This is a genomic window from Streptomyces sp. NPDC012510 (assembly GCF_042955065.1).
Lineage (GTDB): Bacteria > Actinomycetota > Actinomycetes > Streptomycetales > Streptomycetaceae > Streptomyces.
This window is the reverse complement of record NZ_JBIBEN010000001.1, coordinates 249,457-307,127: the sequence shown is the minus strand read 5'-3', so window position 1 is coordinate 307,127 and position 57,671 is coordinate 249,457. Positions and strand designations below refer to the sequence as shown.

Annotated in this window: 42 protein-coding genes and 1 pseudogene (1 of these 43 running past the window's edge); 27 read left to right on the top strand and 16 right to left on the bottom strand. The window is 70.4% G+C overall.

Annotated features, from left to right (window positions below; translation table 11 throughout):
* Positions 1 to 695: the 5' portion of a Scr1 family TA system antitoxin-like transcriptional regulator gene (locus ACFY9I_RS01295; protein ID WP_390994936.1), read on the bottom strand. It extends 169 nt beyond the left edge of the window; only the first 695 of its 864 coding nucleotides appear in the window; it begins with the start codon at positions 693 to 695; the stop codon falls past the left edge of the window.
* A 307-nt stretch (positions 696 to 1,002) separates the two neighbouring features.
* On the opposite strand from ACFY9I_RS01295, the gene ACFY9I_RS01290 reads away from it, so the two are divergent.
* The gene (locus tag ACFY9I_RS01290; RefSeq protein ID WP_390994933.1) at positions 1,003 to 1,419 is read left to right on the top strand and encodes a hypothetical protein; all 417 of its coding nucleotides are present in this window, start codon (positions 1,003 to 1,005) and stop codon (positions 1,417 to 1,419) included.
* A gap of 25 nt (positions 1,420 to 1,444) precedes the next feature.
* On the opposite strand, the gene ACFY9I_RS01285 is transcribed toward ACFY9I_RS01290, so the two are convergent.
* Positions 1,445 to 2,290, bottom strand: a complete 846-nt coding sequence (locus ACFY9I_RS01285; protein ID WP_390994930.1) for a helix-turn-helix domain-containing protein — start codon at positions 2,288 to 2,290, stop codon at positions 1,445 to 1,447.
* 36 nt (positions 2,291 to 2,326) lie between these two features.
* Here ACFY9I_RS01285 and ACFY9I_RS01280 point away from each other — a divergent pair, with 36 nt between their 5' ends.
* From ACFY9I_RS01280 to ACFY9I_RS01270, 3 genes are all read left to right on the top strand, one after another.
* The gene (locus ACFY9I_RS01280; protein ID WP_390994929.1) at positions 2,327 to 3,394 is read left to right on the top strand and encodes an ADP-ribosylglycohydrolase family protein; all 1,068 of its coding nucleotides are present in this window, start codon (positions 2,327 to 2,329) and stop codon (positions 3,392 to 3,394) included.
* Positions 3,395 to 3,550: 156 nt separating this feature from the next.
* On the top strand, positions 3,551 to 3,856 hold the full coding sequence (locus ACFY9I_RS01275; RefSeq protein WP_390994927.1) for a 4a-hydroxytetrahydrobiopterin dehydratase: 306 nt from the start codon (positions 3,551 to 3,553) through the stop codon (positions 3,854 to 3,856).
* Positions 3,857 to 3,861: 5 nt separating this feature from the next.
* The gene (locus ACFY9I_RS01270; RefSeq protein WP_390994925.1) at positions 3,862 to 4,602 is read left to right on the top strand and encodes a methyltransferase domain-containing protein; all 741 of its coding nucleotides are present in this window, start codon (positions 3,862 to 3,864) and stop codon (positions 4,600 to 4,602) included.
* Between the two features lie 15 nt (positions 4,603 to 4,617).
* Here ACFY9I_RS01270 and ACFY9I_RS01265 read toward each other — a convergent pair whose 3' ends face one another.
* The 3 genes from ACFY9I_RS01265 to ACFY9I_RS01255 form a co-directional block, all read right to left on the bottom strand.
* Complete coding sequence (locus ACFY9I_RS01265) at positions 4,618 to 5,526, bottom strand: endonuclease/exonuclease/phosphatase family protein (RefSeq protein WP_390994923.1); 909 nt, start codon at positions 5,524 to 5,526, stop codon at positions 4,618 to 4,620.
* Positions 5,527 to 5,689: 163 nt separating this feature from the next.
* Entirely contained in the window at positions 5,690 to 8,359 is a 2,670-nt protein-coding gene (locus tag ACFY9I_RS01260) for a cellulose binding domain-containing protein (RefSeq protein ID WP_390994920.1), read from the bottom strand.
* A 141-nt stretch (positions 8,360 to 8,500) separates the two neighbouring features.
* Complete coding sequence (locus ACFY9I_RS01255) at positions 8,501 to 11,416, bottom strand: glycoside hydrolase family 48 protein (RefSeq protein WP_390994917.1); 2,916 nt, start codon at positions 11,414 to 11,416, stop codon at positions 8,501 to 8,503.
* Positions 11,417 to 11,794: 378 nt separating this feature from the next.
* On the opposite strand from ACFY9I_RS01255, the gene ACFY9I_RS01250 reads away from it, so the two are divergent.
* The 4 genes from ACFY9I_RS01250 (at position 11,795) to ACFY9I_RS01235 (ending at position 16,136) form a co-directional block, all read left to right on the top strand.
* The gene (locus tag ACFY9I_RS01250) at positions 11,795 to 13,504 is read left to right on the top strand and encodes a glycoside hydrolase family 6 protein (protein ID WP_390994914.1); all 1,710 of its coding nucleotides are present in this window, start codon (positions 11,795 to 11,797) and stop codon (positions 13,502 to 13,504) included.
* A gap of 179 nt (positions 13,505 to 13,683) precedes the next feature.
* A complete protein-coding gene (locus ACFY9I_RS01245; protein ID WP_390994912.1) occupies positions 13,684 to 14,280 on the top strand; it encodes a dihydrofolate reductase family protein in 597 nt (198 codons plus the stop codon).
* 95 nt (positions 14,281 to 14,375) lie between these two features.
* Entirely contained in the window at positions 14,376 to 15,320 is a 945-nt protein-coding gene (locus ACFY9I_RS01240; RefSeq protein WP_390994910.1) for a methyltransferase, read from the top strand.
* Between the two features lie 114 nt (positions 15,321 to 15,434).
* Positions 15,435 to 16,136 (top strand): SDR family NAD(P)-dependent oxidoreductase, encoded by a 702-nt coding sequence (locus ACFY9I_RS01235; protein WP_390994908.1) that lies wholly within the window; start codon positions 15,435 to 15,437, stop codon positions 16,134 to 16,136.
* Positions 16,137 to 16,266: 130 nt separating this feature from the next.
* Here the strand turns inward: ACFY9I_RS01235 and ACFY9I_RS01230 are convergent, their stop codons facing one another.
* The 3 genes from ACFY9I_RS01230 to ACFY9I_RS01220 all read right to left on the bottom strand — a co-directional run bounded on the left by ACFY9I_RS01230 (position 16,267) and on the right by ACFY9I_RS01220 (position 20,503).
* A complete protein-coding gene (locus tag ACFY9I_RS01230) occupies positions 16,267 to 17,103 on the bottom strand; it encodes an aldo/keto reductase (protein ID WP_390994905.1) in 837 nt (278 codons plus the stop codon).
* A 391-nt stretch (positions 17,104 to 17,494) separates the two neighbouring features.
* Positions 17,495 to 19,321 (bottom strand): AMP-binding protein, encoded by a 1,827-nt coding sequence (locus ACFY9I_RS01225; protein ID WP_390994904.1) that lies wholly within the window; start codon positions 19,319 to 19,321, stop codon positions 17,495 to 17,497.
* Positions 19,322 to 19,627: 306 nt separating this feature from the next.
* Entirely contained in the window at positions 19,628 to 20,503 is an 876-nt protein-coding gene (locus ACFY9I_RS01220; RefSeq protein ID WP_390994901.1) for a LysR substrate-binding domain-containing protein, read from the bottom strand.
* A gap of 210 nt (positions 20,504 to 20,713) precedes the next feature.
* Here ACFY9I_RS01220 and ACFY9I_RS01215 point away from each other — a divergent pair, with 210 nt between their 5' ends.
* Positions 20,714 to 21,727 carry a bile acid:sodium symporter gene (locus ACFY9I_RS01215; protein WP_390995693.1) on the top strand — a complete coding sequence of 338 codons (1,014 nt, stop codon included), beginning with the start codon at positions 20,714 to 20,716 and terminating at the stop codon, positions 21,725 to 21,727.
* Here ACFY9I_RS01215 and ACFY9I_RS01210 read toward each other — a convergent pair.
* From ACFY9I_RS01210 to ACFY9I_RS01185, 6 genes are all read right to left on the bottom strand, one after another.
* Positions 21,666 to 22,901, bottom strand: a complete 1,236-nt coding sequence (locus ACFY9I_RS01210; protein ID WP_390994899.1) for a hypothetical protein — start codon at positions 22,899 to 22,901, stop codon at positions 21,666 to 21,668. The two genes, ACFY9I_RS01215 and ACFY9I_RS01210, sit on opposite strands and share 62 nt — an antisense overlap.
* 241 nt (positions 22,902 to 23,142) lie before the next feature.
* Entirely contained in the window at positions 23,143 to 24,006 is an 864-nt protein-coding gene (gene fdhD, locus ACFY9I_RS01205) for a formate dehydrogenase accessory sulfurtransferase FdhD (RefSeq protein ID WP_390994896.1), read from the bottom strand.
* A gap of 8 nt (positions 24,007 to 24,014) precedes the next feature.
* Positions 24,015 to 24,875, bottom strand: coding sequence for a 2Fe-2S iron-sulfur cluster-binding protein (locus ACFY9I_RS01200; RefSeq protein WP_390994894.1), 861 nt, complete (start codon positions 24,873 to 24,875; stop codon positions 24,015 to 24,017).
* Positions 24,872 to 26,704 (bottom strand): NAD(P)H-dependent oxidoreductase subunit E, encoded by a 1,833-nt coding sequence (locus ACFY9I_RS01195; protein WP_390994892.1) that lies wholly within the window; start codon positions 26,702 to 26,704, stop codon positions 24,872 to 24,874. Before ACFY9I_RS01195 ends, ACFY9I_RS01200 begins: the two co-directional genes overlap by 4 nt.
* Before the next feature lie 5 nt (positions 26,705 to 26,709).
* Positions 26,710 to 28,635 carry a molybdopterin-dependent oxidoreductase gene (locus tag ACFY9I_RS01190; protein WP_390994890.1) on the bottom strand — a complete coding sequence of 642 codons (1,926 nt, stop codon included), beginning with the start codon at positions 28,633 to 28,635 and terminating at the stop codon, positions 26,710 to 26,712.
* A gap of 100 nt (positions 28,636 to 28,735) precedes the next feature.
* Positions 28,736 to 29,707 (bottom strand): 2-dehydropantoate 2-reductase, encoded by a 972-nt coding sequence (locus tag ACFY9I_RS01185; RefSeq protein WP_390994888.1) that lies wholly within the window; start codon positions 29,705 to 29,707, stop codon positions 28,736 to 28,738.
* A gap of 395 nt (positions 29,708 to 30,102) precedes the next feature.
* Here ACFY9I_RS01185 and ACFY9I_RS01180 point away from each other — a divergent pair, with 395 nt between their 5' ends.
* The 3 genes from ACFY9I_RS01180 (at position 30,103) to ACFY9I_RS01170 (ending at position 33,492) form a co-directional block, all read left to right on the top strand.
* Complete coding sequence (locus ACFY9I_RS01180; RefSeq protein WP_390994886.1) at positions 30,103 to 31,443, top strand: MFS transporter; 1,341 nt, start codon at positions 30,103 to 30,105, stop codon at positions 31,441 to 31,443.
* A 242-nt stretch (positions 31,444 to 31,685) separates the two neighbouring features.
* Positions 31,686 to 32,624: a beta-ketoacyl-ACP synthase 3 gene (locus tag ACFY9I_RS01175; RefSeq protein ID WP_390994883.1), complete on the top strand. Its 939-nt coding sequence runs from the start codon at positions 31,686 to 31,688 to the stop codon at positions 32,622 to 32,624.
* A 190-nt stretch (positions 32,625 to 32,814) separates the two neighbouring features.
* Positions 32,815 to 33,492: an FCD domain-containing protein gene (locus tag ACFY9I_RS01170; RefSeq protein ID WP_390994880.1), complete on the top strand. Its 678-nt coding sequence runs from the start codon at positions 32,815 to 32,817 to the stop codon at positions 33,490 to 33,492.
* 52 nt (positions 33,493 to 33,544) lie between these two features.
* Here the strand turns inward: ACFY9I_RS01170 and ACFY9I_RS01165 are convergent, their stop codons facing one another.
* Together ACFY9I_RS01165 and ACFY9I_RS01160 are read right to left on the bottom strand one after the other, a co-directional pair.
* The gene (locus ACFY9I_RS01165) at positions 33,545 to 34,765 is read right to left on the bottom strand and encodes a hypothetical protein (RefSeq protein WP_390994877.1); all 1,221 of its coding nucleotides are present in this window, start codon (positions 34,763 to 34,765) and stop codon (positions 33,545 to 33,547) included.
* Complete coding sequence (locus tag ACFY9I_RS01160; RefSeq protein WP_390994874.1) at positions 34,762 to 37,374, bottom strand: hypothetical protein; 2,613 nt, start codon at positions 37,372 to 37,374, stop codon at positions 34,762 to 34,764. Before ACFY9I_RS01160 ends, ACFY9I_RS01165 begins: the two co-directional genes overlap by 4 nt.
* Before the next feature lie 532 nt (positions 37,375 to 37,906).
* Here ACFY9I_RS01160 and ACFY9I_RS01155 point away from each other — a divergent pair.
* From ACFY9I_RS01155 to ACFY9I_RS01085, 15 genes and pseudogenes are all read left to right on the top strand, one after another.
* Positions 37,907 to 39,088, top strand: coding sequence for an ROK family protein (locus ACFY9I_RS01155; RefSeq protein ID WP_390994872.1), 1,182 nt, complete (start codon positions 37,907 to 37,909; stop codon positions 39,086 to 39,088).
* Between the two features lie 176 nt (positions 39,089 to 39,264).
* Complete coding sequence (locus ACFY9I_RS01150; RefSeq protein ID WP_390994870.1) at positions 39,265 to 40,785, top strand: ATP-binding cassette domain-containing protein; 1,521 nt, start codon at positions 39,265 to 39,267, stop codon at positions 40,783 to 40,785.
* Entirely contained in the window at positions 40,782 to 41,801 is a 1,020-nt protein-coding gene (locus ACFY9I_RS01145; protein WP_390994868.1) for an ABC transporter permease, read from the top strand. Before ACFY9I_RS01150 ends, ACFY9I_RS01145 begins: the two co-directional genes overlap by 4 nt.
* A 101-nt stretch (positions 41,802 to 41,902) precedes the next feature.
* Positions 41,903 to 42,940 carry a substrate-binding domain-containing protein gene (locus ACFY9I_RS01140; protein WP_390994866.1) on the top strand — a complete coding sequence of 346 codons (1,038 nt, stop codon included), beginning with the start codon at positions 41,903 to 41,905 and terminating at the stop codon, positions 42,938 to 42,940.
* A gap of 278 nt (positions 42,941 to 43,218) precedes the next feature.
* Positions 43,219 to 44,793 (top strand): Gfo/Idh/MocA family oxidoreductase, encoded by a 1,575-nt coding sequence (locus tag ACFY9I_RS01135; RefSeq protein WP_390994863.1) that lies wholly within the window; start codon positions 43,219 to 43,221, stop codon positions 44,791 to 44,793.
* A gap of 13 nt (positions 44,794 to 44,806) precedes the next feature.
* A complete protein-coding gene (locus ACFY9I_RS01130) occupies positions 44,807 to 45,811 on the top strand; it encodes a TIM barrel protein (RefSeq protein WP_390994862.1) in 1,005 nt (334 codons plus the stop codon).
* 92 nt (positions 45,812 to 45,903) lie between these two features.
* On the top strand, positions 45,904 to 48,405 hold the full coding sequence (locus ACFY9I_RS01125) for a PQQ-dependent sugar dehydrogenase (RefSeq protein ID WP_390994860.1): 2,502 nt from the start codon (positions 45,904 to 45,906) through the stop codon (positions 48,403 to 48,405).
* A 9-nt stretch (positions 48,406 to 48,414) separates the two neighbouring features.
* Positions 48,415 to 49,806 (top strand): ThuA domain-containing protein, encoded by a 1,392-nt coding sequence (locus ACFY9I_RS01120; RefSeq protein WP_390994857.1) that lies wholly within the window; start codon positions 48,415 to 48,417, stop codon positions 49,804 to 49,806.
* A 102-nt stretch (positions 49,807 to 49,908) separates the two neighbouring features.
* On the top strand, positions 49,909 to 51,099 hold the full coding sequence (locus ACFY9I_RS01115) for an inositol-3-phosphate synthase (protein WP_390994854.1): 1,191 nt from the start codon (positions 49,909 to 49,911) through the stop codon (positions 51,097 to 51,099).
* Positions 51,096 to 52,013: pseudogene (locus tag ACFY9I_RS01110) on the top strand (sugar phosphate isomerase/epimerase family protein); the annotation flags it as partial. The gene ACFY9I_RS01115 and the pseudogene ACFY9I_RS01110, both read left to right, overlap by 4 nt.
* Positions 52,014 to 52,264: 251 nt before the next feature.
* Positions 52,265 to 52,966 carry an EboA domain-containing protein gene (locus ACFY9I_RS01105; RefSeq protein ID WP_390994852.1) on the top strand — a complete coding sequence of 234 codons (702 nt, stop codon included), beginning with the start codon at positions 52,265 to 52,267 and terminating at the stop codon, positions 52,964 to 52,966.
* Entirely contained in the window at positions 52,966 to 53,814 is an 849-nt protein-coding gene (locus tag ACFY9I_RS01100; RefSeq protein WP_390994850.1) for a TatD family hydrolase, read from the top strand. Before ACFY9I_RS01105 ends, ACFY9I_RS01100 begins: the two co-directional genes overlap by 1 nt.
* 3 nt (positions 53,815 to 53,817) lie before the next feature.
* Positions 53,818 to 54,987 carry a metabolite traffic protein EboE gene (gene eboE / locus ACFY9I_RS01095; protein ID WP_390994847.1) on the top strand — a complete coding sequence of 390 codons (1,170 nt, stop codon included), beginning with the start codon at positions 53,818 to 53,820 and terminating at the stop codon, positions 54,985 to 54,987.
* Positions 54,984 to 56,399 (top strand): alkaline phosphatase family protein, encoded by a 1,416-nt coding sequence (locus ACFY9I_RS01090; protein WP_390994844.1) that lies wholly within the window; start codon positions 54,984 to 54,986, stop codon positions 56,397 to 56,399. The genes eboE and ACFY9I_RS01090 overlap by 4 nt, the downstream gene beginning before the upstream one ends.
* An 89-nt stretch (positions 56,400 to 56,488) precedes the next feature.
* Positions 56,489 to 57,529, top strand: a complete 1,041-nt coding sequence (locus ACFY9I_RS01085; RefSeq protein WP_390994841.1) for a TIM barrel protein — start codon at positions 56,489 to 56,491, stop codon at positions 57,527 to 57,529.
* Positions 57,530 to 57,671: the final 142 nt, after the last annotated feature.

Sequence of the window (57,671 nt, the reverse complement as noted above, 5' to 3'; positions counted from 1 at the left end):
TCCGCGAAGCGGAAGAGGGAGAAGGGGGCGTAGGTGCCCGGGTGGGGGCCGCTCGCGAACGCGCAGACCTGCAGGATGACGTGGTCGTTCTCGGTGATCTCCAGGAGCCGGTCGATCTGGTCGCGCATCACCTGGGAGCGGATGCTCACCGGCCGCGCCAGAGCCGTCTCGTCCATGATGACCCACAGGTGTGGATGTCTCTCCTGGGTGAGCAGCTTCTGCCGCGCCATCCGCAGTGACACATGGCGTTCGATCGCCTCGGAACCCGTCTGCCCGACCGTCCCTGCCTCCATCACGGCCCGCGCGTATTCCTCGGTCTGCAACATCCCCGGCACGAAGTGCGGCTCGTACTGCCGGATCAGATGCGCCGCCCCCTCGAGGCTGACGTACAGGCTGAACCAGTCGGGCAGCACATCATGGAACCGCTGCCACCACCCCGGCTTGTTGGCCTCCTCCACCAGCGTCACGAACGCGGCGACATCGTGCTCCGCGACGCCGTACGTCGTCAGCAGGACCTGCACGTACGGGATTTTGAGCGCGACGTCGGCCGTCTCCATGCGCCGTACCGTCGCCGGGGCGACCCGCAGGACGCGTGCCGCCTCCTCGCGCTTGAGCCCGGCGGCCTCCCGCAGTTCCTGGAGTCGTCTTCCGAGCACCACCTGGCCCACGGTGGGCGCGGCCCGCCGCTCACTCACGCCACGCCTCCCCATGCGCCGAGATACACGACCAGTCTGTCATGTTCCGGTGGACATCTCACGGGGTCGCCCGGAACGCGACGCCCCGCGGGCCGGTCGCCCGGACGGTTCGACGCGTCGATCCCGGCCGGCCGCCGCCACGACGACCCCACAGGCTACGGGGTGCCATGACCTCCGAGGTAATCGACCTCCCGACGGCCCGCACGCCAGAGTGAGTGAGGCACCTGGTGCCGGTCCGGCGCACTCCGGCCCGGCACCCAGGCCTTCTCGCCCCCGTTCCTCTCGCCTCGACGGAGAGTGATGCGCCATGCCCACCACCCAGTTCGCCGTTCTCGCCCGCACGACCGACCCCCGGACCATGCTGCGCCGCTTCCTGGCCGCGGACGCCCTGGTGACCGGGGCGAACGGGCTCGCCTACCTCCTCGCCGCCGGGCCGCTCGGCCGCTTCCTCGGTGTCGGCCCGGGACTGCTGGTCGCCCTCGGCGGGTTCTTCGCGGTGTACGCGACGGCCGTCGGGCTGCTGGCCTCGCGTGAGCGCCCGCCCGCGTCGCCGGTACGGGCCGTGATCGAGGCCAACCTCGCCTGGTCCGTCCTCAGCCTCGTCGCCCTCGTGCTGTGGCTGACGCCGAGCACCGCGGGCACGGTGTGGACGCTGCTCCAGGCGCTGACGGTGGGCGGGTTCGCGGCGGTCCAGTACGCCGCCCTGCGCGCCTGCGCGCACTGACCGGGAGCCGGGAGCCGGGAGCCCGTCAGGTCAGCAGGGAGTGCAGGTACTTGACCGTCGCCGGGTCGGCCGGGAGGAACGTCTCGATGGCCAGCTCGGCGACGGTCACGTCCATGGGGGTGTTGAAGGTGGACACGGAGGAGATGAAGGAGAGCACCCGCCCTTCGTGCTCGATCCGCATCGGCAGGGCGAAGTAGGCGGTCGCCCCGGCGCCGAGCCCCGCGCCCGGTTCCTCGTCGGGCGTGCCCGGCGGCAGCGGGTACGCGGCCACCTCCTCGTACAGCGCCCGCAGCGGCTCCGAGCGGCGCAGCGCGACCTGGCGTTCCATCTGCTCCAGCAGGTGCCCGCGCCAGGCGCGCAGGTTCCGGATGCGCGGTGCCATGCCCTCGGGGTGAAGGGTCAGCCGCATCGCGTTCAGCGGCGGCAGAAGCAATGACTCGGGGACACCGTCGAGCAGCATGGTGATGCCCCGGTTGGCGGCCATGACGTCGTACGTCGCGTTCATCACCAGCGCCGGATACGGCTCGTAACCCTGGATCAGCCGCTCCATGCCCTCGCGCAGGGCGGCCATCGACGGATCGTCCAGCGGGGTCTCCGGGTAGTGCGGGGCGTAACCGGCCGCGAGGAGCAGCGCGTTGCGCTCCCGTACCGGCACGTCCAGGTGCGCGGCGAGCCGCAGCACCATGTCCTCGCTCGGCCGGGAGCGGCCCGTCTCGACGAAGCTGATGTGCCGCGCCGAGGAGTCGGCGCGCAGCGCCAACTCCATTTGGCTGAGCCGCCGTTGCTCCCGCCAGGCCCGTAGCAGCGGGCCCACGCCCCGGTCGGGAGGGGTGGGGGACCGGCCCACGGAACCGGTCGGGACAATGGTCATGAGGAGAACGTAACCGAGGCGATCGAGGAGTGGCCGGTGTACAACCCGTGGAACCCGTCCTGGGAGGCGACGGCCGTCTACCGGGCACGGGTACGAGGATGCCTGCTCGGCGGCGCGGTCGGGGACGCGCTCGGCTATCCGATCGAGTTCTCCTCGCTGGCGCACATACGCTCCGCCCACGGCGAGCGCGGAGTGACCGGGCTGGTGCCGGACGGCGGGGGTGCCGTGGGACGGGTCAGCGACGACACGCAGATGACCCTCTTCACCGTCGAGGGACTCCACCAGGCCCATGAGCACGAACGGCTCAAAGGTGCCGACGGCGCCTGGACCGACCTGCTCCGCGGCGCCTACGGCCGCTGGCTCGACACCCAGCGGCAGCCCGGCCCCGACCCGCGCGCCGTCTCCGGCCTGGCCTCCCGCCCCTGGCTGTACGCCCGCCGCGCCCCCGGCAACGCCTGTCTGTCCGGCCTCGCCCAGCCGTACCAACCGGAACCGGCCGTCCCGCCGGGGCGGCCCGGCCCCGTCAATCCGGACTCCAAGGGCTGTGGCACGGTCATGCGCTCGGCCCCCTTCGGCCTGGCCCGCGTCCCGGCCGGGACCGCGTTCGAGCGGGCCGTCCAGGGCGCCCGGATGACCCACGGCCACCCCACCGGCTATTACGCCGCCGGAGCCCTCGCCGCGATCGTCACGTACCTGGTGGCCGACGACTCCCTGGAGGGCGCCGTTCTCCGGGCACTGCGGCTGCTCGCCCGCCACCCGGGCCACGAGGAGACCACGCTCGCCCTCACCCGCGCCCTCGACCTGGCCGACGAGGGCGCGCCTACGGCCGAGAAGGTCGAGTCCCTCGGCGCCGGCTGGGTCGCCGAGGAGGCCCTCGCCATGGGTGTGTACTGCGCCCTGGCCACACACAGTGTCACCGAGGCGCTGCTGCTCGCCGTCAACCACTCGGGCGACAGTGACTCCACCGGCTCCATCTGCGGCAACCTCCTCGGCGCCCACTACGGCGACCATGGTCTGCCCCAGGAGTGGCTGGCGGCGACGGAGGGCCGCGCCGAGATCGCCGTCCTCGCGGACGACTTCGCGGCGGAGTGCGTACGGGTCTGAGTGACGCGGCCCGCACGAGTCACCCGTGGACGGACCCGGGAGCGGGCACCCCGCGGGCGCCCGCCCCCTCTTCCGTACCAGGGACCCGGCGGCCCGGCTGTGGCAGGCTGAGTAGGACCGCACGTCACGGAGGGGACGCCACGGAAGGAGTGGGTCATGCCCGTCGAACCCTTGTCGCAGAAGGAGATCGAGGAGCGGCTGGCGGAGCTGCCCGGTTGGTCGCTGGACGGGGACCGGATCGCCCGTTCCTACCGGCTGGGCTCGCACTTCGCGGCGACCGCGCTGGTGGTGCACATCGCCCAGACGCAGGAGGAGCTGGATCACCACTCCGACCTCACCCTCGGCTACAACACGGTTTCCCTGACGATCACCACGCACAGCGCGGGTGGCGCCGTCACCGAGAAGGACTTCGAGCTGGCCCGCATGGTGGAGGCGCTCGCGCCCGGCCACGGGGCGAGCTGAGGCGGGTGCTGGACTACGACAAGGAGGCCGGCGACTACGACGCCCTGCGGGGCGGAGAGCCCCGTGCCGAGGCCGCCGCCCGCGCGGTGCTCGGCCTCGTACCCGAGGGCACCCGGAACCTGCTGGACATCGCCTGCGGTACCGGGATCGTGACCCGGAGGTTCGCGGCCGCGCGGGACGGGATGAGGGTCACCGGTCTCGACCTCACCCAGGCGATGGCGAGCCGTGCCGCCGCCCGGCTCCCCGGCTCGGTCGTGATCGCCGACGGGCGTCGACTCCCCTTCCGTGAGGGGGAGTTCGACGCCGTGACCAGCGTGTGGCTGCTGCATCTGCTCGACCGCCCCGAGGACGTACGGACCGTCGTCGGCGAATGCGCCCGTGTGCTCCGCCCCGGCGGTGTCTACGTCACCACCGTCGACAAGGCCGCCTCCCACAACGTGGGCAGCGACATCGACGCCGTCCTCGCCCCGCGTCCCCGGACCCCGGTCATGGACACCGTCGCGGCCGTGGAGAAGTACGCCTACGCACACGGTCTGCGTCCCGCCGGGCAGGCCCGTTTCCCAGGACGCGGCCAGGGCCGCAGCCCTCGCCGAACCCTCACCGACCTGCGCCGCGGCTGGTTCGTCGCGCTCCCGCCCGGTGACCCGCTCGCCGACGACTTCGCGGTCCGGCTCGCGGCCCTGCCGGACCAGGACCGGCCGCGCCCCGACCCGGAGTTCACCCTGCGGGCGTTCCGCAAGGCCTGAGTTCCGGTGGCACCCTCAGCCCAGCGTCAGCGACGCCTGCACCGGCAGATGGTCGCTGGGGAACTGACCGCCGGACGCGAACGTGTTGATGGCCGCCCGGTGTACCGTGACGCCCGGGGTGGTCAGGATCCAGTCGATGCGGTCCCCGCCCGGTGTCAGCGGGCGGTAGCCGTGGAACGTGGCGTAGAGGTCGCCGCGCTCGGCCGCCGTGTCCCAGGTGTCGACGAGTCCGGCGCCCAGCATCGTGTCGTAGACCTTGTTCCTGTGCGCCGCCACATTGAAGTCGCCGGTGACGACGAGGGGGAGCGACCGGTCGAACCCGGCGACGCGCTGGGCGATCAGGGTCGCGGCACGCTCGCGGGCGTACTGACTGGCGTTGTCGAGGTGGGTGTTGAGGACGTAGAACTGTCCGCCGCCGTCCCGCAGATCGCGGAACCGGACCCAGGTGACCATCCGGATGGAGCCGCCGCCCCAGGTGTTCGACCCGGGCACCTCCGGGGTGTCGGAGAGCCAGAAGTGCTGGTGCTCGACGGGCGCGAGGCGTCGGGTGTCGTAGAAGACCGCCATGAACTCGTCGCGGTTGCCGCCCGCCCGTCCGGTGCCGATCCAGCGGTAGTCCGGTCCGAGGTCGGCCTCGATGTCGAGCAGTTGCCGGTGCAGGCCTTCCTGGGTGCCGATGACATGCGGTGCCTCCTGCCGCAGCAGTGCCCGCATCACCGGTCTGCGCACGGCCCAGCTGTTGGGCCGGGTCGTGCTCGCGTAGCGCAGGTTGAACGACATGGTGTCGAGAGGGACGTCGGCGACTTCCTCCGTCGCGGCGGAGGGCTGGGCGGAGATTCCGGTGCGGGTCAGGGGCAGCAGGACCGCCGCGGCAAGGGCGGTCCGCAGGCTGAGGCGACGCGTGACTCGGCTGTGGTTCGGCACGGGGGCTCCTTCTGCGGCGGCTTCCGGACGAGTCGTGCGCACAACAGGGTGGAACGGCTTTCCATGCTAGTCATGAACATGTCGGTATATCGAGGTGTACGCGACTCGTCGAGGGCGCACGCCCGACCCGGACGTGCGCCCTCGTCCCGTCCTGCCCGGGGTATCAGGTCACCGAGCAGGACTGGTCACCGAGTCTGAACGCGGTCGGTTTCGCGTTGGTCCCCGACCAGCTTCCGGTGAAGCCGAAACTCACCGACGAACCCGCCGCCACCTTGCCGTTCCAGCCGATGTTCCTGGCCGTGACCGCCGACCCGGACTGCGTGTGGTCGGCGTTCCAGAGCTGGGCGATGCTCTGGCCGTTCGGGAAGGTCCAGCCGAGGGACCAGCCGGTCCACGCGCTCGTGCCCGTGTTGGCGAGCTTCACATCGGCCTGGAAGCCGCCGGACCACTGGTTGGTGATCGTGTACGTCACCGCACACGGGCCCGCCGGCTCGGGGTCGGGATCCGTGCCGCCGCCTCCGCCGCCGGTGTCGGAGGAGTCGCCGTAGATGACCCCGCGCCCGTTCGTCGAGACGTAGACCCGCCCGTACACGCGCGGGTCACCCGTGATCGCGGCACCGGTCCAGCCCCACTGATGGGCGTCGTCGTTGATCCGCGTCCAGGACGCGCCCTTGTCCGTCGAGCGGAAGATGCCGCGCACACCGCCGATCTTGGCGCTGGTGTAGAGGGTCTGGTACGAGGCGCCGGCCGCCGCCTTGCCGAAGCCGATGGTGTCGGCCTGCTCGACGCCCGAGAGCTTGGTCCAGGTGGCGCCACTGTCCGTCGAGTGCCACAGACCGTACGCCCCGTCGGTCGCGCCACCCGCCAGCCAGACATCGCCCTTCCCGCCGGGCAGCGCCTTGAACCGCACGCTGTCACCGCTCGGCAGACCGGTCGCGTTCGACGCGGTGAAGGTGGCCCCCCCGTCCGTACTGACGTAGAACTTCCCGGACTTGAACCCGTAGAAGGTCTTCGGGTCCACGCGGTCGGACTCGACGATCGCGTCGGCCGGGATACCGCTCGACACCGACCACGAGGTGCCGAACCCGGTCGTGTACCGCACGCCCGTGCCGGCCGGGCTCCACACGAACCGGCTGCCGTCCGAGGCCGCCGCGACCGTACCGCCGCCGCTCACGCCCGACGGGTCGGTGCCCGCGAACCAGTTGGCGCCGTTGTCCGTGGAGAAGGCGATGTGCGGGCCCGAGTCGAGGTTGCCGACCCGGACGACCGTGTTCGGGTTGGACTCGGCGTAGTCCAGGCTGGTGGTCGTCGTGAAGTTCGGCTGGGTGAACATCATCGACGGCACCTTCGTCAGATCCGTGTGCCGGAAGCCGCCGATGTCACCGAGCGCGCTCAGCAGCGGGGCACCGGACGGGGGAGAGGCCAGGTCGTTGACGGCCGTCTCCTCCAGCCCCCGCACCATCGGCTTGATGGTGAACTGGCTTCCGGAGTCCCAGTTCCCCAGGTTCTCGGTGCCGTAGATCGTCGCACCGGTCCCGTACATCATCCGGTCGGAGTCGAACGGGTCGATCTCCAACGCCTCGGTCATCCAGCCGAGTTTGGGGGTCTGCTCGGGGGGCGACGGATTGGCGCCCCAGGTCAGCCACGGGGACGACGACACATCCATCGTGTAGCGGTTCGCGCGGTTCGGATACGACGTGTAGTCCCACGCCTTGGTCCAGGTGGCGCCGCTGTCCGTCGAGCGGAAGATCTGCGTGTCCGGCCACCAGGAGCTGTACGCCGTCGCCATGACCGTGCCGGGCCGCTGCCGGTCCACGGTCAGCCCGCTGAAGCCGTAGTACGTGTCGGCCTCCGCCACCGGGCTGATGTTCGTCCAGGCACCGGTGGCGGTCGCGTACCGCCACAGTTGCCCCTTGCCGCCGTCGTACGGCCCGCCCTTGTCGCTGTACGACAGGTAGAGATAGCCGTTCGAGGCGTCGAGGACGCCCTTGTGGGCCAGATAACCGGTCGGCTGTCCGGCCACCCGCGACCAGGTCGCGCCCGCGTCCGTCGACCGGTACACCGCGTTGTCCTTGTCGGCGACCCCGACGTAGAGGGTCCTGGTCGCGTTCCCGGACGTGCCCGTCGACTCGTCGAAGGTGACCCACACGATGCCCTGGTTGTCGCTGGAGTACCCACTGGTGTCGGACGGGTCCGCCACGTAGTTGCCGACGTTCGGGAAGTTCGCCACCTGCGACCAGGTGACTCCCGAGTCCGTCGATCGCCACAGCCCCTTGCCGCTGGGCGCCCCCAGGTACAGCACGCTGTTCTTGTTCGGATCGACGACCAGACGCTCACCCATGCCCCGGCCGGGCATGTTGCCGCCCAGCTTGAACGGCAGGTTGGTCTTCTGCCAGCTCGCACCCCGGTCGGACGACCGGAGGATCGCCCCGTTCCCCGGGTCCCAGCTGTTGGTGTACGTCCCGGCCGCCACATACACCTTGTTCGGATCGACGGAGTCGGAGGCGAGGCTCACGACGCCGGTGTGCCCCCAGTTGTCCCACCCGACGGAGTCGAGCAGCGGGGTCCAGGTCTTCGACGACTCCACCCAGCGATAGGCCCCACCGATGTCGGTACGGGCGTACGCGAGGTTCCGCTCCTTGCGGTTGAAGACGATGCCGGGAACGAAACCGCCGCCGTCGATCCGGGCGTTCTTCCAGGTGTAGGTGTCGGCGGCGACGGAGACGGACTTGTCGTTCCTGTCGGCCTGCTCGGCGCCGATCGCGGGTGAGGATCCCGCGAGCAGCCCGGCCGCGAGGGCCAGGACGGTGGTGAGGATGCGCGTTCTTCGCACGGTGGGGTCCTCTCCGGAAGGGTGGGGGGAAAGGCGCGAAGTTCTCTGAGAGAGCACAGCACCCGCGCCCCTGAGGGGCGCGGGGAACTGCGCGACCAGCCACGGACTTCCCGCAGCCGACCTGCGACCTACGACCCGGAGCTATTCCAGCAACTCCGCGTACGAACCCATGGCCAAGGCGATGTCGGCCTGAGCCCAGAACCGGTGATACGTGAACGACGGCGCGGCCCCACCGGCCAGATACGCCTCGATCTTCGACCACGCCGGATCGTCCTCGTAGAAGGACCGGATCGACTCGAACGTCGACGAAGAGTTGATCGCGTCACCGTTCGGCATCGTCCCGGTCCACCCGCTCGGTACGTACACCCGGTCGTCGAACCGGTTGTAGTCCGCACGCGTCTCCGGTACGGCGACGCCGAGCCCGTCCTGGTGGTGCTCCCACATGCCGTCGAGCAGCGCCTTGGCGACCCGGGCCGCGTCGGCGTCACCGGAGCGGTCCGCGTAGTAGGTCAGTGTCTTGGCGTACGCGGCGGCCACCCCCACGTCGTCGGTGTAGTCGGCGACGGTGACGTGCAGCCCGCTGTTGGAGCCGGGGCTGGAGGGGTTCCAGGTGTTCGGGGCGCCGGACCACTGGAGCGTGGAGGGAATCCGGTACGTCCCGTCGGGATTGATCGTCGTCTTGGACAGCGCCCAGTCGACCCACTTGTCCAGCACGGTCTTCGCCGCGGCGTTGCCCGTCTGCTGGTAGTACTCGGCGACCCGCTCCATGGACCACGCCTGGAAGCCGAACCACTGGTTGGACGGCGGGTCGTGGTACACAGGCTTCTCGTCGTAGAACATGCCGTAGAAGGTCGGCGTCCCGGCCGGAGGCGTGGCGTACCGCCCCGCCCAGCTGTTGGTGGCGCCGCCCGCGATGCCGCCCTCGTCGGACTGCAGCCAGCGGTAGAACTCGATCTGCCGGTCGAGGGACTTGGCCCAGTCCGCCTGCCCGGTCGCCGACTTGGGCTTCAGCGGGGCGTAGTTGGCGAGGGCGTACGCGGCGAGCGGGTTCTGGTAGCCGCCGTGCGTGTGGCTGGAGCCGATGCGCCAGGCCCAGCCGGCGTTGGTGTCGGTGGCGCCGCCCCACGCGTAGTACCAGTTGAGCAGGTAGTGGGACGAGTCCTTGCCGGTGCCCGCGGGACAGCTGGTCGGCCCCACACAGTTCCCGATCTTCTTGAAGTACTTGTCGTACATCGCGTAGCGCAGGTAGTCACCCATCTTCGCGGCCTTGCCGATGGTCGCGGAGACGTCACCGCCCTTGCCCTGCTGCTTGGCCCAGACGTCCGCCCAGTACGCGGCCTGCACGGCACGCGCGTCGGCGTCCGGGGCATTGGTGAACTTCCACTGCTTCGCGTACGAGGCGTCACGGGTGAACAGGTCCAGATACCCGTTCCTGCCGCCGTACTTGAACTGGTCGCAGGTGGGCTGCGGGATGGTCTCCCACACCGACTCCTGGGACCCGCGCTGGAAGGTGTTGATGTACGACGGGCCGGTGTCGGTCGGTCCCGCCTCGCACTTGCCGGGCGAGTTGCCGTAGCCGTACACGTTGTCGACGTCCTGCAGCCAGTGCATGCCGTAGATGTCGTCCGTGCCGTGCGCGCTCTTCAGCTCGGCGGCGATGGGGTCCGAACCGACCGAGACACCGGTGTTCAACTGCGCCGGGTACTCGTTCGGGGTGTCGTGTTCGGGGGCGTACGTCGCCGGCTTGTTCGCCGTGTAGAAGGAGTTGGTCGGCTGGTCGGCCTTGGTCGGGATCATGTACTTCTCCATGATCTCCCAGGCGCCGTTGAACTTGGACCAGTCGCCCGTCACCTTGCCGTACATGGCCTGCAGCCACAGGAGGTAGCTGTACGCCTCCGAGGTGGTCTCATGACCGTGGTCCGGCGCCTCGACGATCAGCGTCTCCACCGAGTGGTACGGGATGCCTTCGGGGGAGAAGTAGCCGTTCGCCGGGTTGGTGATCTTGCCGTAGAGCTCCAGGAACCGCTCGTCGTACTCGCTGGACGCGGCCAGTTGGGTCACGGTCACCGACGCCTTGGCGTGACCGGTGGCCGTCGAGTCGAAGACCGCCGACCCGGTGCCGGAGGCGTTGGCGCCGATGGTCACCTTCTGGGCGGTGTTCCAGTTCGACGGCGTGAAGGTCAGCGACCCGCCGCCCGTCACCGACAGCCCGTTGTTGCCGGACGCCCGCGCGGTCGTCACCGTCACATTGCCCGACGGCTGTGTCGAAAGTTTCACGTCGTACGTGCCCGACTGGCCCTGGCGAACGCCCAGTTGGGTCGGCGAGACCACCACGGCGGGACCCGAGGCGACCGTGATGCCGACCGGTGTGGAGTTCGCCGACGCGCCCAGGCTGTCGTACGCCTTGGCCACCAGCGAGTGGCTGCCCACGGACAACCCGGTGGCCGAGAAGGTGTACGGCGAGCTGGTGTCCGTGCCCAGCAGCGTGGTGTCGTCGTAGAACTCGACCTTGGTGATCGTCGCGTTGTCCGCGGCGGCGGCGGTGGCCGCCATGGGCACGGCCGTGCCCTGCGAGTACACCGCGCCCGGCGCCGGGCTGGTCAGTACCGTGATCGGGGGTTGATGTGCGCCGACGCACGCGGTGCCGTTGATCGCGAAGTTGGTCGGGGCGGCGTTCGTGCCGCTGTAGGTGAACTGGGCCCCGGTCGTGACCGCGGCCCCTACGGCGATCGTGCCGTTCCAGGACGCGTTGCGGGCCGTCACGCTCTTGCCCGACTGCGACCAGGTGCCGCTCCAGCCGTTGGTGAGCGTCTGGTTGCCCGCGTAGTCGTACGTCAGGGTCCAGCCGCTGATGGCCTCCGTACCCCGGTTGCTGATCGTGAGCTCGGCGGTGAAACCCGAGCCCCAGTCGCTGGTCTTGTAGTCGACGTTGCAGGCCACTGCCGCCGCGCTGGCGGGAGTCGAACCCGTACCGATCATCGTCAAGGGGAGGGCGAGCGCCGCGACCACGGCGGTCCACAGGCGCCGCGTGGTACGGCGTCTCCTTCTGGGGTGCATGCTCTGGTTCCTTCCTGCGGCTCTTACGAAGGTGGGGGCGGAGCAGCAACAACAAGCCTTGAACCAGTGGGAGCGCTCCCATATTGAGGAGGAGGGGGCAAGGGGTCAAGGCATTTGAAGAGTCGAAAAGATTCGATCAGGGAGAAAAGATTCGTTCGGCGCGATAACGCAACACCTCTGTCTTTTACCGTGACTTGGCGCTACCTTCACCAGCACCAGTGGGAGCGGTTCCATCAGTCGACGCGTTCGTCGCAGGCGCGTCCGGGCTGTGAGAGACGCTCGAAGAACACCCCCAGCGTTCAGGTCTTTTACTCGCCTCGGCGACAGCGTGACGACTCCTCCTCGTACACCCCACTACGGAAGAGGAAACCCGCACTCATGAGCCGTACCAGAACAGCACTCCTCGCGGCGTTGGCGCTGGTCGCCGGTGCCGCCGGGACCGCGGTGGCCGCCGTGCCCGACGACGTCGGTGCCAAGGCCGTCCCCTGCACGGTCGACTACAAGGTGCAGAACCAGTGGTCCACCGGCTTCACCGCCGCCGTCACCATCACCAACAACAGCGCCGCGAAGTCCTCGTGGGCCTTGAAGTGGTCGTACGCGGGCAACCAGCAGGTCACCAGCGGCTGGAACTCCCGGATCACCCAGAGCGGTACGTCGGTGACCGCCGCCAACGAGACGTACAACGGCGCGCTGGGCACCGGCGGTTCGGTCAGCTTCGGCTTCCAGGCCTCCTACAGCGGCAGCAACGCGCTCCCTGCGACCTTCACGCTCGACGGCGTGACCTGCAACGTCGACGACGGCGGTAGCGGCCCCGGCCCCGGCCCGGGTACGCCCGGCACGAGGGTGGACAACCCCTACGCCGACGCCAAGGTGTACGTGAACCCGGAATGGTCCGCGAACGCCGCCGCCGAGCCGGGCGGCAGCCGGATCTCCAACCAGCCCACGGGTGTGTGGCTGGACCGCACCGCCGCCATCGCGGGCACCGGCGGCAAGATGGGCCTGCGGGCCCACCTCGACGAGGCGCTGCGGCAGAAGGGCTCGGGCGAGCTCGTCGTCCAACTCGTGATCTACAACCTGCCCGGCCGTGACTGCTCGGCCCTCGCCTCCAACGGCGAACTGGGTCCGACGGAGATCGACAAGTACAAGACGCAGTACATCGACCCGATCAAGACGATCCTCGGCGACCCCAAGTACGCCTCGCTGCGGATCGTCACCACGGTCGAGATCGACTCGCTGCCCAACCTCGTCACCAACACCGGCAGCCGTCCGACGGCCGTGCCGCAGTGCGATGTGATGAAGGCCAACGGCAACTACGTCAAGGGCGTCGGCTACGCGCTCAACAAGTTGGGCGACGTCGCCAACGTCTACAACTACGTCGACGCCGGCCACCACGGCTGGCTCGGCTGGGACGACAACTTCGCCCCCTCCGCCGCCATCATGAAGGAGGCTGCGACGGCCGAGGGTGCCACGGTCAACGACGTCCACGGCTTCATCACCAACACGGCGAACTACAGCGCGCTGAAGGAGAACAACTTCACCATCAACGACACCGTGGCCGGCAAGTCGGTCCGCGAGTCGAAGTGGGTCGACTGGAACCGCTACGTCGACGAGCTGTCCTTCGCCCAGGCCTTCCGCAACCAGCTGGTCTCGGCGGGCTTCAACTCCAACATCGGCATGCTGATCGACACCTCCCGCAACGGGTGGGGCGGCACCGCACGGCCCACCGGACCGGGCGCGACGACCAGTGTCGACACGTACGTCGACGGCGGGCGCTACGACCGCCGCTTCAACACCGGTAACTGGTGCAACCAGTCCGGTGCCGGTCTCGGCGAGCGTCCGAAGGCCGCCCCGGCTGCGGGAATCGACGCCTATGTGTGGATGAAGCCGCCGGGGGAGTCCGACGGGGCCAGCTCCGTCATCCCGAACGATGAGGGCAAGGGCTTCGACCGCATGTGCGACCCGACGTACACGGGCAACGCGCGGAACAACTTCAACATGTCCGGTGCCCTGGCGAACGCGCCGCTCTCCGGGCACTGGTTCTCCGCCCAGTTCCAGGAGCTGATGCGGAACGCCTACCCCGCGCTGTGAGTCCGCTCGGGTGAACAGGTCCGCCAGGGGGCAGTCACGCTTCCCCGCCCCCTGGCGGACCGGTGGCACGTCCATGTGAGCCACGTCACGATGACGGAGAGGGGGAAAGCGATGAGTTCCGGGCGGGGTGGCGGTCTCCATCGCCGTACAGCCCGAGAACGTACGAGGGAGAAACACCCATGCGCATCGTGATCTGCGAGTTCATGAGCCTGGACGGTGTCGTGCAGGCGCCCGGCGGCCCCGAGGAGGACACCGAGGGCGGGTTCGCCCATGGCGGCTGGACGCACCCGTTCTTCGACCCGGAGGTCGTGGGCGGGGCCTGGGACGGCGCGCTGGGGAAGGCCGACGCGCTGCTGTACGGGCGCCGCACCTGGAAGGCGATGGCCGGGGCGTGGCCCGACCGGGCGGGCGACCCCTTCGCCGACCGGATGAACGCCATTCGCAAGTACGTCGTGTCCGCCACGCTCGCCGAGTCCGAGCTGACCTGGGAGAACACCACGCTCATCGCGGGCGGGGAGGCCGTCGCCCGCATCCGTGAGCTGCGGGACACCCCCGGGGGCGACCTGCTGGTCATGGGCAGCCCGACTCTCGCCCGCACCCTGCTGAGCGAAGGGCTCGCCGACGAACTCGTGCTGATCGTGATGCCGGTGCTCCTCGGTGGCGGAAAGACGATCTTCCCCGGCGACGGCGCCAAGCACACCCTGGAGCTGGTCTCCGCGACCACCAGTGGCGCGGGTGTGAACGTGTGCGCCTACCGGGTGGCGGAGAAGGACTGAATCGGCACCCGGGTGTTGCCGATACGGCAAGAGAAGTGGCCGTTCTCCGGTGCGTCGGAGCACGCTGACGACACCCGGACGAAAGGCTCACCATCATGGGACAGCACCACCATGGCCAGGATCGGCACGAGCGCAAGCATGAGCACAAGCACGGGAACGACCGCAGTCACGGTCACGGCCATGCCCACGGCCGTCACGACCGCACTGACATCGATTGGGCCGAGCTGGCCGACCACCTGGAGGAGCAGGCGGAGCTGTTCGCGCCGCTGAACCGGCAGGCGGCGGCCTGGGTGGCCACACGGCAGCCCGAGCCGGGGCTGGTCGTCGACGCCGGCAGCGGCCCCGGTGTAGTGAGCTGTCTGCTGGCCGACCGGTTCCCGGGAGCCCGGGTCGTCGCCCTCGACGGCTCCGGCCCCCTGCTGGAGCGGGCCCGTGCCCGCGCCGAACGCCTGGGCGTCGCCGACCGGTTCGGCACCCTGGAGGCGGAACTGCCGGACGGTCTGGCCGACCTGGAGTACCCGGTCGACCTGCTGTGGGCCAGCCGCAGCCTGCACCACCTCGGCGACCAGCGCGCCGCCCTCGCCGCCTTCGCCGCACGCCTCGCCCCCGGGGGCACCCTGGCGCTCGTCGAGGGCGGGCTGCCCGGCCGGTTCCTGCCGCGTGACTTCGGTATGGGCCGCCCCGGACTGCAGTCCCGCATCGACGCGGCGGAGGAACGGTGGTTCACCGAGATGCGGGGGTCGCTGCCCGGCAGTGTCCCGGAGACCGAGGACTGGCCGGGGCTGCTGACCGCCGTGGGCCTGCGGGACGCCACGTCCCGCACCTTCCTGCTCGACCTGCCCGCCCCGGTGTCGGAAGCCGCCCGCGCCTACGCCGTGAACTGGTTCCGGCGCTGCCGGGGCATCCTCGAGGACCTTCTCGACGCCTCCGACCTGGCGACCGTCGACCGGCTTCTCGACCCCGACGACAAGGCGAGCCTGTACCACCGCACGGACCTCTTCCTCCTGGCGGCCCACACCGTCCATGTGGCCCGGGCGTGAGCCGGGTCGCCCCCGCGGCAGGTGGTGCTTGACTTCGAGAGCGCTTCAAGTGGTGGACTTCGGGTGTTCGGCCGGAGTCAGGACACGGTCGACCGGAGTCACATGGGGGTAGCAATGACCGACGCGCCAGTCACGCTGATCACGGGCGGTGGAACCGGCATCGGAGCCGCCGTCGCCCGGCGGTTGCTCGACGACGGACAGAGGGTGGCCGTCACGGGGCGCAGGGCGGAACGGTTGCGTGCGTTCGCCGAGGAACTGGGGGACCCGAAGGGGCTGTTGACGCTCCCCGGCAACGCTGCCGAGTACATCGACGTACAGGCGGCCGTGGACACCACGCTGAAGGAGTTCGGGCGGATCGACACCGTCCTCGCCAACGCGGGGTTCGCCACGCACGACACCGTGGCCGAGGGCGACCCCGCCGGGTGGACGGAGATGGTGCTGACCAATGTGCTGGGCCCGGCCCTGCTCATCCGGGCCGCCGTCGACGCCCTCAAGGAGACCCGGGGGCGGATCGTGCTGGTCGGCAGCGTCGCCGGTTTCGTGCACACACCCGGCAACATCTACGGGGCGACCAAGTGGGCGGTCACCGGGCTCGCCGAGAACACGCGGCGGCAGGTCACCGAGTGGGGCGTGGGCGTGACCCTGGTCGCGCCCGGCCGCGTGGAGACCCCGTTCTGGGACAGCTACGGCAGCCTGCCGCCCGGCCATCTCCTCACCGCCGACCAGATCGCCGACTCGGTGGTGTGGGCGATACGGCAGCCGGCCGGGGTCGACGTCAACACCGTGGTCGTACGGCCGATCGGCCAGCCCGTCTGAGGCCGTGGGGCCCCGCGGCCCAGGTCACGGCCCGCCCCGGACGCACGAGACCGCCCGTCGGAATCCATCTGACGGGCGGTCTCGCGCTCTCGGCGCGCGGGTGTCGGCCGTGCGCCCGGTGGGCCCGGTCTCAGGCCTGGTCGAACGTCGCCGGGTCCGGCCCGATGCGCCGGTCCTCGTTGAGCGCGCTGATCGCGGCGATGTCCTCTGTGTCCAGGGAGAAGTCGAAGACCTCGATGTTCTCCTTGATACGGGAGGGGGTCACGGACTTGGGGATGACCACATTGCCGAGCTGCAGGTGCCAGCGCAGCACCACCTGGGCCGGGGTGCGGCCGTGCTTCTGTGCGATGGCGACGATCGCCGGGACCTCAAGGAGCCCCTTGCCCTGGCCGAGCGGCGACCAGGCCTCGGTGGCGATGCCCTGCTCCGCGTGGTACTCGCGCGACGCGATCTGCTGGAGGTGCGGGTGCAGTTCGATCTGGTTGACGGCCGGGATGATGTTCGTGGCCTCGATCAGCGTCCGCAGGTGTTCCGGAAGGAAGTTGGAGACACCGATGGACTTCGCACGGCCGTCCGTGTGGAGCTTCTCGAACGCCTTGTACGTGTCGACGAACGTGCCCTTGGCCGGCATCGGCCAGTGGATCAGATACAGATCCACGTACTCCAGGCCGAGCTTGTCCAAGGACTCGTCGAAGGCGCGCAGGGTGGCGTCGTAGCCCTGATCGCTGTTCCAGAGCTTGGTGGTGACGAAGAGGTCCTTGCGTGCGATGCCGGAGCCGGCGATCGCCTTGCCGGTGCCCTCTTCGTTGCCGTAGATCGCGGCCGTGTCGATGCTGCGGTAACCGGCTTCCAGCGCCGTGGTGACCGCCTGCTCGGCCTCGTCGTCCGGCACCTGCCAGACGCCGAAGCCCAGCTGGGGCATCTCGACGCCGTTGTTCAGGATGATCGGGGGGACCTTGCTGCTCACGAGCTCTCGATCCTTAAGTCGTCGGGTGGTGCTTCCCATCGTCAACGATCACGGCCCGCGATGCATTCCTGAGCGGACGGCTCGCGGCCCGAATCACATATTGGCCGGAAATGGACCCGGCCGTTCCAGGCTACGCGAAGGAACGCCCTCGGCGCCGCGCGCCGCCTCCCGGCACGTGCCGCGCCCCTTCGGGAGCGTGGGGAACACCGACCGGCCACGGCGGACCCGTGCCGTGCGAAGGTTCCTCACCCCGACAACGGCACGCGGCCCAAACCGCCGGAGCGTGCGGCGTCCGCTCGACGGGCTCGCCGAACAACCTCCGTACGGCGCTGCAGAACTGACGGGTCGTCGACTCGACTGACCTCCCCCCACTCCGTCGGCCGGGGCGGTCTCAAGCCCGGTACAGCGCCTCCACCTCGCTCGCGTACGCGTTCTCGATCGCCTTGCGCTTCAGCTTCAGCGAGGGGGTGAGCAGGCCGTGCTCCTCGGTGAATTGGTGTGCGAGGATCCGGAACGTGCGGATCGACTCGGCCTGCGAGACGAGGGTGTTGGCGGTGACCACCGCCCGCCGTACCTCGGTCTCAAGCTCCGGATCGCGCACCAGCTCGGCCGGTTCCGGCTTCGGTTTGCCGTGCATCTGCAGCCAGTGCTCGACCGCTTCCCCGTCCAGGGTGACCAGGGCGGCGATGTACGGGCGGTCGTTGCCGACGACGATGCACTGGGCTACCAGCGGATGGTCACGCACCCGCTCCTCCAGGATCGCGGGCGAGACGCTCTTGCCGCCCGAGGTCACCAGGATCTCCTTCTTGCGCCCGGTGATGGTGAGATAGCCGTCCTCGTCGAGGGAGCCCAGGTCACCGGTGGCGAGCCAGCCGTCGTGCAGGGCCTCGTCGGTGGCCTTGGGGTTGTTGAGGTAGCCCTGGAAGACATTGGGGCCGCGCAGCCAGATCTCGCCGTCGTCCGCGATGTGCACGGTCATGCCCGGGATGGGCTGGCCGACGGTGCCGTACCGGGTGCGCTCCGGCGGGTTGGCGGTCGCTGCCGCCGTGCACTCCGTCAGGCCGTACCCCTCGAAGATGTGGACGCCCGCGCCCGCGAAGAACAGACCGAGCCGACGGTCCATCGCCGAGCCCCCGGACATCGCGTACTTGATCCGGCCGCCCATGGCCTCGCGGATCTTGCCGTAGACGACCTTGTCGAAGAACTGGTGCTGCATCCTCAGCCCCGCCGACGGGCCGGGCCCGATGCCCCAGGCCTTCGCCTCCATCGCGTCCGCGTACTTCACGGCGACCTCGACGGCCTTCTCGAACGGCCCGGACCGGCCCTCCCGTTCGGCCTTGCGCCGGCTCGCGTTGAAGACCTTCTCGAAGATGTACGGCACCGAGAGGAAGAACGTCGGCTTGAAGGCGGCGAGATCGGGCAGCAGGACGGCGGCGCTGAGCTGTGGCTGGTGACCGAACTTGACCTTGCCGCGGATGCCGGCCACCTGCACCATCCGCCCGAAGACATGGGCGAGCGGCAGGAACAGCAGCGTCGCCGCCTCGTCGCCCTTGCGGGACGCGAACAGCGGCGCCCAGCGCTCGATGACCGTGTCCGCCTCTACCGTGAAGTTGGCGTGCGAGATGACGCAGCCCTTGGGGCGGCCCGTCGTGCCGGACGTGTAGATGATCGTCGCGATCGACTCCGGGGTCACGGCCCGCCGGTGCCGGTGCACCACCTCGTCGTCGAGCTGTGCCCCCGACTCGTACAGCTCCCGCACCGCGCCCACGTCGAGCTGCCACAGCCGGCGCAGCTGCGGCAGGCGGTCGATGACCGTGGCGATGGTCATCGCGTGGTCCTCGTGTTCGACCATGGCGGCGGTGCACTGGGAGTCGTAGAGCATCCAGAAGACCTGCTCCGCGGAGGAGGTCGGGTAGATGGGGACGACCTGGGCGCCGATGGTCCACAGGGCGTAGTCGAAGAGGGTCCACTCGTAGCGCGTACGGCACATGATGGCGACCCGGTCGCCGAACCGGATGCCCTGCGACAGCAGGCCCTTCGCCAGTGCGAGCACCTCGTCGCGGAACTCGCCGGAGGTCACGTCGCGCCACTCGCCCCGCTCGTCCTTGCGGCCGAGCGCGATGTGGGCCGGGTCCTCCTGGGCGTACTCGAAGACGACGTCGGCCAGGCCGCCCACCGGCGGCGCCGACGCCAACGGAGGGTTGGTGAACTCGCGCAAACCCGCTCCTCGTGGCGCTCCGCACAGCGCGTGAAAGCTACCTCACGGGGACAACGGACGGGAGGGGGCGCGGAGGGGGTGCATGGGTGCCGATTCCACGGAGCAGCGCGGAAAACCCGTGCAGACGGGGAGGTTTCCGGCGTCATTTCTGACTCCGGAGTAAGCTACGGCGGCGTAATCTCCACCGAACCCCCACGCCCCGGTCACGGTGAGCGGCCTCGTGGGGACACGGTCCGACCTGGGAAAACGCGAACATCCCTCACGTCTGTCCTCGCGATCGCCGCAACCACCGGCGTGGCGGCGCCGTCACACCCCGCGGGCGCGGCCGTGGAGCCGGTCGCCGCCGGAGAGGATGGCCGCCGCGAGGGCGTCCGCGGCGTTCGACGCGGCTGCCGGCCGCCGTCCGTGGACGAGGACGAAGTCGACCTCGCCGAGTTCCGGCAGGCCCGCGCGCTCCGGGACCCGGACCAGACCCGGGGGCACCAGGCGACGGGAATGAGCCATCACACCGAGGCCCGCGCGGGCCGCTGCGACGAGCCCGTTGAGGCTGCCGCTGGTGCAGGCGATGCGCCAGGCGCGGCCCTCGCGCTCCAGCGCCTCCAGGGCCAGGGCGCGGGTGATGCCCGGCGACGGGTAGACGATCAGCGGGACCGGACGGTCGGGGTCGAGGCGGAGCCGCTCGGCCCCGATCCAGACGAGCCTGTCCGTCCAGACGGGTTCGCCGCGCGGGTCCTCGGGGCGGCGCTTGGCCAGCACCAGGTCGAGCTTGCCCGCCGCCAGTTGCTCGTGCAGGGTGCCGGACAGCTCGACGGTCAACTCCAGGTCGACCTCGGGGTGGTCGTACCGGAAGGCCTCCAGGATCTCCGGCAGCCGGGTGAGCACGAAGTCCTCGGACGCCCCGAAGCGCAGCCGCCCGCGCAACCGGGGCCCGGTGAAGAACGCCGTCGCCTGCTCGTGCACCGCCAGCAGCCGGCGCGCGAACCCGAGCATCGCCTCGCCGTCCTCCGTCAGCTCCACGGAGTGCGTGTCACGCGAGAAGAGCTGGCGCCCGGTGGCGTCCTCCAGGCGGCGTACATGCTGGCTGACCGTGGACTGGCGCAGCCCCAGGCGCCGGGCGGCCTGCGTGAAACTCAGCGTCTGGGCCACGGCGAGGAACGTACGCAGCTGCGTGGGGTCGTACACGGTCCCCAGGGTAGGCGCTCACCGAACGGCCCGATATCACGGAACATGATGACAGTCAGAGCGGTATGCCGGATTCCCGATCAAGGTGATCGAGAGGACGATGGAGGGGCGCGTTCCGCGCCCGAACAAGATCGAAATTAGCCAGCGTCGAATCAGCCAGTCCCGAACAGTAAGTGGAGCACCGTGAAACGCCTGCAGTGGCCGACTTGGATGCCGATCGACCCGTACATCCTGCTGTTGCTGGGGACGGTGGGGCTCGCGGCGCTCCTCCCGGCGAGGGGTACGACGGCCGAGGTCGCGTCGGGCGCGTCCACGGCCGCGATCGCCTTCCTCTTCTTCCTCTACGGCGCCCGTCTCTCCACCCGGGAGGCCCTGGACGGCCTCAAGCACTGGCGGCTGCACCTCACCGTCCTGGCCTGTACGTTCGTCGTCTTCCCGCTGCTGGGCCTTGCCGCCCGCGGCCTGGAACCGGTGTTCCTCGACCACTCCCTCGCCACCGGTCTGCTCTTCCTCACCCTCGTCCCGTCGACCATCCAGTCGTCGATCGCCTTCACCTCGATGGCCCGGGGCAACGTCCCCGCCGCGATCTGCGCGGGCTCCTTCTCCTCCCTCGCGGGCATCGTCATCACCCCGCTGCTCGCGGCGAGCCTGCTGGGCGGCAGCGTCGGCGGCTTCTCCGCAGACTCGCTGCTGAAGATCGTGCTCCAGCTTCTGGCGCCTTTCCTCGCCGGACAGTTGGCCCGCCGCTGGATCGGCGGCTTCGTCACCCGGCACAAGCGGATCCTCGGTCTCGTCGACCGGGGTTCCATCCTCCTCGTCGTCTACGTCGCCTTCAGCGAGGGCATGGTGCGCGGCATATGGAGCCAGGTCAGCCCGCTGCGGCTCGGCGGACTCCTGCTCGTCGAGGCCGCACTGCTCGCGGTGATGCTGCTGCTCACCTGGTACGGAGCGAAGGCGCTGCGCTTCGACCGGGCGGACCGCGTCGCCATCCAGTTCGCCGGTTCCAAGAAGTCCCTCGCCTCCGGACTGCCCATGGCGAGCGTCCTGTTCGGCCCCGAGGCCTCCCTCGCCGTGCTGCCGCTGATGCTGTTCCACCAGATGCAGCTGATGGTCTGCGCCGTCATCGCCAAGCGCCGCGCGAAGGACCCGGTGGAGCCGGCGGTCACGGAACGGCGAGACGAAGCGATACGAACCGCGGTCGGTACAGGGACACGTTCCGCGTGATGCTCAGCTGCGCCGCCGACGCGTCGGCAGCCAGCCAGTTCACGTCGTAACTGAGGACCAGCCGGCCGTCGTCGACCGCCTCGTGCGCCTGCGGGTTGTACGCCGCGACCCCGCCGCCCGGCAACGGCGGACTGAACCCCCCGGTGGGCCCGTGCCAGGGCCCGGTGGGGGAGCAGGCCCAGTACGCGGTGACGGTCGTCAGCCCCTCGGTCCCGGCGGCCATGGTGAACAGCACATACGTACGCCCGTCCCGTACGACGGTGAAGGCGCTGCCCACCCCCTTGTCCGCACCGTTCCCGAGCACCGCCGCCGGCCGCCCCCGCACCGCCCACCGCTCGCCGTCCCAGTACTCCCACGCCCCGGGCTCCCCGAGCCGACCGCGCGGCACCCGGGCCACATACGCCTGCGACGTCGGCCGTGAGGCGGCCTGGGCGTCCGTGCCGCCGAAGACGTACGTCCAGTCGCCCGCGTCCACGGCCGTCGTACCGAACAGCACCCGCCGGGCCGGATCGGGGACCGAGGACTGGTCCAGCACCTGCGTGACACCCTCCGGCCGCAGATCGGGCAGCGACAGGGTGGCCACCTCGGTCGCCGTCGGCACCCCGTAGATCCACGGCGACCGGCCCGCCGTACGCGTCCACAACAGCACCCGTACGACCTTCTCGTCCGAGCCGGGGGAGCGGGGCTCGACCCGGGCGGCCACCGGCCAGCGCCACTGCTGCGGGGCCGGGTCGGGGAAGACGGGGGCCGGGAGCGTGGACTCCAGGCGGCCGGAACGGGACATCACCACCGCCGAGTTGCGCACCAGGGGTGTCGAGACGTCCCGCCACGCCACCGACTCTCCGGCCGGGTTGGGAGGGGGGTGCACCTGGCCGAGGTAGGTGTCGGAGAACAGCCACAGGACGCGCCCGTCCGGAAGCCGCACCGAATGGGTGCCGTCGCCGCCGGTCCAGTCGTCGGTGCGGGTCGCGTCGTCGCCGTAGCGGGTGAACTCGCCGGTCAGGGAGTCGTCAGGGTCCCAGTCCCGGACCGTACGGGCCGTGCAGGTACGGCCGCCCTCCCGGTCGTCGTCCGGGAGGGCGGTGAGCAGCACGGCGGCGAGGGCCAGGACCAGTGCCAGGATCAGGACCGGCCCGGCCCCCGTGCGCTGTCGTGGTCCTGCGTCGTCGGGCACGGAGGGGACGTTAGTTGCCCGGGTCCACCCGGTCCATGGGCAGCCACAGGATCGAGCCGCGAACTCTGTACGTCGGCGTGCGGGTGGTGGGTGGACCCGGCGACGAGACGGCTGGACCAACGACGCGTACCCGGCGGTTCGACCGGCGGTTCAACAGGCGGAGCCGACCGGCGGAGCCCCGTGGCGCAGGGGGCGCTCCCCGCCGACGGGGCCCCGCCGCCGTGTATCGCGGGGGCGCCGCTCAGCCCTGGCCGGCCGCGGCCCGCAGGGCCACGCGGTGCTCGCCCGCGTACACGTTCATGGAGGCTCCCCGGAGGAAGCCGATGAGGGTCAGCCCGGTCTCCGCCGCCAGGTCGACCGCGAGCGACGACGGCGCCGACACCGCCGCCAGCACCGGCATCCCCGCCATCACCGCCTTCTGCGCCAGTTCGAAGGAGGCCCGCCCCGACACCAGCAACACCGCCCGGGACAGCGGCAGCGACCCGCTCTGCAGGGCCCGCCCCACCAGCTTGTCCACCGCGTTGTGCCGCCCCACGTCCTCCCGTACGTCCAGCAGCTCGCCGTCCTCGCCGAACAGGGCCGCCGCGTGCAGGCCCCCGGTCCGGTCGAAGACCCGCTGCGCCGCGCGGAGCCGGTCGGGGAGGCTCGCGAGGAGTTCGGGGTCGAGCCGGACCGGGGGAGCGTCACCCCCGTGCGTGTCGTCGACGGGCCAGCGGGCCGTCGTACGGACGGCGTCCAGCGAGGCCTTGCCGCACAGCCCGCAGGACGAGGTCGTGTACACGTTCCGTTCGAGCGTGATGTCCGGGATGGCCACCCCCGGCGCGGTCTGCACGTCCACCACGTTGTAGGTGTTCGAGCCGTCCGCCGTCGCCCCTGCGCAGTAGACGATGTTCCGCAGGTCCGACCGCTCCGCCAGCACCCCCTCGCTCACCAGGAACCCCGCCGCCAGGGCGAAGTCGTCGCCCGGGGTGCGCATGGTGATCGCGAGCGGCTTGCCGTTCAGCCGGATCTCCAGCGGTTCCTCGGCGACGAGCGTGTCCGGGCGCGTGGAGACCGCGCCGTCCCGGATGCGGATCACCTTGCGTCGTTCCGTGACTCGTCCCATGTCGTGCCTCAGTCCCGGTTCTGTACGTGCTGGTAGCCGAAGCGGCCCTTGATGCAGAGGTTGCCGTGGGTCACCGGGTTGTCGTGCGGCGAGGTGACCTTCACGATGTCATTGTCCTGCACATGGAGTGTGAGGTTGCAGCCCACACCGCAGTACGCGCACACCGTGGTCGTCTCCGTCTGCGCCGACTCGTCCCAGGTACCCGCCGCACGCATGTCGAACTCCGACTTGAAGGACAGCGCGCCCGTCGGGCAGACCTCGATGCAGTTCCCGCAGTACACACACGCCGAGTCGGTGAGCGGGGCGTCGTGCTCCACGGCGATGCGCGCGTCGAAGCCACGCCCGGCGACCGAGATCGCGAACGTGTTCTGCCACTGGTTCCCACAGGCGTCCACGCACTTGTAACAGAGGATGCACTTGTCGTAGTCCCGTACGTACAGTTCGTTGTCGATCCTGGGTTCCTCGTCGAGCCGGGCCGCGTCCGGGCCGAAGCGGTCCGGTTTCGCCTCGTACTCCTTGATCCATCCGGCGACCTTCGGCGTGGTGGAGAGGTCCACCGAGGAGGCAAGCAGTTCGAGGACGACCTTGCGGCTGTGCCGGGCGCGCTCGGTGTCCGTGCGCACCTCCATACCGGGCTCGGCCTTGCGGGAGCAGGCCGGGACGAGGGTCCTGGCGCCCTCGACCTCCACGACACAGACCCGGCAGGCGTTCTTGGGAGTGAGCGTGTCGCCCTCGCACAGGGTGGGCACGTCCTTGCCGGCCGCCCGGCAGGCGTCCAGGATCGTCGAGCCCTCAGGCGTCCGCACCGGCTCACCGTCGAGGGTGAACTCCAGCAGACGACGCGGCACTCCCAGCGGGATCACGGTCATTCGTACGCCCCCAAGCGGTCGATGGCGGATTCCACGGCGTTCCAGGCGGTCTGCCCGAGACCGCAGATCGAGGCGTCCCGCATCGCGCGGCCGACCTCCCTGAGCAGAGCGATGTCACCGGCGGCGTCCGCCCCGGTCCGCGCGACGATCCGGTGCAGCGCCTCCTCCTGCCGTACGGTCCCGACCCGGCACGGCACGCACTGCCCGCAGGACTCGTCCCGGAAGAACTCCGCGATCCGCAGCAGCAGCCGGGGCAGCGGAACCGTGTCGTCGAAGGCCATCACGACACCCGAGCCGAGTGTCGTGCCCGCCTCCCGCGTCCCTTCGAAGGTGAGCGGGATGTCCAGTTCGTCGGGCCGGACGAAGCCTCCCGCCGCCCCGCCGAGCAGGATCGCCCGCAGTCCGTCCCGCACCCCGGCGAGCGTCAGCAGGTCGCCGAGCGTCGCCCCGAACGGCAGCTCGTAGACGCCGGGCCGGTCCACGCTCCCCGACACACAGAACAGCTTCGGCCCGGTGGACCGCCCCGTCCCGATCGCCGCGTACGCCGGGGCGCCCATGGTGAGGATCGGCAGGACGTTGACGAGCGTCTCGACGTTGTTCTCCACGGTCGGCTTGCCGAAGAGGCCCTTCTCCACGGGGAACGGCGGCTTCGAACGAGGCTCGCCCCGATACCCCTCGATGGAGTTGAACAGGGCGGTCTCCTCGCCGCAGATGTAGGCGCCCGCCCCCCGGCGGATCTCGATGTCGAAGGCGTAGCCATGCCCGAGGACGTCGTCGCCGAGCAGTCCTCGGGAGCGCGCCCGGGAGATGGCGTTCTCCAGGCGGTGCAGGGCACGGGGGTACTCGCCGCGCAGATACAGGTACCCCTTGTGCGCGCCGGTCGCGTACGCGGCGATCGTCATCGCCTCGACCAGGGCGAACGGGTCCCCCTCCATGATCACGCGGTCTTTGAAGGTGCCCGGCTCGGATTCGTCGGCGTTGCAGACCAGGTAGTGGGGGTGGTCGGGCTGCGACGCCGTGGCCTGCCATTTCCGGCCCGTGGGGAAGGCGGCGCCGCCCCGTCCGACCAGGCCCGAGTCGGTGACCTCGCGGATGACTCCGGCGGGGCCCAGCTCGAAGGCCCGCCGCAGGGCCGTGTAGCCGCCGTGGGCACGGTAGTCGTCGAGGGAGGCCGGGTCGACGACGCCGACACGGCCCAGCAGGGTCAACGACGGGTCGCCGGCCTGGGGCACCGCCATCGCGGCCGGTGGCTCCTCGTCCGCCGAGTCGGGCGCGCTCGCCGCGAGGACGGCCGCCTCGACGGTCGCGGGCGCCGCCACCGCCGTACGCACCGGGTCCCCGGCCTTGACCGCGAGGGCGGCCGGTGCCCGCTCGCACAGGCCCAGGCACGGGCTCCGCTCCACGCCCACCCCGCTGCCGAGACCGAGGCGGGACTCGATCCCGGCGCAGAGGCCGGCCGCCCCGGCCGCCGCGCACGCGAGGTCCGTGCAGACGTGCAGGACGGTCGCCGGGCGCGGCTTGACCGAGAACATCGCGTAGAACGTGGCCACGCCGTACGCCTCCGCCGGTGGCACCGTCAGCCGCCGGCACAGGTAGTCGAGCGCGCCCTCACTGATCCAGCCGACCCGGTCGTTGATCGCGTGCAGCCCCGGCAACAGCAGGTCGCGGCGTTCCCGAGCCTCCCGGCCGCCCCGAGCCCACCGCAGATCAGCGGCGCGCATCTCGTCGCGGGCCGCGCCCTCCCAGGAGGATTCCGGCGGGCCGAGCAGCGCGTCGACGGCCGCCTTCTCCTCGTCCGTCGGCTTGCTGTCACCGAAGTGCAGGTCCACTTACGTCACCTCACGATGGTCGCGACGGGCAGCTTCTCGATCCGGATCGCCGACGCCTTGAACTCCGCCGTCCCCGCGATCGGGCAGTTCGCCTCGATCGTGAGCTGGTTGGTGTCCACCTCGTCGGGAAAGTGCATGGTCATGAAGGCGAGCCCCGGCCGCAGCCCGATGTCGATCCACACCGGGGCCACCACCGACCCGCGCCGCGAGGACACCTGGACCTCCTCGCCCACCACGACCCCGTAGCGCTCGGCGTCCTCCGGGCACAGCTCGATGTACTCCCCGCGCCTGAGCGGCGAGGCGTAACCACCGCTCTGCACGCCGGTGTTGTACGAGTCCAGGCGCCGCCCGGTGGTCAGCCGGATCGGGAAGTGCTCGTCCGTCAGATCCACCGGCGGGTCGTGCCGGACGATCCCGAAGGGCGCGAGCCGGCCCCGCCGCGCCGGGTCCTGGTCCCACAACCGGCCGTGCAGGTACGTGGGTTCGAGCCTGTCGGTGTCCGGGCAGGGCCACTGGATGCCCTGGTGCTCCTCCAGGCGCTCGTACGTCATCCCGTAGTGGTCCGGCGACACCGACCGCAGCTCGGTCCAGACGGCCTCGGCGTCGGCGTACTTCCACTCGTGCCCGAACCGGGATGCCAGGTCGCAGATGATGTCGATGTCATCGCGGGCCTCCCCGGGCGGGGTGACGGCCTTGCGCACGCGCTGGACCCGGCGCTCGCTGTTGGTCGTCGTGCCGTCCGTCTCCGCCCATCCGGCGGTCGTGGGCAGCACGACGTCCGCCAGCTCGGCCGTCTTCGTCAGGAAGATGTCCTGGACGACGAGGAAGTCCAGCTCCTTCATGCGCCGTACGGCCTGCTCGCTGTCGGCCTCCGACTGCGCCGGGTTCTCCCCGATGCAGTACACGGCCTTCAGCGAGCCCTCCTCCATGGCCTCGAACATCTCCGTCAGGTTCAGTCCGTAGTGCGGCTGGATGACGGTGTCCCACGCCGACTCGAACTTCAGCCGGGTGGCGGGGTCGAGGATGTCCTGGAAGCCGGGCAGCCGGTTGGGGATGGCGCCCATGTCGCCGCCGCCCTGCACGTTGTTCTGGCCGCGCAGTGGCTGCAACCCGGAGGCGTAGCGGCCCACGTGGCCGGTCAGCAGGGAGAGGTTGATCAGCGCGCGGACGTTGTCGGTGCCGTTGTGGTGCTCGGTGATGCCGAGCGTCCAGCACAGTTGGGCACGCTCGGCACGGGCGTAGGCGTGCGCCAACTGCCGGATCGCGGCGGCCGGTACGCCTGTCACCTTCTCGGCCAGCGACAGCGTCCACGGTTCGACGAGCGCCTTGTACTCCTCGAAGCCGGTGGTCGCCCGCTCGACGAACGCCATGTTGGCGAGGCCCGCGTGGATGATCTCGCGGCCGATCGCGTGTGCCATCGGGATGTCCGTGCCGACGTTCAGTCCCATCCAGCTCTCCGCCCACTCGGCCGTGGAGGTCCGCCTGGGGTCGACCGCGTACATCCGGGCGCCGTTGTGGATGCCCTTCAGCACGTGCTGGAAGAAGATCGGGTGCGCGAAGCGGGCGTTGGAGCCCCACATCACGATGACGTCGGTGTGTTCGATCTCCTCGTAGGAGGAGGTGCCGCCGCCGGAGCCGAAGGCGGCGGACAGGCCGGCGACGCTGGGCGCGTGGCACGTCCGGTTGCAGGAGTCGACGTTGTTGGTGCCCATGACCACGCGGGCGAACTTCTGCGCCACGTAGTTCATCTCGTTGGTGGCGCGGGCGCAGGAGAACATGCCGAACGCGCCGCGGTTGCGTTCGATGCCACGGGCGGCCCGGTCCAGCGCCTCCCCCCAGGTGGCCTGCCGGAAGGGTTCGTCGCGGGAGTCGCGGACGAGGGGATGGGTGAGCCGGGTGTAGGTCTTCGGGCTGCGGTCACGTTTCCTCATCGGCGGTCCCCGGCGTTCATGCGGCGGTCCCGAGCGTTCATGCGGCGCTCCTCAGGGTTCGTGCGGCGCTCTACAGGCTTCGTGCGGCGCTCTACAGGGTTCATGCCGCGCTCCTCAGCGCGAGCAGGTCCGAGATGGCGTGGACGGTGCGCAGGGTGGGCACCTCGACGCCGGTGACGTCCGCCAGTTCGACGACGGCTGCGAGGAGGACGTCGAGTTCCAGCGGCTTGCCGCGCTCCAGGTCCTGGAGGGTGGAGGTGCGGTGGTCGCCGACGCGTTCCGCGCCGGCCATCCGCCGTTCGATGGAGACGCCGACCTCGCAGCCCAGGGCCTCGGCGACGGCAAGCGTCTCGGCCATCATCGTCTCGATGACCTTGCGGGTGCCGCCGTGCAGGCACATCTGCCGCATGGTCGCGCGGGCCAGGGCACTGATCGGGTTGAACGAGATGTTGCCGAGCAGCTTGATCCAGATGTCGCCCCGGATGTCGGGCTCCACCGGACACTTCAGGCCACCCGCCACCAGCGCCTCGCTGAACGCGACACAGCGTGCCGAGACCGTACGGTCGGGCTCGCCGACGGAGAACCGGGTGCCTTCCAAGTGCCGTACGACACCGGGTCCTTCGAGCTCGGTGGCCGCGTAGACGACACAGCCGATGGCCCGTTCGGGCGCGAGCACCGCACTGACCGCGCCGCCGGGGTCCACGCTGTCGAGCCGGTGGCCGTCGTGCGGGCCGCCGTGCCGGTGGAAGTACCACCAGGGGATGCCGTTCTGGGCGGCTATCACGGCCGTGGTGTCGTGCAGCAAGGGCTCGATCAGCGGCCCGCACGCCGCGTACGAGTTGGCCTTGAGACCCAGGAAGACGAAGTCGACCGGGCCGATCTCGGCCGGGTCGTCGGTGGCGTGGGCGCGGGCGGTGAAGTCCCCGCGCGGGCTGAGCACCCGCACCCCGTCCCGCCTCATGGCCGCCAGATGCGGTCCACGGGCGACGAGGTGGGTGTCCGCGCCGGCGCGGTGGAGCGCGGCGCCGACATAGGCGCCGATCGCACCGGCGCCGAGAACTGCGACTTTCATGGTGAGGGAGCTCCGTTCGGTCGAGGGATACCGCGGAGATGACGCTGTCGAAAATGTGTCGACGAAATATTGTCTACAGTATGGAGGTGGGTGCAGCAAGGGTTCGCGCTCCGCCGGAAGCACCGTCCGTGCGGCTTCGGCTCCGGCTGCGGCTGTGGCTGCGCCTGCGGTTGCGGCTGCTGCTCGGCGCCGGCCGGTGGACGGTCCCCCGGTTCCGGGGCCGGCTGCAGTTGCACATGGGGCGACGGGGCCGCTGCCCGCGCCGATACCGCGGGCCGTCGAGGCCCAGGGTTGCGATGCGCGGTGACCGTTCGGCGCTTCGTGCGTACCGCTCATCGCATACGGTCGACGCGCCGCCTTCTCAACGCCGCTGCCACTCCCTACCGTCCGGGATCATGAGTCCCCCCGTCGCACCCCCGGGCTGGAGCCGCTGGCTCGTTCCCCCCGCCGCGCTCTCCGTCCATCTCTCCATCGGGCAGGCCTACGCCTGGAGCGTCTTCAAGCCGCCGCTCGAATCCGCGCTCGGCCTCAGCGGCACCCAGAGCGCGCTGCCCTTCCAGCTCGGCATCGTCATGCTGGGCCTGTCCGCCGCGTTCGGCGGCACCCTCGTCGAGCGCAACGGGCCGCGCTGGGCCATGACCGTGGCCTTGATCTGCTTCTCCTCCGGCTTCCTGCTCGCCTCGCTCGGCGCGGCCACCGAGCAGTACTGGCTGATCGTCTTCGGTTACGGCTTCGTCGGTGGCATCGGCCTCGGCATCGGCTACATCTCGCCCGTCTCCACCCTGATCAAGTGGTTCCCGGACCGGCCCGGCATGGCCACCGGCATCGCCATCATGGGCTTCGGCGGCGGCGCCCTCATCGCCTCCCCGTGGTCGGCCCAGATGATGGAGTCCTTCGGCGCCGACTCCTCCGGCATCGCCCTCGCCTTCCTGGTGCACGGACTGTCGTACGCCGTGTTCATGCTGCTCGGCGTCCTGCTGGTCCGGGTGCCGCGCACCGAGGACCGTGTCACTGCGGCGAGCGGGCCGAGCGTCCTGGACGGTCCGCAGGTCTCGGCCCGCGACGCCATCCGCACCCCGCAGTTCTGGTGCCTGTGGGTCATCCTCTGTATGAACGTCTCCGCGGGCATCGGCATCCTGGAGAAGGCCGCCCCCATGATCACGGACTTCTTCGCCGACTCCTCCACACCGGTCTCCGTCACCGCGGCCGCCGGCTTCGTCGCGCTGCTCTCGGCCGCCAACATGGCCGGCCGCATCACCTGGTCGTCGACGTCCGACCTGATCGGCCGCAAGAACATCTACCGCGTCTACCTCGGTGTGGGCGCGCTGATGTATCTGCTGATCGCACAGTTCGGCGACTCCTCCAAGCCGCTGTTCATCGTCTGTGCCCTGGTGATCCTCTCCTTCTACGGCGGCGGCTTCGCCACGATCCCCGCGTATCTGAAGGATCTCTTCGGCACCTACCAGGTCGGCGCGATCCACGGCCGGCTGCTCACCGCCTGGTCCACGGCCGGTGTCCTCGGACCGCTGATCGTCAACTGGATCGCGGACCGGCAGGAGGAGGCGGGCAAGTCCGGCCCGGACCTCTACGGCACCTCGTTCCTCATCATGATCGGGCTGCTGGTGATCGGCTTCGTCGCCAACGAGCTGGTCAGGCCGGTCCACCCCCGCTTCCACATCCCCGCCCCGAGGGAGGCCGCCGATGTCGTCAAGCGACAGCAGCCCGAATCCGCCTGACCGGCGGCCGTTGATCGTCTTCGCCTGGATGTGGGTGGGGGTACCGCTCGGTTATGGACTGTACGAACTCGTACGGAAGGCTACGCAATTGTTCACGGGCTGAGTGTTCGGACGGTCCGGAGGTCTGACAGAAGCCCACAACCCGGGCCGCGCTTTACTGTCGCCTCACCCGCCCTCGTACCCGTGAGTCACTGATCAGACTGGTGGATCCCGCTGACCACAGGCTACGAGGGGAACCACCCATGAACGGCTCGCGGATCGCCGCCGTCGGCCACTACCAGCCCGCCAAGGTCCTCACCAACAAGGACCTGGCGGACCTGGTCGACACCAGTGACGAGTGGATCGCCAGCCGAGTGGGCATCCGCACCCGGCACATCGCGGGCCCCGACGAGCCGGTGGACGAGCTGGCCGGCCACGCCGCCGCCAAGGCGCTCGCCTCGGCCGGCCTCGGCCCCGAGGCCATCGACCTGGTCGTGGTCGCCACCTCGACCGCCGTCGACCGCTCCCCGAACATGGCCGCCCGGGTCGCCCACCGGCTCTCCATCCCCAACCCGGCCGCCATGGACGTCAATGTCGTCTGCGCCGGGTTCACCCACGCCCTCGCCACCGCCGACCACGCCGTACGCGCGGGCGCCGCCACCCGGGCGCTGGTCATCGGCGCCGACAAGATGTCCGAGGTCACGGACTGGACCGACCGCACGACCTGCGTCCTCGTCGGGGACGGGGCGGGCGCGGCCGTCGTCGAGGCTGCCGAGGAACCCGGCATCGGACCGGTGCTGTGGGGATCCGTGCCCGAGATGGGCCACGCCGTACGCATCGAAGGCACCCCCCCGCGCTTCGCGCAGGAGGGCCAGAGCGTCTACCGCTGGGCCACCACCAAGCTGCCGCCCATCGCCCGCGCCGCCTGCGAGAAGGCGGGACTCGCACCCGCCGACCTCGCCGCCGTCGTCCTCCACCAGGCCAACCTGCGCATCATCGAGCCCCTCGCCGAGAAGATCGGCGCGGTGAACGCCGTGGTCGCCCGGGATGTCACGGAGTCCGGCAACACCTCGGCCGCGAGCATCCCCCTCGCCTTCTCCAAGCTCGTCGAACGCGGCGAGATCTCCTCCGGAGACCCCGTCCTGCTGTTCGGCTTCGGCGGCAACCTGTCGTACGCGGGACAGGTGGTCCGCTGTCCGTGAGCCCCTGAGCAGGGCGTTCGGGGCGATGTGACGAGGGATACACAGAGAGGCCCGTCCGCTTCCCTGGTCATCGCCGGTCGTAGACTGTAGACGAAAGACAATCCATACTGGCTGTTGACCTCGACTTTCCGGTACGGGCCGTTGACTTTCCGTGTGCAGTGCACGCAGTGGTGCTCTGGAGGAGGACCCGATGTTGTCGACCGGACTGCCGCAAGGCGCGGTGCCCAAGCTCGAACGCCCCGGTCCGCTGCGCGACCGCGTCTACGAGGCCCTGCTCGAACTCATCACCACCCGTGCGCTGCGCCCCGGCCAGCACCTCGTCGAGAGTGAACTCGCCGGGCACCTCGGTGTGTCCCGGCAGCCCGTCCGCGAGGCCCTGCAACGCCTCAACACCGAGGGCTGGGTCGACCTCCGGCCCGCCCAGGGCGCGTTCGTCCATGAGCCCACGGAGGCGGAGGCCGACCAACTCCTCACGGTCCGCACCCTGTTGGAGGCCGAGGCCGCCCGCCTTGCCGCGGCCAACGCCGGCACGGCGGGCATCACGGCGCTGGAGGAACTCTGCGCGGAGGGCGAGCGGGCGGTCGACGCCGACGACGTCGACGGTGCCGTCGCCCTGAACGCCCGCTTCCACGCGAAGGTCATGGAACTGGCCGGCAACACCGTCCTCGCCGAACTCGCCGCCCAGGTCGACCGCCGCGTCCGCTGGTACTACACCCCCGTCGCCCGCCAACGCGGCCACCAGTCCTGGATCGAGCACCGGGACCTGATCGCCGCGATCTCCGCCCGCGACGAAACGCGGGCCACAGCGGTCATGCGGGCCCACACGGAGCACACGCGGAAGACGTACCACGAGCTGCCCCGGTCCTAGCCGGGAGCATCGCCGCGCGGTCGCCGGAGCATGTGCCGCGGTCGCGCGGGGCTCAGGCCTTCGGCTCCCGGAGGTCGAAGGTCGCAAGGCCCTGGTGGCTCAGCGCCACCAGTCCCTCCGGACCGTCGAAGGCGACATCGATGACCTCACTGTGGAGATCGATATCGGCCAGAACGCGGGTGCTGACGCCTCGTACACTCGGGCGCCGAAACGCGCGGGCGCCCATCGGAAGAGTGAAGGGGAGCACGAACCACGCACCCGGATCCTTTGTGAAGAGCCACACGCCGCTGCACGAGGCTGCCAAGTCGAGCGCGCGGTGGAACCAGTACCATGCGCGGATCGGCTGCAGGGATTCGACGTGAATGACAGATCCCTGGATCCATGCCAGCCGTGCGCCCCCGCGCACCGGCAGGACGGCCGCGAGTCGCCCCGGCGCTTTGCAGGCCACCGTGTGCGCGATCACTTCACTTCGGCCCGGTACTTCCCCGGCGGTCATCATCGAAGCCGACTCGTACTTTCCGTTGATGAGCGCGAGCGAGGTGCTTCCGACGTCGACAACGCTGCAGATCTGCACAGTTTCCCTGCGTTTGCGGAGCGCTTTGTACGCTGAGTTCATACCTGCGCGCAATAATGCTTGATCCCTCAAGTCCCGGCCGAAATCTTCGGGATATTCTTTCCCGTAACTCCTCCAGGTGCACGAAAGGCCAGTCGACCAGTTTCCGTCCTCGGCCCACTGAAGCGTCCACAGGTTTCGCGACGTATTTTTCCCGGTGGTGGTGTGTGTCACCGTCATGTCGTTGGCGCAACTGATGACGGACGGTCGTCCTCGAATTTCCCCGAGAGCTACCGACAGCACCGTGTTCTGGTGAGCGGGGACCGGTTCGAGAGACCATTCCGAGGTGTCATGGAGAGTGAAAAGTCCGACGGATCCGTTCTGGTCCCCTACTGCCACCATGGGTTTCTCGCCGAGGTTCGCTGCTGCCAGGGCCGTGATATGCGAGGCGCACGAGCCTATGTGCTCGGTTTTTCCGTCTTCCAGGTCATGGGTGAACACCTTTGCTCCGTCGTTCGCGACAAGCAGTGCGGAAGCGTCACGGTTCACGCAGGCGGTATTCTCCGCCGAATACGGCAGGGAGTGGCGCGCGAGGACATCACCGTGGGAAGCGTCCCGTACGGTGACGAGGTTCGGATGGACTACGATCACGACGCGCCGGCCGCCCCATTCCGTGACGTGGACAGCGATCGGTTCGCTGCGTCGATCGGCTCGGCTCACTCGGACACCTCGGGGAAGTCCCAGATTCGAACCGAACCGGAGCGTTCTCCGGCCGCGATCACCGAACGGCCGTGGTTCAGTCCCAGGACGCGAACCTGACTCACAGCCGAGCGTGTGTCGTAGAAGTCGGAAATCGTGACTCCGGGCCGTGTCAGAGAGAAGACTTCCAACGGCCGTTCGCAGTAGTCGTATCCGGCTACGGCGAATGTGGTGTCGTCCCGCGTGCAGACGTCGACATCCCAAACGCTTTCCGGACAGTCTCGGATCCGCTGCGGAGAGCGATCCAAGTGGACCAGGAAAATCCTGTGGCTGTCCTTTCCCGCGAGGAACTGAGGGGGATCCGTACCGGGGACCGTCCGTATGCCCTTGGCGTAGCCGTGGCCTGCTGGACAGTGCTCGGCACGGCCGGTCTCCAGATCGACGAGCTGCACGCTGTGCCAGGCGCTGACCACGGCCGTCGGTCTTCCTTCCCCCGGGATCACCACCACGGTCGCGTTGCTCCGCATGAAGTCACAGGCGCTGGTCATGGGGAGAGCCGGGAGAGACGTGGACGCGCGTACGTCGAAGCGGTGCAGGAGGTAGTCGTCGGTCATGCAGAACAGGAGGAGTTCGCCGCCGAGTTCGGCGAATGCCACGATGCTCGTCTCGCTGTCCGACGCCGCGTGGCCGATGGGCCAGCTTCCGAGAGGCTGATGAGCCCCGAACACTTCCCACAGTTGAACCCTGGACGCACTGCTCGTGGCCATGAAGACCTGGCCGTTGCCCGTCACCGTGTCCAGACCGGTGATGTGCTTGCCCTCGGCGGCCGTTCCCCTGATGACCCGATGGTCGGCGTCGAGGTTCCAGACCTCGATCTCACCGGCGTCGGAGGCGACCGCGAGGTGCTGGTCCCCGGCGTAGCGGAACGCCGACATGCGGGTGACCTCGCCGGAGAGCTTGGTGAGGGTGTAGCCGCTGCGTCGGGGCCGCATGTCGACCCAACGGGCCCTCCACGGGGACGAGTGGGGTACGGGATCCATCCGGGCCCGCAGCGTGCGGGCGTTGTGGGTGTTGACCGCCAGGTCGAGTGCTGCCGGGTGCAGTTCCGGGGCGGAGCGGCGGAAGTCCGTAGCGGCCTGGCGATAGGCGTTGATCGCCGCGCGGACCTCCGTCATGTCCCGGTCGGATGGAAGGCGGTGGCCGTCCAGGGCCCCGAGGAGCCGGTACGGGATCGCGCCGAGGAGATAGGCGGGGTCGAGCACCAGCTCGTTGAGGACGTCGTGACCGCCGGCCTTGGCGATGTGGGTGGCCAGGTAGGCGCGGGTGTAGAAGCTGGCGCGCTGCCAGTCCCGAGTCCCGTCGGGCCGGACGGGCGTGTGGTCGACGAGGAAGTCGACGAAGCACCGGTGAACCGATTGCGGGCTCGGCACCTTGCGCAGATGCTCGGCGAGCGACAGATGGTGGGGCTGGTAGACGACATGGCCCTGGTCGGACGACTTGACGGCGTGACTTCCCACATGCTCGCGCAACCACCGAACGTCGGTGTAGTCGTACCTCCGGCCCGCCATCCGCCCGGCGAGACCCGCCCAGATGTCCTCGTCGGGAAGGCCGTTGCCTTCCGCGAAGGCCAACGGGCGCAGCAGATCCAGGGCCCGCTCGGCCTGTTCGCGACCGAGGCGTTCGGACAGGTCCTGCTCCAGGATCTCGCCAGGCAGACGCGGCAGTTCGGCCTCCCATCCCGATCTGAGGTCGGGTGGCTCCGCGCGGGCGGCGAGCATCCGGGCCAGCAGGCGGCCCACCAGGAAGGATGGCCCTGCCGCCCGCGCCACGCCTTCGGCCACCTGCGACACCGTCTCCGAAGGCGCACTCCGGAACGGACTCGTTTCGGCCGCCTGGAGCAGCACATGCTCGACATGGCGCCGCATCCCCTCGGGATCGGCGAAGTCTCCGTCGAGGTCGACGATCTCGCACAGGTCGCCGAGCTCGATGGCATGTTCGGTGCGTATGCCGAGGACGAGACGCACCGAACCCTCCAGGAGCAGGGGTTTCAGCACGGCGTCGACCAGCAGAACCGGTTCGTCGGCCTCGTCCACCGCGTCGATGAGGACGACGGGGGTGGACCCGGCGGGCAGGCGAGTGGCGTGGGTGAGGGCATCTGAGATCACCTCCGCCGCCAGACCGGCCGCGTAGATCACCACCGCGAAGCTGTCAGGGGGAGGGAGCGCCGCTCCGCCGACCCCGACGCGTTCCTTCGGCACGTGCGACTGGTGACGGGGGTCGGCCAAGGACGCGACAAGCCCGAGGAGGGCTGTCTTGCCGGACCCAGGGCCACCCGCCACGATCAGGCCGGACCGGTTGTCGGCCGGGCGGGACAGCCACGTCACGATCCGGCGGAGCGCGTCATGTCGTCCCGTGAAATCCCAGGTGACGCCGTCCGTCTGGACGGACGCCCTGGCCTTCGGGAGGAAATGCTGCGCGAAAGCCTCCTGCTGACGCTCGGCGGAGGCCCGTTGCCGCCGCAACCGCTCACGGCTGGACCGTGCCTGAAGGTTCTGTGGCTCGATGTCCTCCCTGCCGGTCTCTCCCACCAGGTAGATGGTGGAATTGATGATGTCGTTGCCGGCAACCATGGAGGCATGTCCGTTGGCGCTCAGTATGTGCGGGCGAGAGAGCCCCCACCGCATGCCTCGGCGCTTCTTCATGGTGCGGTCGCCGGCCATGCCTGCGGACCCGCTCCGAGGACCACCAGGACGATCGTCATGGCCCACCCGGCGATCGCTCTGTTCGTGCTGGTGCTCATGCGCCGACTGCGCCGACCGGCTGACATGTCTCCCCCTGTATCCATGAGCGACGCCCCCACCGCCGTGGCCATGCCATCTCGCCCCATGGTGGGCGCCGCAGTCATTTACCCCGTCCGAGAGTTGTACAAGCGAACCACCGTCCTGTGCGGGTGCGACGCGTCGGGCCCGCGACCCGGGACCTCCCCTCGCTGGAGACTTCTTTGTCCTGAGAGTGGAGAAAGTTGGCGGCAATTCCTGCGCTACTTCTTCCCAGTCCCGGTAGCCGCTGCTACGTTCCCCTGCGAAAGGCCGGTCATGGCGTTGTGGCCGGAACCCGGCGGACGCAGCGACCGGTTGAGGCGGGGAGGGGCTTGTGAGACGTATGACGGCTCGACCCGCGAACGCGCACCAGGCCCGACTGCTGCGGCTGTTGCGGGACGGCGGCCCCAACTCCCGGGCACAACTGGGCGACAGCGTCGATCTGTCACGGTCGAAGCTGGCCGTGGAGGTCGACCGGCTGCTGGAGACGGGACTCGTCGTGGCCGACGGACTCGCCGCCTCACGCGGTGGCCGCCGGTCGCACAACATCCGGCTCGCCCCCCAACTCCGCTTCCTCGGCGTCGACATCGGCGCGACTTCGATCGACGTGGCCGTCACCAACGCCGAGTTGGAGATCCTCGGCCACATCAACCAGCCCATGGACGTACGGGACGGCCCGGTCGTCGTCTTCGAACAAGTGCTGGCCATGGCCGCCAAGTTGAAGGCCTCGGGGCTCGCGGAAGGGTTCGACGGCGCCGGTATCGGCGTACCCGGACCGGTCCGCTTCCCCGAAGGCGTCCCCGTGGCCCCGCCGATCATGCCCGGCTGGGACGGGTTCCCGGTGCGCGAGGCGCTCAGCCAGGAACTCGGCTGTCCGGTCATGGTCGACAACGACGTGAACCTGATGGCGATGGGGGAGCAGCACGCGGGCGTGGCCCGTTCCGTGAACGACTTCCTCTGCGTCAAGATCGGTACCGGCATAGGCTGCGGCATCGTCGCCGGTGGCGAGGTCCACCGAGGGACGACGGGCAGCGCCGGCGACATCGGGCACATCCTCGCCGTACCGGACGGCCGCCCCTGTGCCTGCGGCAACCGGGGCTGCCTGGAGGCCCACTTCAGCGGAGCCGCGCTCGCCCGCGACGCCAAGGAAGCCGCCCAGCAAGGACTTTCCGCGGAACTCGCCTCCCGTCTGGAGACCCACGGCACCCTGACCGCCGTCGACGTGGCCGCCGCGGCCGCCGCCGGCGACGCCACCGCGCTCGATCTGATACGCGAGGGCGGTAACCGCACCGGCCAGGTCATCGCCGGACTCGTCAGCTTCTTCAACCCCGGTCTGGTGGTGATCGGCGGCGGGGTGACCGGCCTCGGCCACACCCTGCTCGCCGCCATCCGCACCCAGGTCTACCGCCAGTCACTGCCCCTCGCGACCGGCAACCTGCCCATCGTGCTGGGGGAGTTGGGGCCCACCGCCGGAGTCATCGGCGCGGCCCGCCTCATCAGCGACCACCTGTTCTCACCCGCGTAGACCCTTCTGCCGCAGAACAAGGTTCCACAGCACAGCACAGCACAGCGCAGTTCAGCACAGCACAGCACAGCACAGCACGGCGCTCTGCCTCGGTTTGCCCTGCCCTGCCCTGAACACGCCTGCACACGCACGCGCATCGCCCTGAAACCGGCCCGCACGCCCGCCAAGGGGAACTCATGGCACCAGAACCACCGCTGCTCACCATGTCCGGCATCACCAAGTCGTTCCCCGGAGTCCGGGCCCTCGACGGCGTCGACCTCGATGTCCAGGCCGGAGAGGTCCACTGCCTGCTCGGCCAGAACGGCGCCGGTAAATCCACCCTGATCAAGGTCCTGGCCGGCGCTCACCAGCCCGACGACGGAACGATCACCTGGCGGGGTGAACCCGTCACCCTCAAATCCCCGATCGCTGCCATGCGCCTCGGCATCGCCACCATCTACCAGGAACTCGACCTGGTGGAGGGCCTGTCGGTGGCCGAGAACGTCCACCTCGGGCATGAGCCGACAGCCGCCGGCTTCGTCGTAAAGGGGAGGACGGCACGAGCGTCGACCGCCGCTCTGCTCCAGCGACTCGGGCATCCGGAGGTCGATCCGGCCCGGCTCGTCGGTGAGTTGTCGGCCGCCCAGCAGCAGATCGTCTCCATGGCACGGGCGCTCTCCCACGACGTACGGCTGATCGTGATGGACGAGCCGTCGGCCGCGCTCGACCCGGACGAGGTCGACAACCTGTTCAGGATCGTGGGCGACCTGACCGCCGAGGGGGTGGCCGTCGTCTACATCTCGCACCGCCTGGAGGAGATCCGGCGGATCGGCGACCGGGTGACCGTACTGAAGGACGGTCGGGCCGTGGCGGGCGGACTGCCCGCGAAGTCCACGCCGACGCGCGAGGTGGTGGCGCTGATGACCGGGCGCAATGTCGAGTACGTGTTCCCGGACCGGCCGCCCGCGCCGCCGGACCACCTCACGCCGGTGCTCGACGTACGGGGCCTCGCCCGCGACGGCGAGTTCGAGGCGTTCGACCTGGAGGTGCGGCCCGGCGAGATCGTGGGGCTCGCCGGACTGGTCGGCTCGGGACGCTCGGAGATCCTGGAGACGATCTACGGCGCCCGTAAGCCGACGGCCGGGCAAGTGAGCGTGGAGGGGCGTCGGTTGAGGCCCGGCAGTGTACGGGCCGCCGTACGGGCCGGCCTCGGCCTCGCTCCCGAGGAGCGCAAGGCACAGGCGCTGCTGATGCTGGAGTCCGTCACCAGAAACGTTTCCGTTTCGTCGATGTCCCGCTTCGCCCGCGTCGGCTGGATCGACCGAGGCGCCGAGCACCGCGCGGCGCAGGCCGCGACCCGTGAGCTGTCGCTGCGCCCCGACAACCCGGCCGTACCGGTCCGCACCCTCTCCGGCGGCAACCAGCAGAAGGCGGTCCTGGCCCGCTGGCTGCTGCGCGGCTGCCGGGTCCTGCTGCTCGACGAGCCCACCCGGGGCGTCGACGTGGGCGCCCGCGCCGAGCTGTACGCGGTGGTCCGGCGGCTCGCCGACGAAGGGCTCGCCGTGCTGCTGGTCTCCAGCGAGGTGCCCGAAGTGCTCGGCCTCGCCGACCGGGTGCTCGTGCTGCGCGAGGGCCGGGTCGTCCACACCGCGCCCGCCCGTGAACTCGACGAACACCGCGTCCTCGACCTCGTGATGGAAGGAAGCCCGGCGTCATGACCCAGCCCGTGTCCCCGCCCCGGGGCAGCGCCGACAAGGTGACACCCGTCAGCGAGCCGCCCGCCTGGCGCACCCGCGTGTTCCGCGCCGATGTCCGCACCCTCTCCCTCCTCGGCGTCCTCGCCGCGCTGATCGTCATCGGCGGTGTCACCAGACCCGACCAGTTCCTCGACACCCGCAACCTCCAACTCGTCCTCACACAGGCCTCGGTGATCGGTGTCGTCACCGTGGGCATGACCTTCGTCATCACCTCCGGCGGCATCGACCTGTCGGTGGGCGCGATCGTCGCCCTGGCGTCCGTCTGGGCGACCACCGTGGCCACCCAGGAGTACGGCTTCGCAGGCATCCTCTTCACGGCGGTGATCGTCGGCGTGGGCTGCGGACTGGTGAACGGGCTGCTCATCGCCTACGGCGGGATGGTCCCCTTCATCGCCACCCTCGCCATGCTCGCCTCGGCCCGAGGCCTTGCCCTGCAGATCACCGACGGCAGCACCCAGGTCGTCACCGTCGACACCGTCCTGGACCTCGGCGAGCGTGACGCGTACGTCCTCGGCGTCCCACCGCTCGTCCTGGTCTTCGCGGTCGTGACGATCATCGGCTGGCTCGTGCTGAACCGGACGACCTTCGGCAGGCGCACGGTCGCCGTCGGCGGCAACGCGGAGGCGACCCGGCTCGCGGGCATCGACGTCCGCCGCCAGCGGCTCTACCTCTACCTGCTCTCCGGGCTGTGCTGCGGCATCGCCGCGTTCCTGCTGATCGTGCTGTCCGGCTCGGGCCAGAACACCAACGGCAACCTCTACGAACTCGACGCCATCGCGGCCGCGATCATCGGCGGCACGCTGCTCAGCGGCGGACGGGGCACCATCACCGGCTCCGTTCTCGGTGTGCTGATCTTCACCACGATCACCAACATTTTCGCCCTCAACAACCTGCAGAGCGACGTCCAGCAGATCGCCAAGGGCGCGATCATCGTCGCCGCGGTCCTGGTCCAGCGACGTACGGCCGGCACGACCTGACAGCCGAAGAGCCGACACGAAGAGCCGACACGAAGAGCCGACACGAAGAGCCGACACGAAGAGCCGACAGCGGACGAGCCGAACCGGAAAGGTCCATCGCCATGCCACAGATCACCAGCCGTAGAGGACTGCTCTTCGGAACCGCCGCCGTATCGGCCGGAGCCCTCCTCGCCGGGTGCACCAGCAACGAGACCAAGGACGATCCGGCCGGGGGCGAGCAGTCGGTCGCCGACGACAAGCCAGGCAAGGAGGTCACCATCGGCTTCGCCGGACCGCAGGCCGACCACGGCTGGCTCAACGCGATCAACCAGAACGCCAAGAGCCGCGCGGAACGGTACGAGGACGTCACCCTGGAGATCACCGAGGGCTCCAACGACACCGCCCAGCAGATCGGCCAGATCGAGACCCTCATCAACAAGAAGGTCGACGTCCTGGTCGTGCTGCCCGCCGACGGCAAGGCCCTCACCCAGGTCGGCCTCAAGGCGATGCGGGCCGGCATCCCCGTCGTCAACCTCGACCGGATCTTCAACTCCCCGCAGGCGTACCGCTGCTGGATCGGCGGAGACAACTACGGCATGGGCCTCAACGCCGGGCACTACATCGGCGAGAAGCTCAAGGACAAGGGAGACGCCCGTGTCATCGAACTCGCCGGCCTCGACAACCTGGAGCTGACCCAGCAGCGCACCCGGGGCTTCGACGACGCGCTGAAGAACTACCCGAACATCAAGAAGGTGGCCCGACAGGCCGCCGAGTTCACGGTGGAGTCCGGGCAGGCCAAGATGGCCCAGCTCCTGCAGGCCCAGTCGGATTTCGACGCTCTGTGGAACCACGACGACGACCAGGGCGTCGGAGCCCTGCGCGCCATCGAGCAGGCCGGACGCGACGACTTCCTCATGGTCGGCGGCGCGGGCGCGCTCTCCGCGTTCCAGGCCATCAAGAAGGACGACGGTGTGCTGAAGGCGACCGTCCTGTACCCGCCGACCATGGCCGCCTCCGCGATCGACCTCGCCCGTGCCCTCGGCCAGAGCAAGGGCGTCAGCGGCCTCGCCGAGTTCGAGATCCCCGCCTCGGTGACCCTCTACTCGGCCGTCGTCGACAAGGACAACGTCGACCAGTACATGCCCACCGGCTTCAAGTGACGGCTCCCGTCCGGCGGACCCGACCGGGACCCGAGATCCGATGGGGGCCAAAGGTGTGATTGGGACCCAAGATCCGACTGGGGTCAAGGATCCGACTGGGACCAGGGGCCCGACCGGCACCCGAGGCCTGACTGGGCCCAGGGGCCCGACCGGCACCCGAGGCCTGACTGGGCCCAGGGGCCCGACCGGGACCCGAGGTCGGGGCGACGCAGGACACAGCCCCGGACCGAACAGTCGGGCCACACCCCCCACCGCGCCACCACGAGGAGGACACACGCATGGGACAGCCGCAACAGCCCGACCAGGCCGAGGCGGAGGAGTCAGGAGCGCCGGGGCCCGACGCGGGGGCCGGGGCCGATGCCGGAGCCGATGCCGAGGGGGCGGTCGGGATCGAGGTCAGAGCCTCGACGGTGGCCGAGGTCCGGACGGCGGACGCGCACGCTTCCGATGCCGAGAACTCGCCCCCTGGGGACCGGGCGGGCACCGGAATCACGGTCGGGCCCGGTAGCCGAGCCGGGGCAGGGACGGAAGCCGTGGACGGCACCGGGGCGGGGGCCGGGGGCGTGGCGGGGCCCTCTGGTGCCGGGGCCCGGGCGGGGTCGTCCGGGGCCGGACCCCGCGCTGCGGCCCGGCCCGCCGGGCTCGCCGGGCTCGTCGGCGGGCCGGGCAGGCCGCCGCTGCGGGTCGGCATGATCGGCTACGCCTTCATGGGGGCCGCGCACTCGCAGGGCTGGCGTACGGCGGGCCGTGTATTCGATCTGCCGCTGACTCCGGTGCTCGCCGCCGTGTGCGGGCGGGACGGTGACGCGGTGCGGGCGATGGCGGACCGGCACGGGTGGGCGGGGACGGAGACCGACTGGCGGGAGTTGATCGCGCGGGACGACATCGACCTCGTCGACATCTGCACCCCCGGCGACAGCCACGCCGAGATCGCCCTCGCCGCACTGGCCGCCGGCAAGCACGTGCTCTGCGAGAAGCCCCTCGCCAACACGGTCGCGGAGGCGGAGGCGATGGCGGCGGCGGCCGAAGAGGCGTACGTGCGCGGCAAGGTGGCGATGGTCGGCTTCAACTACCGCCGGCTGCCGGCCACCGCGCTCGCCCGCCGCATGGTCGCCGAAGGCCGGCTGGGTGCCCTGCGGCACGTACGGGTGACGTACCTCCAGGACTGGTTGGTGGACCCGGAGTTCCCGCTCACCTGGCGGCTGCGCAAGGAGTCCGCGGGCTCCGGGGCGCTCGGCGACCTCGGCGCCCACATCGTCGACCTCGCGCAGTACCTGGCCGGGGAGTCGGTGGTCGGCGTGTCCGCGCTGATGGAGACCTTCGTACGCGAACGGCCCCTGCCGACGGGCGTCTCCAGCGGCCTGACCTCCTCCGGCGGCACGGCCGGGCGGGGCGCGGTCACCGTTGACGACACGGCCCTGTTCACCGGCCGCCTCGCCTCCGGTGCCGTCGCCTCCTTCGAGGCCACCCGCTTCGCCACGGGCCGCAAGAACGCCCTGCGCATCGAACTCAACGGTGAGCGCGGCTCATTGGGCTTCGACCTGGAACGCCTCAACGAACTCGCCTACCACGACCACACCGAACCCGGCACCCACGCAGGCTTCCGCCGCATCCTCGTCACCGAGCCCGACCACCCCTACCTGGATGCCTGGTGGCCGCCGGGCCACGGCCTCGGCTACGACCACACCTTCGTCCACCAGGCCCGTGACCTGGTGCACGCCGTCGCGGCGGGGACCAGGCCCGAGCCGTCCTTCGCCGACGGACTCCAGGTGCAGCGGGTGCTCGCCGCCGTGGAGGAGAGCGCCGAGAAGAACTCCGTCTACACCCCGACCCACACCCCCACAGCGGTCTGAGGAGGCCCCGGACATGCCGCGCGACTTCACGCTCTTCACCGGCCAGTGGGCGGACCTGCCGCTCGAGGAGGTCTGCCGCCTCGCCCGCGACTTCGGCTACGACGGCCTCGAACTCGCTTGCTGGGGCGACCACTTCGAGGTCGACAAGGCCCTCGCCGACCCGTCGTACCTCGACTCGCGCCACCAGCTCCTGGAGAAGTACGGCCTGAAGTGTTGGGCCGTCTCCAACCACCTGGTGGGCCAGGCCGTCTGCGACGCCATCATCGACGAGCGCCACCGGGCCATCCTGCCCGCCCGCATCTGGGGCGACGGCGAGCCCGAGGGCGTACGGCAGCGCGCCGCCGCCGAGATGGCCGACACCGCGCGGGCCGCAGCCGCCTTCGGCGTGGACACCGTCATCGGTTTCACCGGCTCCGCCATCTGGCATCTGGTCGCCATGTTCCCGCCCGCCCCCGAGTCGATGATCGAGCGCGGCTACGACGACTTCGCGATGCGCTGGAACCCGATCCTCGACGTCTTCGACGCCCAGGGTGTGCGGTTCGCGCACGAGGTCCACCCGAGTGAGATCGCGTACGACTACTGGACGACCCAGCGGGCCCTGGAGGCGGTCGACCGCCGGCCGGCCTTCGGTCTGAACTTCGACCCCTCGCACTTCGTGTGGCAGGACCTCGACCCGGTCGGCTTCCTCTGGGACTTCCGCGACCGGATCTACCACGTCGACTGCAAGGAGGCCCGCAAGCGCCTCGACGGCCGCAACGGCCGTCTCGGCTCGCACCTGCCCTGGGGCGACCCGCGCCGGGGCTGGGACTTCGTGTCGGCCGGCCACGGTGATGTGCCCTGGGAGGACGTCTTCCGGATGCTCCGCTCCATCGACTACCGGGGCCCGATCTCCGTGGAGTGGGAGGACGCCGGCATGGACCGGCTCCAAGGCGCCCCCGAGGCCCTGACCCGCCTCAAGGCGTACGACTTCGAACCGCCGACGGCCTCGTTCGACGCGGCGTTCGGCGGCAACGAGTAACGCTCGTCCGTCTTCCGGGGTGACGGCGCACCCCGGCGTACCGCACACACCCGTACACCTCCGTACGACCAGCCCCTCACTGGAGGCATTTCGTGCACCCGTACGACGACAACAGACGCCCCACCAGCACCTTCGGACGCCGCGGACTGCGCAGGTCGATCGCATTGCTGAGCGGTCTGCTGCTGGCGGGCGCGTCACTCTCGCTCACCGCGCCCGCGGCGGGCGCGGCCGACGCCGGACCCGGCGCCGCCGCGGCCGCCGCTGCCGAGGACTTCCAGCAGGTCACCCTCGCCAAGGGCGAACCGGAGACGGGCGAGCCCATGTCGCTCGCCGTCCTCCCCGACCGCTCGGTCCTGCACACCTCGCGCGACGGCGAGCTGCGGCTCACGGACGCGGCGGGCAACACCAGGCTCGCGGGCAAGCTCGACGTGTACTCCCACGACGAGGAGGGCCTGCAGGGCATCGGAGTCGACCCGGGTTTCGCCGACAACCGCTTCATCTACCTCTACTACGCGCCCCCGCTGAACACCCCGGCGGGTGACGCCCCCGAGACCGGCACGGCGGCCGACTTCGCGCCCTTCGACGGCGTGAACCGGCTCTCCCGCTTCGTGCTGAAGACCGACGGCACCCTCGACTCCGCCAGTGAGAAGAAGATTCTCGACGTGCCCGCCTCGCGCGGCATCTGCTGCCACGTCGGCGGCGACATCGACTTCGACGCGGCGGGCAACCTGTACCTGTCGACGGGCGACGACAGCAACCCGTTCCAGTCGGACGGCTTCACCCCCATCGACGAGCGCGCCCACCGCAACCCGGCCTTCGACGCCCAGCGCACCTCCGCCAACACCAACGACCTGCGCGGCAAGATCCTGCGCATCAAGGTGAACGCTGACGGCTCCTACTCCGTCCCCGACGGCAACCTCTTCGCACCCGGCACGGACAAGACGCGCCCGGAGATCTACGCGATGGGCCTGCGCAACCCGTTCCGCTTCAGCGTCGACCAGAAGACCGGCGTCCTCTACGTCGGCGAGTACGGCCCCGACGCGGGCGCCGCCAACCCCTCGCGTGGCCCGGCCGGACAGGTCGAGTTCGCCCGGGTGACCAAGCCGGGCAACTTCGGCTGGCCGTACTGCACCGGCAAGAACGACGCCTACGTCGACTACGACTTCGCCACCGGCACCTCGGGCGCGGCCTTCGACTGCGCGGCCCCGAAGAACACCTCGCCCAACAACACCGGCCTCACCGACCTGCCGCCCGCGGAGCCCGCCTGGATCCCCTACAACGGCGCCTCCGTACCGGAGTTCGGCGACGGTTCCGAGTCCCCGATGGGCGGCCCGGTCTACCACTACGACGCCTCGCTCGACTCCCCGGTGAAGTTCCCCGAGGCGTACGACGGCGACTTCTTCGCCGGTGAGTTCGGCCGCCGCTGGATCAAGCGGATCACCAGCGACGCCGACGGCACCGTGCGGTCGATCAACAACGTGCCCTGGACCGGCACCCAGGTCATGGACATGGCCTTCGGCCCGGACGGCGCGCTCTACGTCCTGGACTACGGTGTCTCCTGGTTCGGCGGCGACGAGCACTCCGCCCTGTACCGCATCGAGAACGCCACCGACGGCCACTCCCCGGTCGCCCAGGCCGCCGCCGACCGCACCTCCGGCCAGGCGAAGCTGAAGGTCCGCTTCTCCTCGAAGGGCACCAGCGACCAGGACGGCGACGCCCTCACGTACAGCTGGGACTTCGGCGACGGCGCTACGTCCACGGCGGCGAACCCGACACACACCTACAAGAAGAACGGCACCTACACGGCGACCGTGACCGCGAAGGACCCCTCGGGCCGCACCGGCAGCGCCAGTGTGCGGATCGTCGTCGGCAACACCGCGCCGAAGGTCACGCTGGAACTCCCGCAGGACGGACAGCTGTTCGCCTTCGGTGACGCCGTACCGTTCAAGGTGCGGGTGAGCGACCCGGAGGACGGCCGCCCGATCGACTGTGCCAAGGTCAAGGTCACCTTCATCCTCGGCCACGACAGCCACGGCCACCCGGTGACCTCCGCCAACGGCTGCACCGGCACCATCCAGACCAGCGCCGACGGCGGCCACGACGAGAACGCCAACATCTTCGGGGTCTTCGACGCCGAGTACACCGACGGCGGAGGCGGCGGCCAGGCCCCGCTGACCACCCACGACCGACACGTCGTCCAGCCCAAGCACCGCCAGGCCGAGCACTACGGCGACTCGTCGGGCATCGCGGTGCAGTCCAAGGACACGGCACACGGTGGCAAGACGGTCGGTGACATCTCCCACGGCGACTGGATCTCCTTCGAGCCGTACGTCCTCTCCAACGCCACGAAGATCACCGCGCGTGTCTCCTCCGGGGGCGCCGGCGGGAAACTGGAGGTCCGCGCGGGCTCTCCGACCGGGCGTGTCCTCGGCCGTACGACCGTGCCGGCGACCGGCGGCTGGGAGAACTTCCAGGACGTCACCGCGAACCTGTCCCGCGCCCCGCGCGGAACCACCACCCTCTACCTGGTGTTCAAGGGGAGCGGCTCCGGCGGCCTGTTCGACGTGGACGACTTCACCTTCACGACGAGGTGAGGGGGAGCCATGCTTACGAACAAACGACTCTGCGCAGCGCTGGGTGGCGCCGCCCTGCTGATCGGGTGTGTGTCGGGGCCGGCCGTGTCGGATGAGGCGGGCGGTTCCGCGGGGCACGGGCACGAGCGCCGGGTGCTGGTGTTCTCCAAGACCGCCGGCTTCCGGCACGACTCGATACCCGAGGGCATCGCGGCCGTACGGGAACTGGGCGCCGCCCACGGCTTCGGTGTCGACGCCACGGAGGACGCCGCCGCCTTCACCGCCCGCAACCTCGGGCGCTACGACGCGGTGGTGTTCCTCTCGACGACGGGCGATGTCCTGAACGCGGCCCAACAGGGGGCGTTCGAGCGGTACATCAAGCGCGGCGGCGCCTATGTGGGCGTCCACGCCGCCGCCGACACCGAGTACGACTGGGCCTTCTACGGCGGACTCGCGGGCGCGTACTTCCAGTCGCACCCCGCGATCCAGCCCGCGACGGTCAAGGTCGAGGACCACGCCCACCCGGCGACCTCGGGCCTCGGCGCGACCTGGAACCGCACGGACGAGTGGTACAACTACCGCTCCAACCCACGCGGGCGGGCCCATGTCCTCGCCTCGCTCGACGAGTCGTCGTACACCGGCGGCACCATGAACGGCGACCATCCGATCGCCTGGTGCCAGAACTACCAGGGCGGCCGCGCCTTCTACACCGGCGGCGGCCACACCAAGGAGTCCTTCGCCGAACCCGCCTTCCGCCGGCACCTGCTCGGCGGCATCCGGTGGGCGATCGGCGAGGCCCAGGCCGACTGCCGCCCGGAGAACGGCTACCGGCCGCTCTTCGACGGCACGGTCGAGTCCCTGGCCGCGTGGCGTCAGGCCGGCCCGGGCTCCTTCGAGCTCGGTGAGGACGGCACGCTGACGTCCGGCGGGGGCATGGGCATGCTCTGGTACGCCGCCTCGGGCTTCGGGTCCTACTCCCTGAAGCTCGACTGGAGGATGTCCGGCGCCTCCGGCGACGACAACTCCGGTGTGTTCGTAGGCTTCCCGCCCTCGGACGACCCCTGGTCGGCCGTGCACAACGGCTACGAGATCCAGATCGACGCCACGGACGTACCCGAGAGGACCACGGGGGCCGTGTACGGCTTCCGCTCCGCCGACATCGCACAACGTGACCGCGCGCTGAACCCGCCGGGGGAGTGGAACACGTACGAGATCCGCGTGGAGGGCGAGCGCCTCCGCGTCTGGCTCAACGGACTGAAGATCAACGATTTCACCAACACCGATCCGGTACGCAGCCTGCGCGACGGCCACCTCGGCATCCAGAACCACGGAGCCGACGACCAGGTGTCCTTCCGCGACATCCGGATCAAGGAACTGCCCGCACGGGCCGCCCACCCGGCTGGCCCGTCCCCGGGCGACTGAGCGGCGGCGGGCGGGGGACGCCGGACCACCGCCCGCCGCCTTCACCTTCCCCCCGAGGGGTCCCGGTGTTTCCCCACCACTCGCCCGACAAGGAGGCCGCCCATGCCCGCGTCCATGTCCGTTCCCCCACCGAGCGTCGGCGTGTGGCTGATCGGAGCACGCGGTTCCGTCGCCACCACCGCCGTCGCGGGCTGCGCGGCCATGACGGCGGGCCTGCACACCCCGACGGGCCTGATCACCGAGACCCCTCTCTTCGCCGACACGGGCCTGCCCCCGCTCGCCTCCCTCGTCTTCGGCGGCCACGACACGACGGACTGCCCCCTGCCCAAGCGCGCCGAAGCCCTCGCCGCCGCCGGCGTCCTGCCGTACGACCTGCCGACGACGATCACCTCCGAACTGGCCGCCGCGGACCGGGAGATCAGGACCGGTGGCCCCTTCCCGGGCGACACCAGGAGCGCCGACGAGCTGATCTCCTCCTTCACGGCCGACATCGAAGACTTCGTACGGCGCCGGGGACTGACCCGAGCCGTGGTGGTGAACGTCGCCTCCACGGAACCCGCGCCCACCGGGGCCGCCCTGCCGCCCAGCGCGCTGTACGCGACGGCCGCCCTCCGCGCGGGCTGCCCCTACGTCAACTTCACCCCCTCGACCGGCCTCCACCACGCGACGCTCGCCACCCTCGCCGCCTCCTCCGGCCTCCCGTACGCGGGCCGTGACGGCAAGACCGGACAGACCCTGCTCCGGTCCGTCCTCGGCCCGATGTTCGCCCAGCGGGCCCTGACCGTCCGGGCCTGGTCCGGTACCAACCTCCTCGGCGGCGGTGACGGTGCCGCGCTCGCCGACCCGGCGGCCGCCGCCGCCAAGAACGCCGGCAAGGCACGCGTCCTGACCGACACCCTGGGCCGTGCCCCCGAGGGCGAGACCCACATCGACGACGTCCCCGCGCTCGGCGACTGGAAGACCGCCTGGGACCACATCGCCTTCGACGGATTCCTCGGCACACGGATGGTTCTCCAGACCACCTGGCAGGGCTGCGACTCCGCCCTGGCCGCCCCCCTGGTCCTGGACCTCGCCCGCCTGCTGGCCAGGGCCCACGAGGCCGGCCTCACCGGCCCTCTGAGGGAGCTGGCCTTCTACTTCAAGGACCCAGTGGGCGAGGCCCCGTCGGCACTGGGGGAGCAGTACACGGCGCTGGCGGGCTTCGCGGAGCGGCTGCGGGGGCACCGTGCCGGCGCGGGTCAGCCCGAGCGGGGGCCGTCACCGACGGCGTCCTCGGAAGCGGGCCCGGCATGAACGCACAACAGCCCCCGCTCAGCCGGCCGACCCCGGGCTCCCCCCTCTCCTTCGGCTACGGCACCAACGGCCTCGCCGACCTCCGCCTCGACGACGCCCTCGCCCTCCTCTCCGACCTCGGCTACCACGGTGTCGGTCTGACGCTCGACCACATGCACCTCGACCCGCTCGCCCCCGATCTGGCCGCCCGCACCCGGCGGCTCGCGCGACGGCTGGACACCCTAGGACTGACCGTCACCGTGGAGACCGGGGCCCGCTATGTCCTCGACCCCCGCTGCAAGCACGGCCCCACCCTCCTGGACCCCGACCCCGACGACCGGGCACGCCGAGCCGACCTGCTGATCCGCGCCGTACAGGTCGCCGCGGAGCTGGGCGCCCACGCCGTGCACTGCTTCAGCGGAGTCACCCCGCCCACCACGGACGAGGACACCGCCTGGAAACGCCTCCCCGACGCGCTCACCCCCGTCCTCGACGCCGCCACCGTCGCAGGCGTCCCGCTGGCCGTCGAACCCGAACCCGGTCACCTCCTCGCCACCCTCGCCGACTTCCACCGCCTCCGCGAGGCCCTCGCCAGTCCCGCCGCCCTGGGCCTCACCCTCGACATCGGCCACTGCCAGTGCCTGGAGCCCCTCCCGCCCGCCGACTGCGTTCGCGCCGCCGCGCCCTGGCTCCGCCACGTCCAGATCGAGGACATGCGCCGCGGCGTCCATGAACACCTCCCCTTCGGCGAAGGCGAGATCGACTTCCCACCCGTACTCGAAGCCCTGGCCGCCGTCGACTACCGTGCCCTGACCGTCGTCGAACTCCCCCGCCACTCCCACGCCGGCCCCCACTTCGCCGAACAGTCCCTCTCCTTCCTCCGTCGAGCCGCCGACCGGTCGACAGCCCGCAAGGCATCCCCCCGCCCGCACGGACCGCTCCCTCCCCGCCTCCAAGTCAGGTTCCCTTCCCGCCCCGACGGCACCCTCTGTCTTCGCTCCGATGGCACAGCCCTCCCTCGCCTCCCCGTCACGCGCCCATCCCGCCCCGACGGCACCGGCCTTCCCCGCCCCGACGGCACCGGCCCACCCGAGCCCGAGTGCACGCTCAGTGGCACCGACGACACGGCACGAGCGCTTCCGGGCGGCCCCGCGACACCATCGCCGTCCCCGAACGGGAGCGCCACGTGATCCACCACCGCACACCGGACCGCCCGGCAGCCCACCCCGCCCTCGCCGCACCCCACGAACTGCGCGGTCACCTCGATGCCCTCCTCACGGACGCGGCTCGCGCCTGGCTGGGTCGGGCGCTCGACGAGGCCGCCGACCATCCGGGCGCCCACGGGCCCATCTCCGTCTGGGAACTGCGCCTGGCCGAGGCCGGCCGACGCTGCGGTGCCGAGCACGCCGACGCCGTCCGCGTCCTGATCCTGCACGCGGCCCGCGCCGACACCGACGCGCTCACCCGGGTCTACCGTCAGGGCACCGCCGACGAACGCCGGGCGGTCCTGCACGCCCTGCCCCATCTGGTGCCGGGCCCCGACGCGCTGCACCTCGTCGAGGACGCCCTGCGGACCAACGACACCCGTCTCGTCGCCGCCGCCCTCGGCCCGTACGCCGCCCGCCATCTGGCCCCGCACCCCTGGCGGCACGCCGTGCTCAAGTGCCTGTTCACCGGAGTGCGCGTCGACGAGATCACCGACCTGGCCCGCCGGGCCCACGGCGACGGCGAACTCGCCCGCATGCTCGGCGACTACGCCGAGGAACGCACCGCCGCGGGCCGTCCCGTACCCGAGGACCTGTACCGCGTCCTGGCCCTGGCCGCGCCTCCACCGGCCGACGAGCCCCACCCGGACGGCACCTACGGCACCGACGGCAAGGAGTCCTGATGCGCATCTTCGACCCCCACATCCACATGACGTCACGCACCACCGACGACTACGAGGCGATGCACGGGGCGGGTGTCCGCGCCGTCGTGGAGCCGGCCTTCTGGCTGGGACAGCCCCGCACCTCTCCCGCCTCCTTCATCGACTACTTCGACTCCCTTCTGGGCTGGGAGCCCTTCCGCGCCGCCCAGTACGGCATCGCCCACCACTGCGCCCTCGCCCTCAACCCCAAGGAGGCGAACGACCCGCGGTGCACGCCCGTCCTGGACCACCTGCCCCGCTATCTGCTCAAGGACCGGGTCGTGGCCGTCGGCGAGATCGGCTACGACTCCATGACCCCGGCCGAGGACCTCGCCCTCGAACACCAACTGCAACTGGCCGCCGACCACGGCCTGCCCGCCCTGGTCCACACCCCGCACCGGGACAAACTCACGGGCCTGCGCCGCTCCCTCGACGCCGTCGCAGCCTCCGCCCTGCCCGTCGAACGGGTGCTGCTCGACCACCTCAACGAGACCACCGTCAAAGAGGCCAAGGACAGCGGCGCCTGGCTCGGCTTCTCCGTCTACCCGGACACCAAGATGGACGAGGAGCGCATGGTCGCCGTCATCAAGGCGTTCGGCACCGAGAAGGTGCTGGTCAACTCCGCGGCGGACTGGGGAAGAAGCGACCCCCTCAAGACCCGCCGGGTCGCCGACGCCCTGCTCGCCGCCGGGTTCGACGAGGACGACGTGGACCTGGTGCTGTGGCGCAACCCGGTCGCCTTCTACGGACTCAGCGGCCGCCTCGCCCTCGACGTCACCGAGACGGACACCACGCACAAGGGCAACAGCATCCTGCGCGGCGGGGAGTGACCCGTGCGCTTCCGCCACCCCGACGGCTCCACCGTCCACCTCGCCTACTGCACCAACGTGCACCCGGCCGAAACCCTCGACGGCGTCCTCGCCCAACTCCGCGACCACTGCGAACCCGTACGCCGCCGCCTCGGCCGCGACCGCCTCGGCATCGGACTGTGGCTCGCCAAGGACGCCGCCGAGGCTTTGGTGACCGACCCCTCCGCCCTGCGCGGCCTGCGCACCGAACTCGACCGGCGCGGACTGGAGGTCGTCACCCTCAACGGCTTCCCTTATCAGGGCTTCGGCTCCGAAGAGGTCAAGTACCGCGTCTACCAGCCGGACTGGGCCGACCCGGAACGCCTCGACCACACCACCTCCCTCGCCCGCGTCCTCGCCCGTCTCCTCCCCGACGATGTCACCGACGGCACCATCTCGACCCTGCCCCTGGCCTGGCGCACGGTCTACGACGACACCCGCGCCGCCCGGTCCCGCACGGCTCTGCGCACCCTCGCCGAACGCCTCGACGCCGTCGCCGAGCTGACCGGCCGCTCCATCCGCGTGGGACTGGAACCCGAGCCCGGCTGCACCGTCGAGACGACCGCCGACGCCATCGGTCCGCTCACCGACATCGACCACCACCGCATCGGCGTCTGCGTCGACACCTGCCATCTCGCCACCTCCTTCGAAGACCCGCACACCGCCCTGGACGCGCTCACACAGGCCCGCGTCCCCATCGTGAAATCCCAGCTCTCGGCCGCCCTGCACGCCGAACACCCCCACCTCCCCGAGATCCGCGAAGCCCTCGCCGCCTTCGACGAGCCCCGCTTCCTGCACCAGACCCGCACCTCCACCGCCGCAGGCCTGCGCGGCACCGACGACCTCGGCGAGGCCCTCCAGGGCGACGCCCTGCCCGACGCCTCACCCTGGCGCGCCCACTTCCACGTCCCCCTCCACGCGGCCCCCGCCGCACCCCTCACCTCCACGCTCCCGGTGCTCAAGACGGCCCTGACCCTTCTCGTCGGCGGCGCCCATCCCCTCACCCGCCATCTGGAGGTCGAGACCTACACCTGGCAGGCCCTGCCGGCCGAGCTGCGCCCCAGCACCCGCGGCCGGCTCACCGACGGCATAGCAGCCGAACTCACGCTCGCCCGCGACCTGTTGACGGACCTCGGCCTCAAGGAGCTGCCGTGAGCCGAGAGAGCGCCACCGCGCATCTCCGACCCGACGCCGGGCCCACCCCTCTCCTCGTCCTGGACGTCGTCGGCCTCACCCCCCGTCTCCTCGACCACATGCCCCACCTCAAGACCCTCGGCCGGTCCGGCTCCCGCGCCCCGCTCGGAACCGTCCTGCCCGCCGTCACCTGCGCCGCCCAGTCCACCTTCCTGACCGGCACGCTGCCCACCGAGCACGGCATCGTCGGCAACGGCTGGTACTTCCGTGAACTAGGCGACGTCCTGCTGTGGCGCCAGCACAACGGTCTCGTCGCCGGGGACAAACTGTGGGACGCGGCCCGCCGCGCCCACCCCGGCTACACGGTCGCCAACATCTGCTGGTGGTACGCCATGGGCGCCGACACCGACATCACCGTCACCCCCCGTCCGATCTACTACTCCGACGGCCGCAAGGAACCCGACTGCTACACCCGGCCCCCGGCCCTGCACGACGAACTCACCGCGAAATTCGGCACGTTCCCGCTGTTCCGCTTCTGGGGCCCCGGCGCCGACCTCGTCTCCAGCCGCTGGATCATCGACGCGACCCGCCACATCATCCGCACCCGCCGGCCCGACCTGACCCTCTGCTACCTCCCTCACCTCGACTACGACCTGCAGCGCCACGGCCCCGACGACCCACGCGCCCTGAAGGCCGCCGCCGACCTGGACAAGGCCGTGGCGCCCCTGCTCGACGACGCCCGCGCGGAAGGCCGTACCGTCGTCGTGCTCTCCGAATACGGCATCACCCGCGTCGACCGCCCCGTGGACATCAACCGCGCCCTGCGCCGTGCCGGCCTTCTGCAGGTGCACACACAGGACGGCATGGAGTATCTGGACCCGATGACCTCACGGGCCTTCGCCGTCGCCGATCACCAGATCGCCCATGTCTACGTACGCCGCCCCGAGGACCTGGAAGCCACCAGGGAAGCCCTCGCGGACCTGCCCGGCATCGACCAGCTCCTCGACGACGAGGGCAAGAAGTCCCATCACCTTGATCACGCGCGCTCCGGCGAACTCGTCGCCGTCGCGGAGCCGGACGCCTGGTTCACGTACTACTACTGGCTCGACGACGACCGCGCACCCGACTTCGCACGCCTCGTCGAGATCCATCGCAAACCCGGCTACGACCCGGTCGAGCTGTTCATGGACCCGCTCGACCCGTATGTGAAGCTCAAGGCGGCCACGGCACTGGCCCGCAAGAAACTCGGCCTGCGCTACCGCATGGCGGTCGTGCCGCTGGATCCCTCACCTATTCGCGGCAGCCACGGCCGCCTTCCCGCGAGCGACGACGACGGTCCGCTCATCATCTGCTCCACCCCCCGAGCCGTCGGCGACCGCGTGGCGGCCACCGATGTGAAAGCACTGCTGCTCCGACTTGCCGGTCTTACCTGACCGGTGCCACGGACCCCCAGGGGTCCTGACTGGTCACAAGTGAAGCACTCACCACTGACAACGCCCTTCGACGCAGAGGAGTTCCAGGAATGAGCCGCGCCGACAAGACGGATCCCGAACTCGCCCACCGCCTCAGCAGACGAGGCATGCTCGGTGTGGCCGCGGGCGCCACCGCCGCAGCCCTGCTGGGCACGGCCGCCGCCCCGGCACAGGCCGCCACCGCCGCCGGAGCCTCCACCGCCGGTCGCGGTCGCCCCGTCCTCCCACCCGGCCGCCTCGGCATCCAGCTCTACAGCCTGCGCGACAAGGTCTCCACCCTCGGCTTCGCCCCCGTCTTCGCCGAGCTGGAGAAGTACGGCTACGACGAGGTCGAGTTCGCCGGCTACACCCAGGGCTCCGCGGGCCCCATCACCCTCGCCCAACTGAGGCGACTCGCCCGCAACCACGGCCTCACCCCGATCGGCAGCCACGTCGGCTACTACTCCGACGATCCGAACGCGTACACCTTCGCCCAGAACCTCACCAAGGTCCTCGACGACGCCCAGGCGCTCGGCCTCAAGCACATCGGCACCGCAGCCGGCCCCTTCCGCTACGGCATGACCGTGGACGCGATGAAGCGGGCCGCCCACGAGTTCAACACCTACGGCGCGGCGGCCAGGGCGCGGGGCATGAAGTTCTACCAGCACAACCACTCCGAGGAGTTCTCCTTCGCCACCGACAACCCCAAGGTCCGCCTCTACGACGTGCTGCTCCGCGAGACGGACCCCGACCTGGTCTTCCTGGAGATGGACATCTTCTGGGCGTACGTGGCCCAGTTCCGGTTCTCGAAGCGGCCCGACGGCACCTCCGCGCCCTTCGAGCCCCTCGACTACGTCCTGCGCCGCCCGAACCGCTACCCGCTCTTCCACGTCAAGGACGGCGAGAGCGACCCGTCGAACCCCTTCGGCTACCGCATGGTGGACGTCGGCGACGGCGACATCGACTACCAGAGGTTCATCACGGCCGTTACCCGCCTGAGGGGCCACCGGCTCGCCCACCACTGGCAGGCCGAACACGACAACCCCAGCGAGTCGTTCACCTTCGCCCGCCGCTCCAGCGAGCACCTCCACTCGCTGCGGGAGAAGTGCTGACCGAAGGCGTACGACAACGGCAGCAGGCGGCCGCCCCCGGGGGGGGGGGCCCCGGGGGGGCGCCCGGGGGCGGCGGCCGAGGCGGGGGGCCCCCGCGTGCCCCGCGGGGCGGGGGGGGGGGGGGGTTTGGGTGGGGGCGGGG

Excerpts from the sequence above, each read along its gene's own strand:
- ACFY9I_RS01285 (WP_390994930.1), bottom strand. The coding sequence starts at position 2,290 with ATGACCATTGTCCCGACCGGTTCCGTGGGCCGGTCCCCCACCCCTCCC.
- ACFY9I_RS01150 (WP_390994870.1), top strand. The coding sequence starts at position 39,265 with ATGGCACCAGAACCACCGCTGCTCACCATGTCCGGCATCACCAAGTCG.
- ACFY9I_RS01100 (WP_390994850.1), top strand. The coding sequence starts at position 52,966 with ATGCGCATCTTCGACCCCCACATCCACATGACGTCACGCACCACCGAC.
- ACFY9I_RS01235 (WP_390994908.1), top strand. The coding sequence starts at position 15,435 with ATGACCGACGCGCCAGTCACGCTGATCACGGGCGGTGGAACCGGCATC.
- ACFY9I_RS01290 (WP_390994933.1), top strand. The coding sequence starts at position 1,003 with ATGCCCACCACCCAGTTCGCCGTTCTCGCCCGCACGACCGACCCCCGG.
- ACFY9I_RS01145 (WP_390994868.1), top strand. The coding sequence starts at position 40,782 with ATGACCCAGCCCGTGTCCCCGCCCCGGGGCAGCGCCGACAAGGTGACA.
- ACFY9I_RS01275 (WP_390994927.1), top strand. The coding sequence starts at position 3,551 with ATGCCCGTCGAACCCTTGTCGCAGAAGGAGATCGAGGAGCGGCTGGCG.
- ACFY9I_RS01160 (WP_390994874.1), bottom strand. The coding sequence starts at position 37,374 with ATGGTTGCCGGCAACGACATCATCAATTCCACCATCTACCTGGTGGGA.
- ACFY9I_RS01245 (WP_390994912.1), top strand. The coding sequence starts at position 13,684 with ATGCGCATCGTGATCTGCGAGTTCATGAGCCTGGACGGTGTCGTGCAG.
- ACFY9I_RS01085 (WP_390994841.1), top strand. The coding sequence starts at position 56,489 with ATGAGCCGCGCCGACAAGACGGATCCCGAACTCGCCCACCGCCTCAGC.
- ACFY9I_RS01200 (WP_390994894.1), bottom strand. The coding sequence starts at position 24,875 with ATGACCGTGATCCCGCTGGGAGTGCCGCGTCGTCTGCTGGAGTTCACC.
- ACFY9I_RS01255 (WP_390994917.1), bottom strand. The coding sequence starts at position 11,416 with ATGCACCCCAGAAGGAGACGCCGTACCACGCGGCGCCTGTGGACCGCC.
- ACFY9I_RS01135 (WP_390994863.1), top strand. The coding sequence starts at position 43,219 with ATGGGACAGCCGCAACAGCCCGACCAGGCCGAGGCGGAGGAGTCAGGA.
- ACFY9I_RS01250 (WP_390994914.1), top strand. The coding sequence starts at position 11,795 with ATGAGCCGTACCAGAACAGCACTCCTCGCGGCGTTGGCGCTGGTCGCC.
- ACFY9I_RS01180 (WP_390994886.1), top strand. The coding sequence starts at position 30,103 with ATGAGTCCCCCCGTCGCACCCCCGGGCTGGAGCCGCTGGCTCGTTCCC.
- ACFY9I_RS01215 (WP_390995693.1), top strand. The coding sequence starts at position 20,714 with ATGCCGATCGACCCGTACATCCTGCTGTTGCTGGGGACGGTGGGGCTC.
- ACFY9I_RS01140 (WP_390994866.1), top strand. The coding sequence starts at position 41,903 with ATGCCACAGATCACCAGCCGTAGAGGACTGCTCTTCGGAACCGCCGCC.
- ACFY9I_RS01240 (WP_390994910.1), top strand. The coding sequence starts at position 14,376 with ATGGGACAGCACCACCATGGCCAGGATCGGCACGAGCGCAAGCATGAG.
- fdhD (WP_390994896.1), bottom strand. The coding sequence starts at position 24,006 with ATGGGACGAGTCACGGAACGACGCAAGGTGATCCGCATCCGGGACGGC.
- ACFY9I_RS01190 (WP_390994890.1), bottom strand. The coding sequence starts at position 28,635 with ATGAGGAAACGTGACCGCAGCCCGAAGACCTACACCCGGCTCACCCAT.
- ACFY9I_RS01155 (WP_390994872.1), top strand. The coding sequence starts at position 37,907 with ATGACGGCTCGACCCGCGAACGCGCACCAGGCCCGACTGCTGCGGCTG.
- ACFY9I_RS01115 (WP_390994854.1), top strand. The coding sequence starts at position 49,909 with ATGCCCGCGTCCATGTCCGTTCCCCCACCGAGCGTCGGCGTGTGGCTG.
- ACFY9I_RS01120 (WP_390994857.1), top strand. The coding sequence starts at position 48,415 with ATGCTTACGAACAAACGACTCTGCGCAGCGCTGGGTGGCGCCGCCCTG.
- ACFY9I_RS01130 (WP_390994862.1), top strand. The coding sequence starts at position 44,807 with ATGCCGCGCGACTTCACGCTCTTCACCGGCCAGTGGGCGGACCTGCCG.
- ACFY9I_RS01170 (WP_390994880.1), top strand. The coding sequence starts at position 32,815 with ATGTTGTCGACCGGACTGCCGCAAGGCGCGGTGCCCAAGCTCGAACGC.
- ACFY9I_RS01175 (WP_390994883.1), top strand. The coding sequence starts at position 31,686 with ATGAACGGCTCGCGGATCGCCGCCGTCGGCCACTACCAGCCCGCCAAG.
- ACFY9I_RS01185 (WP_390994888.1), bottom strand. The coding sequence starts at position 29,707 with ATGAAAGTCGCAGTTCTCGGCGCCGGTGCGATCGGCGCCTATGTCGGC.